A 56,479-nucleotide genomic window follows, 5' to 3' on the forward strand; every position below is an offset into this window, starting at 1 on the left:
GAGTGCGTCGCCTTCTACCCCGAGGGCACCCTCACCCGCGACCCCGAGATGTGGCCCATGGCCGGCAAGACCGGCGCCGCCCGCGTCGCGCTGCTCACCAAGGCCCCGGTCATCCCCGTGGCCCAGTGGGGCGCCAACCTCGCGATGCCGCCGTACGCCAAGGAGAACAAGCTCCGCCTGTTCCCCCGCAAGACGCTGATCGTGCAGGCCGGACCGCCCGTCGACCTCTCCCGCTTCGACGGCCTGGAGGCGACGCCCGAGGTCCTCCGCGAGGCCACCGAGGTCATCATGGCCGCCATCACCGCCCTCCTGGAGGAGGTCCGCGGCGAGCAGGCGCCCGCAGAGCCGTACGACCACCGCAGGGCCCGCCTGGAGCAGCGGCGCAAGGCCGCCGGGGAGGGCACCAAGTGACCAAGGCAGCCGTCTTCGGCAACGGATCCTGGGGCACCGCCTTCGCCATGGTGCTCGCCGACGCGGGCTGCGAGGTGAGCCTCTGGGGCCGCCGCGCCGAACTCGCCGAGGCGATCAACACCACCGGGACGAACCCCGACTACCTGCCCGGGGTCGAACTCCCGAAGCGCATCACGGCCACCGCCGACCCGGCCGAGGCCGCCGTGGACGCCGACTTCACCGTCCTCGTCGTCCCCTCGCAGACCCTGCGCGGCAACCTCGCCGCCTGGAAGCCGCTGCTCGCCCGGGACACCGTCCTCGTCTCCCTCATGAAGGGCGTCGAACTCGGCACCGCCAAGCGGATGAGCGAGGTCATCACCGAGGTCGCCGACGTCCCCGCCGACCGCGTCGCCGTCCTCACCGGCCCCAACCTGGCCAAGGAGATCGCCGCCCGGCAGCCCGCCGCCGCCGTCGCCGCCTGCGTCGACGAGACGGTCGCCCAGCGGCTCCAGGCCGCCTGCATGACCCCGTACTTCCGCCCGTACACCAACACCGACGTCGTCGGCTGCGAGCTCGGCGGCGCCGTGAAGAACGTCATCGGCCTCGCCGTCGGCATCGCCAACGGCATGGGCCTCGGCGACAACTCCAAGGCCACGCTGATCACCCGCGGCCTCGCCGAGACCACCCGTCTCGGCCTCGCCATGGGCGCCGACCCGCTCACCTTCTCCGGCCTCGCGGGCCTCGGCGACCTCGTCGCCACCTGCTCCTCGCCGCTCTCCCGGAACAACACCTTCGGCACCAACCTCGGCCGCGGGATGACCCTCCAGGAGACGATCGCGGCCACCAAGCAGACCGCCGAGGGCGTCAAGTCCTGCGAGTCCGTGCTCGATCTGGCCCGCCGCCACGGCGTCGACATGCCCATCACCGAGACCGTCGTCTCGATCGTCCACGACGGCAAGCCGCCGGTCGTCGCCCTCAAGGAACTGATGTCGCGCTCGGCCAAGCCCGAGCGCCGCTGAGCCGGCCCGATTGATCCGTACGCGCAAGGCGGCAGCGGGGCGCTCAGCAGTTCGGGAGTCGCAAGGTACGCTCATCGCGATATGAGCGAGAACACCCAGAGCCCCCGCAAGCCGCGCGTGGCCGTCGTCTTCGGCGGCCGCAGCTCCGAGCACGCCATCTCCGTCGTCACGGCGGGCGCCGTCCTGAGCGCCATCGACCGGGACAAGTACGACGTGCTGCCCATCGGCATCACGACGGACGGGCGCTGGGCGCTCACCGCCGACGCCCCCGAGCGCATGGCCATCGCCGACCGGAAGCTGCCCAACGTCGCCGAACTGGCCGAGTCCGAGCAGGGCGGCGTCGTCCTCCCCGTCGACCCGTCCAGCCGCGAGGTCGTCCTCACCGAGCCGGGGCAGGTCCCCACCGCCCTCGGCGAGGTCGACGTGGTCTTCCCGATGCTCCACGGCCCCTACGGCGAGGACGGCACCCTCCAGGGTCTCCTGGAGCTCTCCGGCGTCCCCTACGTCGGTGCGGGCGTCCTCGCCTCCGCCGTCGGCCAGGACAAGGAGTACATGAAGCGCGTCTTCGTCTCCTTCGGCCTCCCCGTCGGCCCGTACGAGGTCATCCGGCCGCGCGAGTGGGAGCAGAACCCCGCCGCCGCCCGCAAGAAGATCGTCGAGTTCGCCGCCGACCACGGCTGGCCGCTCTTCGTGAAGCCGGCCCGCGGCGGCTCGTCCATGGGCATCACCAAGGTCGACGACCTCTCCGGCCTGGACGAGGCCATCGAGGAGGCCCGTCGCCACGACCCCAAGATCCTCGTCGAGTCGCTGCTGCGCGGCCGCGAGATCGAGTGCGGCGTCCTGGAGTTCGAGGACGGCCCGCGCGCCAGCGTCCCGGCCGAGATCCCGCCGGTCACGAACCACGACTTCTACGACTTCGAGGCCAAGTACATCGACTCGGCCTCCGGCATCGTGCCCGCCCCCATCGGGGACGAGGCCACCGCCGAGGTCCAGCGCCTCGCCGTCCTCGCCTACGAGGCCGTGTCCTGCGAGGGCCTGGTCCGCGCCGACTTCTTCCTCACCGAGGACGGCGAGTTCGTCATCAACGAGATCAACACCATGCCCGGCTTCACGCCCATCTCCATGTACCCGCGCATGTGGCAGGAGAGCGGCGTGAGCTACCCCGAGCTCGTCGACCGGCTGATCCAGGCCGCGCTGACCCGCTCGACGGGCCTGCGCTGACCCAGAAGCACGGCCCCGTGCCGCCGCGCCTCTCAGAGGCTCGGCGGCACGGCCTTGCGCACGGGGGCGGCGAGATCCGCGAGCGGTGTGGCGTCGTGCGCGTACCGCTCGTCCAGCGTCACCTCGACGTACGTCTTCCGGTACGTCGTGGTGAAGCGGGGGCCGCTGCCCTCCGGGCGCTCCAGCATCCAGTTCACGCCGTTCGCCTCGACGGCCTGCGCCTTGGGATCGCTCATCTTTTCGGGCCGGGGGACCCCGCAGCGCAGTACGATCGCACCGTCACCCCACCCGGCGGTCAACTCGGAGCCGGGCTCCGGGTCACTCCGCTCAAGTCCCGCCACGGAATCGGGCAGCTCCTTCGCCAGGGCCTGGCAGAAGGGCGCCTCCTCCGCGGGCGGACTCGGGACCACGACGGACGCCGCGGCGTCCGGCGAGGAACAGCCGGCGGCGGCCGACAGCAGGACGGCGGCCGCGACGGCGGCGGGCAGGCCGAAGGGCCGGTGGGAAGACGTCACCGGCCAAGCGTAGACGGGGGCTACAGATGAACGACCGGGCAGGTGAGGGTGCGCGTGATGCCGTCCACTTGCTGGACCTTGGCGACCACCATGCGGCCCAGCTCGTCGACGGTGTCCGCCTGCGCGCGCACGATCACGTCGTACGGACCGGTCACGTCTTCGGCCTGGATGACCCCCTGGATCTTGGAGATGGTGTCGGCGACGGTCGACGCCTTGCCCACCTCGGTCTGGATGAGGATGTACGCCTGAACCACGGAACCTCCAGGGCGACCACGAGGATCTTGTGGGAGAAAGGGACGCCACGGTACCGCGTCGCCGCGGGCCACGGGGAGACCCGCGCGTCCGGAGGCGCTCGGGGTGTGGCGTACGCAGGACAGAAGTTGACGGTCTACTTGACGGTACCCAGCACGGTGACGGCCCGCGACCCGCGGCGCGAGACGACGCGCCCCCGCCCGCCGGCCGGCACGAAGACACGAGGTGAGACGCGGTGAAGGGCACAGTCGGAGAGCTGGGCGAGTTCGGGCTCATCAGAGAGCTCACGTCCCGGCTCACCTCCACCCCGGCGGTACGGATCGGGCCCGGCGACGACGCCGCGGTCGTCTCCGCGCCCGACCGGCGCGTGGTGGCCAGCACGGACATCCTCCTCGAAGGACGGCACTTCCGCCGCGACTGGTCGACGGCGTACGACGTCGGCCGCAAGGCCGCCGCGCAGAACCTGGCCGACATCGCCGCCATGGGCGCGGTCCCCACCGCGCTCCTCCTCGGCCTCGTCGTCCCCGCCGAACTCCCTGTGACATGGCCCACGGAACTGATGGACGGCCTGCGCGATGAATGTCAGGTCGCGGGCGCGGCCGTGGTCGGCGGCGACGTCGTCCGCGGCGACACGATCATGGTCTCCATCACCGCCCTCGGCGACCTCCGCAACCACGACCCGGTGACCCGCGGCGGCGCCCAGCCCGGCGACGTCGTCGCCTACACCGGCTGGCTCGGCTGGTCCGCCGCCGGATACGCGGTCCTCTCCCGCGGCTTCCGCTCCCCGCGCGCCTTCGTCGAGGCCCACCGCAGGCCCGAGCCGCCGTACCACGCGGGCCCGGCCGCCGCAGGTCTCGGCGCCACCGCCATGTGCGACGTCAGCGACGGCCTCATCGCCGACCTCGGGCACATCGCCGAGGCCAGCAAGGTCCGCATCGACCTGCGCTCGGGACTCATCGACATCCCCACCCAGATGAACGACATCGGCCAGGCCGTCGGCGTCGACCCCATGCAGTGGGTGCTCACCGGGGGAGAGGACCACGCCATCGTGGCCACCTTCCCGCCGGACGTGAAGCTCCCCGCCCGCTGGAAGGTCATCGGCGAGGTGCTCCACCCCTCGGCGCTGCCGCAGGTCACCGTGGACGGCGCGCCCTGGCACAGCGTGGGCGGCTGGGACCACTTCGGAGAGACGGAGTGAATCCGCCCCTCGCGCTGACCGTCGCCGGATCCGACTCCGGCGGCGGCGCCGGCATCCAGGCCGACCTGAAGACGATGCTCGCGCTCGGCGTCCACGGCATGAGCGTGATCACCGCCGTCACCGCCCAGAACTCACGGGGCGTCCAGGGCGTCTGGGAGCTCCCCGAGGAGGCCGTACGCGCGCAGTACCGGGCCGTCGTCGACGACATCGGCGTCCAGGCCGTGAAGACCGGCATGCTGGCCACGGCCGCGCTCGTGGAGACGGTGGCGGAGCTGCTCGCCGGGACGCCGGGGGTGCCCGCCGTCGTCGACCCGGTCGGCGTCTCCAAGCACGGCGACCCGCTGCTCGCCGAGACCGCGCTCGAATCCGTCCGTACGAAGCTGCTGCCGGTCGCGACGGTCGCCACCCCGAACCTGGACGAGGTGACGCAGCTCACCGGCCTGGTGGTCGAGGACGAGGCGGGGATGAGGCGTGCGGCCGAGGCGATCCTCGGATACGGGCCGCGCTGGGCCCTGATCAAGGGCGGCCACCTGCCCGGAGACCACGCCGAGGTCGTGGACCTGCTCACCGACGGCACCGAGGAGCACTGGCTGTACGCCCCCAAGTACGACAACCGGCACACCCACGGGACGGGCTGCACGCTCGCCTCGGCGGTCGCGTCGGGACTCGCCAAGGGACTGGACGTGCCGGAGGCGGTGCGGGAGGCGAAGTCGTACGTGACGGGGGCCATCGCCGCCGGATTCGCCCTGGGCTCGGGCATCGGCCCGGTCGACCACGGCTGGCAGACGCGCTGAGGGCGCCCGCCGGCTTCCGGATACGTTTCCGGGCATGGCAAAAGGCCGGTTCACCGAGGTGAACCGGCCTTTCAAGGCAACCGCAGGGGCTGCGCTACGACAGAACGTCGCGACTAGCGCGAGACCTTGCCGGCCTTGATGCACGAGGTGCAGACGTTGAGCCGCTTCGGCGTCCGACCGACCACGGCACGCACGCGCTGGATGTTCGGGTTCCAGCGACGGGACGTACGGCGGTGCGAGTGCGAAATGTTGTTGCCGAAGCCCGGCCCCTTGCCGCAGACGTCGCAGTTGGCAGCCACGGGTCACTCCAAAGACTTCAGAATTACAGTGAAATCCGGCGCACCGGAATCAGGAGTCTGAAGTGGCTTGCCGGGGAACGGCCCGGTTTGAACCGGGCAACCGAAGCAGCATACAACGCCTGCTTCCGTGGAACGAAACTACCATGGTCTCCGCGGACCTCGCCCCGGGCCCCGGTCACGAGCGGGCCACCCCCGGTCTACCCTGCGGTGAGCTCACCGCCGAAGGAGGACCCCCCGTTGTCGCGAGCCCCTCAGCCCGACCAGGAGCTCGTCGAGCTCGACGCCGAAGCGGTCCGGAGCTGGTGCGCACGGGCCCTCGACGCCCTCGGACGGGAGCGCGAGGCGATCGACGCGATCAACGTCTACCCGGTCGCGGACGGGGACACCGGCACCAACCTGTACCTGACGACCGAGGCCGCCCACCAGGCCGTCGAAGCCGTCTTCGCGGCCTCCGTGCCCGACACCACCGAGACCGTACGGGCCATGGCCCACGGCGCCCTGCTCGGCGCCCGGGGCAACTCCGGCACCATCCTCGCCCAGCTCCTGCGCGGCATGGCCGCCGTCCTCTCCGAAGGACGTGACGGCGATCACCTCGCCCGCGCCCTCGCCGAGGCCGCCGCCGCCGCGCGGCAGGCCGTCGCCCACCCCGTGGAGGGCACCGTCCTCACCGTGGCCTCGGCGGCCGCCGAGGGCTGCGCGGGCGGCGGGACCCTCGTGGAGGTGGCCACACGGGCCCACGACGGTGCCAGGACCGCCCTGGAGGCGACCCCCGGCCTGCTGGACGTGCTCGGCCGCGCCGGGGTCGTGGACGCCGGAGGACGCGGTCTGCTCGCCGTCCTCGGAGCGCTCGTGGAGACCGTGAGCGGCCGGGCGCCGGAGCCGACGGAGACCGCGACGGGCGGCGTACGGGTGCTCGGGGACGTACGGACCGTCCCGGCCGCCTCCGACGGGCCCTGCGACGGCGAGGCCGGGCCCGCCTACGAGGTGATCTACCTCCTGGAGGCCGAGGACGCGGCCGTGGAACTGCTGCGGGGCCGCCTCGACGCCCTCGGTGACTCCCTCGTCGTCGTCGGCGGCGACGGCCTCTGGAACGTCCACGTCCACGTCGACGACGCGGGCGCCGCCGTCGAGGCCGGCGTCGAGGCCGGCCGGCCCCACCGCATCCGCATCACCCACTTCGCGGCCGACGCGGCGGCCCCCACCGGGCGGGGGGAACGCGCCCAGCGCGCGGTCGTCGCCGTCGTCCCCGGCGAGGGCCTCGCCGGACTCTGCGCCGAGGCCGGCGCGACCACGGTCCGCAGCAGGCCCGGCGAACCGCCCGCCGGCGAGGAACTCGTCGAGGCGATCCGACGGGCGCACGCGCGCGAGGTCGTCCTCCTGCCCAACGACTCCGACCTGCGCCAGACCGCGGCCGCCGCCGCCGAACGCGCCAGGGCCGAGGGCATCCGCGTCGCCCTCATCCCGACCCGGGCCGCCGTCCAGGGCATCGCCGCCCTCGCCGTCCACGAACCCGACCGGCGCTTCGACGAGGACGTCGTCGCCATGACCGCGGCCGCCGGAGCCACCCGCTACGCCGAACTCGCCGTCGCCGAACGCCAGTCGTTCACCTCGGCCGGCGTCTGCCAGGCCGGCGACGTCCTCGGCCTCATCGAGGGCGACGTCGCCGTCATCGGCAAGGACCTGACCGAGACCGCCCGCACCGTCCTGGACCGGATGCTCTCGGCGGGCGGCGAACTCGTCACCCTGGTCATCGCCGACGACACGCCGCCCGGGCTCGCCCCCGACCTGGAACGGCACGTCCGGCGCGGCTACCTGGCCGTCGACACCACCACGTACCACGCGGGCGCGGGGGCCCCGCCGCTGCTCATCGGGGTGGAATAGCGGGGGCCCGCCGCTGCTCATCGGGGTGGAGTAGCGGGGGCCCGCCGCTGCTCATCGGGGTGGAGTAGCGGGGCCCCGCCGCTGCTCATCGGGGTGGAAAAGACGGGGGGAACGGACGCCGCTCCCGGCGGTCGTCCACAGCCTTCGGCGCGGCTGTCGGTCCCGTGGTCTTCAATGGGAGGCGTGCCCGCGCTCGACGAACCACTCAAGAAGTCCCTCGGCCCCGCCACCGCCAAGGTCATGGCCGAGGCACTCGACCTGCACACGGTCGGGGACCTGCTGCACCACTACCCCCGCCGGTACGCCGAGCGCGGGGAGCTGACCACGCTCTCCGACCTGCCGCTCGACGAGCACGTCACGGTGGTCGCGCAGGTCGCCGACGCCCGGGTGCTCACCTTCAACGGCCCCAAGGGCCGCGGCCAGCGCCTCGAAGTGACCATCACCGACGGCAGCGGCCGGGTGCAGCTGGTCTTCTTCGGCAAGGGCGTGCACAAGCCGCACAAGGACCTGCTGCCCGGCACCCGCGCGATGTTCGCCGGCAAGGTCTCGCTGTTCAACCGGCGCCTCCAGCTCGCCCACCCGTCCTACGAGTTGCTCCGCGGCGACAGCGAGGAGGCCGTGGACACCTGGGCGGCCGCCCTCATCCCGATCTACCCGGCCACCGCCAAGCTGGAGTCCTGGAAGATCGCCAAGGCCGTCGACGCGGTCCTGCCCAGCGCCGGTGACGCCGTCGACCCGCTGCCGCCCGCCCTGCGTGAGGGCCGCGGCCTCGCCGAGCTGCCCGACGCCCTGCGGATGATCCACCGCCCCCGTACCAAGGCGGACATCGCCGACGCCCGCGAGCGGCTCAAGTGGGACGAGGCCTTCGTCCTCCAGGTCGCCCTCGCCCGCCGCCGGCATGCCGACACCCAACTCCCCGCCGTCGCTCGGCGACCGGCCCCCGACGGCATCCTCGACGCCTTCGACGCCAAGCTGCCCTTCACCCTCACCGACGGCCAGCAGAAGGTCTCCAAGGAGATCTTCGACGACCTGGCCACCGAGCACCCGATGCACCGCCTCCTCCAGGGCGAGGTCGGCTCCGGCAAGACGATGGTGGCCCTGCGCGCCATGCTGGCCGTCGTCGACTCCGGCGGCCAGGCCGCCATGCTCGCCCCCACCGAGGTCCTCGCCCAGCAGCACCACCGCTCCGTCACCGAGATGATGGGCGAGCTCGCCGAGGGAGGGATGCTCGGCGGCGCCGAGCGGGCCACCAAGGTCGTCCTGCTCACCGGTTCCATGGGCGCCGCCGCCCGCCGGCAGGCCCTCCTCGACCTCGTCACCGGCGAGGCCGGCATCGTCATCGGCACGCACGCGCTGATCGAGGACAAGGTCCAGTTCCACGACCTCGGCCTGGTCGTCGTCGACGAGCAGCACCGCTTCGGCGTCGAGCAGCGCGACGCCCTCCGGGGCAAGGGGAAGCAGCCGCCGCACCTCCTCGTCATGACCGCCACCCCCATCCCGCGCACGGTCGCCATGACCGTCTTCGGCGACCTGGAGACCTCCGTCCTCGACCAGCTGCCCGCCGGCCGCTCGCCGATCGCCAGCCATGTCGTCCCCGCCGCCGACAAGCCGCACTTCCTCGCGCGCGCGTGGGAGCGGGTCCGCGAGGAGGTCGGGAACGGGCACCAGGCGTACGTCGTCTGCCCCCGCATCGGCGACGAGGAGGACCAGAAGAAGAAGGCCAAGGCCTCCCCGGAGGACGAGGCCGAGAAGCGCCCGCCGCTCGCCGTCCTCGACGTCGCCGAGAAGCTCGGCGCCGGCCCCCTCGCGGGCCTGCGGATCGCCGTCCTGCACGGCCGCATGCACCCCGACGACAAGGACGACGTCATGCGCCGCTTCGCCGCGGGCGAGCTCGACGTCCTCGTCGCCACCACCGTCATCGAGGTCGGCGTCAACGTGCCCAACGCCACCGCCATGGTGATCATGGACGCCGACCGCTTCGGCGTCTCCCAGCTCCACCAGCTCCGCGGCCGCGTCGGCCGCGGCTCCGCCCCCGGCCTCTGCCTCCTCGTCAGCGAGATGCCCGAGGCCAGCCCCGCCCGGCAGCGGCTGAACGCCGTCGCCACCACCCTCGACGGCTTCGAGCTCTCCCGCATCGACCTCGAACAGCGGCGCGAGGGCGACGTCCTCGGCCAGGCCCAGTCCGGCGTCCGCTCCTCCCTGCGGGTGCTCGCCGTCATCGACGACGAGGAGGTCATCGCCGCCGCCCGCGAGGAGGCCACCGCCCTCGTCCTCGCCGACCCGGACCTCGGCGCCCACCCGGGCCTGCGCACCGCGCTCGACGCGCTCCTCAGCGAGGAACGGGAGGAGTACCTGGAGAAGGGCTGAGAAGGGCTGAGAAGGGCCGGTAAGGGCTGAGCGCCCGCCCGCGGCCATATCCTGGGACGTACGCATTGGACGACGCAGGACGAGGACACCGATGACCCGCGTGATCGCCGGTACCGCCGGCGGACGGCGCCTGGCCGTGCCCCCCGGCAACGGCACCCGCCCCACCTCCGACCGGGCACGGGAAGGCCTCTTCTCCACCTGGGAGTCGTTCCACGGCCTGGCAGGGGCCCGGGTCGCCGACCTGTACGCGGGCTCCGGCGCCGTCGGCCTGGAGGCGCTCTCCCGGGGCGCCGTCCACGCCCTCCTCGTCGAGGCCGACCCCCGCGCCGCGAAGACGATCCGGGACAACGTCCGGTCGATCGGCCTGCCCGGCGCCGAACTCCGCACCGGCAAGGCCGAGCAGATCGTGACGGGACCGGCCCCGGCCGAGCCGTACGACCTCGTCTTCCTCGATCCGCCGTACGCGGTCACGGACGCCGATCTTCGCGAGATTCTCCTCACACTGCGCTCGGGGGACTGGCTGAGCGAGGATGCCCTCGTCACCGTGGAGCGCAGCACCCGAGGCGGGGAGTTCGGCTGGCCCGAGGGCTTCGAACCCCTGCGGTCCCGTCGCTATGGCGAGGGAACGTTTTGGTACGGTCGCGCCGCCTCTACGTGCGAAGACGCACGATGACCGGACCGGAGAGCGAGGGACCCAAGTTGCGCCGCGCCGTCTGTCCGGGGTCATTCGACCCCATCACCAACGGACACCTCGACATCATCGCCCGCGCCTCCAAGTTGTACGACGTCGTACACGTGGCCGTGATGATCAACCAGTCGAAGAAGGGCCTCTTCACGGTCGACGAGCGGATCGAGCTGATCCGCGAGGTCACCGCCGACTTCGGCAACGTCGAGGTGGAGTCCTTCCACGGACTGCTCGTCGACTTCTGCAAGCAGCGGGACATCCCCGCGATCGTCAAGGGCCTGCGCGCGGTCAGCGACTTCGACTACGAGCTGCAGATGGCCCAGATGAACATCGGCCTCTCGGGCGTGGAGACCCTGTTCGTCCCCACCAACCCGACGTACAGCTTCCTCTCCTCCTCGCTGGTCAAGGAGGTCGCGGCCTGGGGCGGCGACGTCTCGCACCTCGTCCCGCCGACGGTCCTTCCCCGGCTGACCGAGCGGCTCGCGCGGAAGTGACGCGCGGCCACCGCCGCTGACGCTCCGTCACCTGGTGTCGGACGGGCGCCGACTGCCCTTACAGTCGTCCCGTCCGTCTCCATCCAGCTGTAGAGAGTGGCGAGCACCAGGTGGACGTGCAGAAGAAGCTCGACGAGATCGTCGCGACCGTGCAGGGCGCCCGCTCCATGCCCATGTCGGCATCCTGCGTGGTCAACCGCGCCGAGCTGCTCTCCCTGCTCGAAGAGGTACGAGAGGCCCTGCCCGGCTCCCTCGCCCAGGCCCGGGAACTGATCGGCGGCCGCGAGCAGATGGTCGAGCAGGCCCGCCAGGAGGCCGAGCGGATCATCGAGGCCGCCCACGCCGAGCGGGGCTCGATCGTCTCCGACACGCAGGTCGCCCGCGAGTCGCAGGAGGAGGCCGACCGGATCCTCTCCGAGGCCCGCCGCGAGGCCGAGGAGGTACGGGCCGAGGCCGACGACTACGTCGACTCCAAGCTCGCCAACTTCGAGGTCGTCCTCAACAAGACCATCGGCTCCGTCGACCGCGGGCGCGAGAAGCTCCTCGGCCGTGGCCCGGGCCTCGACCAGGACGGTTACGCCGACGCGGACGCCCCCGAGTACAGCGCCGACCCGCAGACCCTGATCCGGCGGGCCGACGAGTACGTGGACGCCAAGCTGGGCGCCTTCGAGGCGGTCCTCAGCAAGACCCTGGAGGCCGTCGGCCGGGGCCGGCAGAAGCTGCACGGCCGGATCGCCACGGACGACCTCGGCGAGCACATGGCCGCGCAGGACGGCCTGGGCGGCGCGGTGCACACCAGCGACGCGGACTACCTGGCCGGGCTCGCGGAGCTCGCCGACCCCGAGCCGGCCCAGGTGCAGCCGCAGCCGCAGGTCCCGCAGATCCCCGCGCAGCAGCCCGACCCGTACGGCTACCCGCAGCAGCCGCAGCAGGACCCCGCCTACGGGTACCAGCAGCAGGACGCCTACGGTTACCAGCAGCAGGACCCCTACGCGTACCAGGGCCAGTACGGCTACGAACAGCAGCAGCCGCAGTACGCCCCGCAGGCCCAGCCGCAGCAGGCCGCCGCGCTCGACGAGACCAGCTTCTTCGACACGAGCATGATCGACCTGGAGCAGCTGCGCCGGTACGAACAGGGACAGTAAGGGGCACGGGGCCCGGATTGGGCCCTGAGCGAAGCGTCCAGTATCCTGGCTCTTCGGTCGCGCTATGTCCGCGATCCTTGCTGCCCACGTCTGGCAGCCTCCTCTACGCCGCAGAACGATCCGAAAGCAGGAAGAGCCCTGAGCACGCGCCTCGACCACCGCAACCCCCTCGTGTTCGACACACACGAGCTGGGGCGGCGTCCTGGTGCCCTGCAGCGGCTCTCGCGTTCGGTCGAGGCCCCCGCGGAGCTCGGCGTCGAAGGAGTCATCGGAGTGCCCCAGGGCTCCCCGGTGGAAATCGATCTCCGTCTTGAGTCGGTCATGGAAGGGGTGCTTGTCACAGGCACCGCCCGTGCATCGGCCGAGGGGGAGTGCGTAAGGTGTCTGGAGCCCGTCGAGCTGGAGCTCGACGTGGACTTCCAGGAGATGTTCTCGTACCCCGACTCCGACGACCGGGGCCGCTCCAAGGCGGCCGCGGACGACGAAGCCGAGGACGACGAGGACATGATCCCCCTCGAGGACGGCATGTTCGACCTCGAACCCGTGCTGCGTGATGCGGTGGTGCTCGCACTGCCGATGCAGCCGGTGTGCCGGGAGGACTGTGCGGGGCTGTGTTCCGAGTGTGGAACCAACCTGAACGAGAACCCGGACCACCACCATGAAGCCGTCGACATCCGTTGGGCGGCACTGCAGGGACTCGCCGGTTCGCTGGGAACCGATGAGAAGGACAACATGAGCGGCAAAGCCTCTGACGGGGACGTCCGAAGCGCCGCCGAGAAGCAGGAGAAGTAGCCGTGGCTGTTCCGAAGCGGAAGATGTCGCGCAGCAACACGCGCCACCGCCGGTCGCAGTGGAAGGCTGCGGTCCCCACCCTGGTTTCGTGTGAGCGTTGCCAGGAGCCGAAGCTGCAGCACATCGCGTGCCCGAGCTGCGGCACCTACAACAAGCGCCAGGTCCTCTCGGTCTGAGTGGCTGGTGAGAGGCACGATGTCTGAGAACATCAGCGCAGCCTCGTCCCACACGCTTCTGGAAGGGCGGCTCGGGTATCAGCTCGAGTCCGCCCTTCTGGTGCGTGCGCTGACCCACCGCTCGTACGCGTACGAGAACGGCGGTCTGCCCACCAACGAGCGTCTGGAGTTCCTCGGGGACTCCGTGCTCGGCCTGGTGGTCACGGACACGCTGTACCGCACCCACCCCGACCTGCCGGAAGGCCAGCTGGCCAAACTGCGGGCCGCGGTGGTCAACTCGCGTGCGCTGGCGGAGGTCGGCCGCGGCCTCGAACTCGGCTCCTTCATCCGGCTCGGCCGGGGCGAAGAGGGCACGGGCGGCCGGGACAAGGCGTCCATCCTCGCCGACACCCTTGAAGCGGTGATCGGCGCGGTCTATCTCGACCAGGGTCTCGACGCGGCGTCCGAGCTGGTGCACCGGCTCTTCGACCCGCTGATCGAGAAGTCCTCGAACCTCGGTGCCGGCCTGGACTGGAAGACCAGTCTCCAGGAGCTCACCGCGGCCGAGGGTCTGGGTGTGCCGGAATACCTCGTCTCCGAAGAGGGTCCGGACCACGAGAAGACCTTTACTGCTGCCGCCCGCGTCGGTGGTGTCTCGTACGGCACCGGCACCGGCCGCAGCAAGAAGGAAGCGGAACAGCAGGCGGCGGAGTCCGCGTGGCGCGCGATCCGCGCGGCCGCGGACGAGCGCGCGGCGGCGGCGAAGGCCGCGGCCGACGCCGGCACGGGAGAGGTCGCCGACCCCTCTCCGACCGCCGGACGGGCATCGGCCTGACGTCCGGCCCGCTTCCCCCAGCTCCACGAGAACCCCGTACCGGACTTCCCGGGCGGGGTTCTCGCCTCTTCTGGGCCGGTAGGGTGAAAGCGCTGGTACCCGTGCGTCACGCGCCCCGTGCGTCAGGCGTCCTGTCCGGAGGAGTCCCCCCGTGCCCGAGCTGCCCGAGGTCGAGGTCGTACGGCGCGGTCTGGAGCGCTGGGTCGCCGGACGCACCGTGACCGAGGTCGAGGTGCTGCACCCGAGGGCCGTGCGGCGTCATCCGGCGGGCGGCGAGGACTTCGCGGCCCGGCTGAAGGGGCAGCGCTTCGAGGTGGCGAGGCGGCGCGGCAAGTACCTGTGGCTGCCGCTCGCGGAGACCGGGACGTCCGTCCTGGGCCACCTCGGCATGAGCGGCCAGCTCCTCGTCCAGCCGGAGGGCTCCCCGGACGAGAAGCACCTCCGCATCCGCATCCGCTTCGACGATTCCGCCGGCACCGAGCTCCGCTTCGTCGACCAGCGCACCTTCGGCGGCCTCTCGCTCCACGACCAGACCCCGGACGGTGCCGACGGGCTCCCGGACGTCATCGCGCACATCGCCCGCGACCCGCTGGACCCGGCGTTCGACGACGCCGCCTTCCAGGGCGCGCTGCGGCTGCGCCGTACCACCGTCAAGCGGGCGCTGCTCGACCAGTCGCTGATCAGCGGCGTCGGGAACATCTACGCCGACGAGGCGCTCTGGCGGTCCAAGCTGCACTACGACCGGCCGACCGCCACGCTGACCCGGCCGCGCTCGGCCGAGCTGCTCGGCCACGTCCGGGACGTGATGAACGCGGCGCTCGACGCCGGCGGCACCAGCTTCGACAGTCTGTACGTGAACGTCAACGGCGAGTCCGGCTACTTCGACCGCTCCCTCGACGCGTACGGACGCGAGGACGAGCCCTGCCACCGCTGCGGTACGCCGATGCGGCGCCGGGCGTGGATGAACCGGTCCAGCTACTTCTGCCCGCGCTGCCAGCGCCCGCCGCGCACCACCGCCTGAGCGGTCAGGCGGTGACCGGGGCCGCGCGCTCCGCGTCGTAACTCTCGCGCGCCGCCTCCACCTGGGGCATCCGCCCCTCCACCAGCTCGATCAGACCGACCAGCCGCTCCGCGATCTCGCGGCCGAGCGGGGTGAGCCGGTAGTCGACCCGCGGCGGGTTCGTGGGCTGCGCCTCGCGGTGGACGAGGCCGTCGCGCTCCAGGGCGTGCAGGGTCTGCGACAGCATCTTCTCGCTCACGCCGTCGACCCGGCGCCGCAGTTCGTTGAAGCGGAACGTCCCTTCGTGCAGCGCGCCCAGGGTCAGGCTGCCCCAGCGGCCCGTCACGTGCTCCAGCGTGCCGCGCGAGGGGCAGGCGCGCGCGAACACGTCGTAGGCGAGGTCGTCAGTCATGCCCTCACCGTACTCTCGCGCAGCGCTTACCGCCACGAGTGCGCTATCTCCCTGCTTGCGCTTTCCAAAAGTTAGTGCTCTACTTCTGGTCATCACCCCGAACGCCTCTTCGAGGAGCTTTTTGTGACCACGCCCGTCGTCTCCATCGCCTACCACTCCGGCTTCGGCCACACCGCGGTCCTGGCCGAGGCCGTCCGTGCCGGCGCCGCCGACGCGGGCGCCACCGTCCACCTGGTCAAGGTCGACGAGATCACCGACGCCGACTGGGGGCTGCTCGACGCCTCCGACGCGATCGTCTTCGGCTCCCCGACCTACATGGGCACCGCCTCCGGCGCCTTCCACCAGTTCGCCGAGGCCACCTCGAAGCGCTGGTTCACCGACGCCTGGCTGGACAAGCTCGCCGCCGGCTTCACCAACTCCGGCTCCAAGAGCGGCGACAAGGGCCACACCCTGCAGTTCTTCCAGACCCTCGCCGGCCAGCACGGCATGACCTGGGTCAACCTCGGCCTGAAGCCCGGCTGGAACACCAGCGAGGCCTCCGAGAACGACCTCAACCGCCTCGGCTTCTTCTCCGGCGCCGGCGCCCAGACCCACAACGACCTCGGCCCGGAGGGCGTCCACAAGGCCGACGTCGCCACCGCCGAACACCTCGGCCGCCGCGTCGCCCTGACGGCCCGCACCTTCGCGGCCGGCAAGGCCGCCGCCTGACCCCGGCGCCCGCCGCGCACACGCAGGCCTCACGTGAAAGGGGCCCCGTCACCACTGCGGTGACGGGGCCCCTTTCCGGTCCGGTGGCTCAGTAGCCGAAGTCCTGGGTCCACCAGGGGCCGCCGTCGCCGAAGACGACGCCCACGCCCAGGGTGGTGAAGTCGCAGTTCAGGATGTTGGCGCGGTGGCCGTCGCTGTTCATCCAGGACGCCATCACCGCCGCCGCGTCCACCTGGCCGCGTGCGATGTTCTCGCCGCCCATGCCCGTGACGCCCGCCTGCTCCGCGCGGGCCCACGGCGTGTCGCCGTCCGGGTCCGTGTGGTCGAAGAAGCCGCGCGCCGCCATGTCCGCGCTGAACGCGCCGGCAAGGGACGCGAGCTTCGCGTCCGCGCGGACCGGGGTGCAGCCCACCTTGGCGCGTTCGGCGTTGACCAGGCGCAGGACCTCGGCCTCGGCGGCGTCGCCCCGGTCGGCGGTGGAGGTGACCGTGGCCTTCTCGGTCGGTGCCGCCGTGGTGGGGGCCGGCCTCGGCGCGGGCGCCTTCGTCGTGGGCGCGGCCGTGACCTTGGCCGGCGAGGGCTTCGCCGTGGGCGTCTTCGTCTTCGTCTTCGTCGGGGTCGGCGTCGGCTTCGGGCTCGGCTTCCTGGACGGGGTGGCCGAGGGGGAGGGGGAGGTGCGGGCCTTGCCGGCGCTCGCCTCCGTGCCCGTACCGGTCGGAGTCTGGGTGGCCCCGCCCTGCGTCGTCAGCTCCGGGGCCTGCCGGGACTGGACCTGGGTCTCGCTCGTGCCGGCGCTGCCGACGGTGAACGTGTCCCCGCCGGGGAGCAGCCCCGCGGCGACGGCGACGGCGCCCACCGCGACCGCCGCGGAGGCGCCGAGCAGGCCGGTGCGCACCGGCCGACGGCGGCCGGCACCCCGGTGCGGGCGGCCCGAACCGGCCGCGTAATCTTCTGCGGCGGGTGCGGCGCCGGAGCGACGGTGGCGTCCCATCTGCTCTGCCTTCCTCTGCTGGTCTTCGCGGATCTTCGCCGGATTCTTTGCCGGGCTTTGCTGATCTTTGCTGTCGGTACCGTTCCGGCTCGACAGTCGAACGGCGCGCCCCCGAACGGGTGAGGCGTGTTCGGTCGGGACTGTACGCCATGAGAAGCAGGGGCGATGTGCTCATCTGGCAATCCGCCCGTTAGCGTGCAGCCATGAGCGACGACGTACGGATGACCGCCTGGGTGCGCGGCCGGGTACAGGGAGTGGGCTTCCGCTGGTTCACCAGGGCAAACGCCTTGGAGATCGGCGGCCTGGTGGGCTTCGCCCTGAACCTCGACGACGGCAGGGTGCAGGTCGTGGCCGAGGGGCCGCGTGAGAATTGCCACCGTCTTCTCGACTGGCTCCAGTCCGACGACACACCCGGACGTGTGGACGGCGTCACTGAGATCTGGGACACCCCGCGCGGCGGCTACGACAGCTTCGCCATCCGCTGACGATCACGCTCCGAAACCCCGCCCGGTGACCGAGAGCGGCACCGGGCGGACGCGCGGTAACAGGGGCGTGACCAGCGAACCGCCTGATGGTTGCCAAGTCGCGCCGGTCGTGCAAGGCTGCCCGGTAAGGATGATCGCGACGCCCCCGAGGCACCGAGTTCGAACGCCCCGCCGCCCCCTGAGCGGCCGTGGACTCCTCGGTAGCCCTTCAAACGGGGCGTGATCGTGTTGACCGTCAAACTTTTTGGTGAGACGCTGGAATCCCCGCGCACCTTAGCTGTTTGGCAGTGGAACCGGCACGACAAGCAGTACTGCCGAGCACCGCGGGTGCGAATCCCTCACGACCCACACCGCTTCGGTCGGTCACTCATTGTGGAGGACCATCCATCATGGCAAAGGCGCTTCTCGGTTACGTCGGCGGCTCCGACCCGCGACTCCTCGCCGAGATGCGACGGCTTCAGCAGCGTGTCCAGGACCTCGAATCCGAGCTGGTACGGATCCAGTCCGAGAACGACACGCTCGCCGCTGCCGCCGCTCAGCACCAGGGAGAGTCGCTGCTGAACAGCATCGACCTCGACGTACCCCAGGCAGAGCCTGCGCTCACCTGACAACCCAGCCCCCAGGGGCCAGGTGGAAAGCATTCTCGTCGGCGCAGCCGGACACCCACACAGCTGATCGTGCGGAACGACGCACGTGCACGACAGCTGGACCTGCAAGGGGCGCCTCGGCGTCCCTTCTCTCTTTCACCCGCAGTTTCCCCCGCGTCCACCCCCTCCTCATCCGAGGATCTGCCCCACGCGATCGCGGGCGAAACGCACGTGCCCCGGTAGAGTCCCCGGGGTGCACCTCAAGGCCCTGACCCTCCGCGGATTCAAGTCGTTCGCCTCGGCCACCACGCTGCGGTTCGAACCGGGAATCACGTGTGTGGTGGGCCCGAACGGTTCGGGCAAGTCCAACGTGGTGGACGCCCTGTCCTGGGTCATGGGCGAGCAGGGCGCCAAGTCGCTGCGCGGCGGCAAGATGGAGGACGTCATCTTCGCCGGCACGACCGGGCGCCCCCCGCTCGGCCGCGCCGAGGTCTCGCTGACCATCGACAACTCCGACGGCGCGCTGCCCATCGACTACGCCGAGGTCACCCTCACCCGGATCATGTTCCGCGGCGGCAGCAGCGAGTACCAGATCAACGGCGACACCTGCCGGCTGCTCGACTTCCAGGACCTGCTCTCCGACTCCGGCATCGGCCGCGAGATGCACGTGATCGTCGGGCAGGGGCAGCTCGACTCCGTGCTGCACGCCGACCCGATGGGCCGCCGCGCCTTCATCGAGGAGGCCGCAGGCGTCCTCAAGCACCGCAAGCGCAAGGAGAAGGCGCTGCGGAAGCTCGACGCGATGCAGGCGAACCTCGCGCGCGTGCAGGACCTCACCGACGAACTCCGCCGTCAGCTCAAGCCGCTGGGCCGGCAGGCCGCCGTCGCCCGCCGCGCCGTCGTCATCCAGGCCGACCTCCGCGACGCCCGGCTCCGCCTCCTCGCCGACGACCTCGTCCGCCTCCAGCAGGCGCTGACGGCCGAGGTCGCCGACGAGGCGGCCCTGCTCGCCCGCAAGGAGGCCACGGAGGCCGAGCTGCGCGCCGCCCTCGCCAAGGAGGCCGAGCTCGAAGCGGAGGCCCGCACCCTCGTGCCCCGCCTGGAGCGCGCCCAGCAGAACTGGTACGCCCTCTCCCAGCTCGCCGAACGCGTCCGGGGCACGATCTCCCTGGCCGAAGCGCGCGTGAAGAGCGCCACCACCGCACCCGCCGAGGAACGGCGCGGCCGCGACCCGGAGGACCTGGAGCGGGAGGCCGCCCGCGTCCGCGAACAGGAGGCCGAGCTCGAAGCCGCCCTGGAGGCCGCCGAGCGCGCCCTGGAGGACACCGTCGCCCACCGGTCCGACCTGGAGCGGACCCTCGCGGCCGAGGAGCGCCGCCTCAAGGACCTGGCCCGCGCCATCGCCGACCGCCGCGAGGGCCTCGCCCGGCTCCACGGCCAGGTGAACGCGGCCCGCTCGCGCGCCGCCTCCGCCCAGGCCGAGATCGACCGGCTCGCCGCCGCCCGTGACGAGGCCGCGGAGCGCGCGGCCGCCGCCCAGGAGGAGTACGAGCAGCTCAAGGCCGAGGTCGACGGCCTCGACGCGGAGGACACCGAGCAGGGCGAGCGGTACGAGGCCGCCCGCCGCGAACTCGTCGACGCCGAGGCCGCGCTGAGCGCCGCCCGCGAGGCCGCCGCCACCGCCGAACGCCGCCGCGCCGCCACCCGGGCCCGGCACGACACCCTCGCCCTCGGGCTCCGCCGCAAGGACGGCACGGGCGCCCTGCTCTCCGCGGGGCTCACCGGACTCCTCGGCCCGGCGGCCGAACTCCTCACCGTCACCCCGGGATACGAGATCCCCGTCGCCGCAGCCCTCGGCGCTGCCGCCGACGCGCTCGCCGCCGAAGGCCCCTCCGCCGCCGCCGAGGCCCTGCGCCTGCTGCGCAAGCAGGACGCGGGCCGGGCCACCCTGATCCTGGCCGGAGCCCCCGAGCCGCGGCCCGCGACGCCGGCCGACGGACACCCGTACGCCGCCGACCTGGTCCGCGGGCCCGCCGAACTCCTGGCCGCCGTCCGCCGGTTGCTCGCCGCGGTCGTGGTCGTCGGCGACCTCGACGAGGCCGCCGAACTCGTCAGGACCCGGCCCGAACTGACCGCCGTCACCGCCGAAGGCGACCTGCTCGGGGCGCACTTCGCGCAGGGCGGCTCGGCGGGCGCGCCCAGCCTCCTCGAAGTCCAGGCCTCGGTCGCCGAAGCCGCCGCCGAGCTCGACGAACTGGCCGTACGGTGCGAGGAGTTCGCCGCCGCACAGGCCGAGGCCGACGAGCGGCGCCGTACCGCCGCGGCCCTCGTCGAGGAGCTCGACACCCGCCGCCGCGCCGGTGAGCGCGAGCGGTCCGCCGTCGCCCAGCGGCTCGGAAGGCTCGCCGGGCAGGCCAGGGGAGCGGCGGGGGAGGCCGAGCGGACCGCGGCCGCCGCCGCCCGCGCCCAGGACGCCCTGGAGAAGGCCACCGCCGAGGCCGAGGAACTCGCCGAACGGCTCCTCGTGGCCGAGGAGACGCCGGCCGAGGACGAGCCCGACACCTCCCTGCGCGACCGGCTCGCGATCGACGGTTCCAACGCGCGCCAGACCGAGATGGAGGCGCGGCTCCAGGTCCGTACCCACGAGGAGCGGGTCAAGGGGCTCGCCGGACGAGCCGACTCGCTCGACCGGGCCGCCCGCGCCGAACGGGAGGCACGCGCGCGTGCCGAGCAGCGCCGCGCCCGGCTGCGCCACGAGGAGCGCGTCGCGGGCGCGGTCGCCGCCGGTGCCCGCGCCCTCCTGGCCCATGTCGAGGTCTCCCTGGTCCGCGCCGAGCGGGAGCGGGCGGTGGCCGAGGCGGCCAGGGCCGACCGGGAGCAGGGCCTGACGGCCGCCCGGGCCCGGGGCCGGGACCTCAAGGCCGAGCTCGACAAGCTGACCGACTCGGTGCACCGGGGCGAGGTGCTCGGCGCCGAGAAGCGGCTGCGGATCGAGCAGTTGGAGGCGAAGGCCCTGGAGGAGTTCGGCGTGGAGGCGACCGCCCTGGTCGCCGAGTACGGCCCGGACCAGCCCGTGCCCCCGTCGCCGGCCGTGGAGGGGGAGGCGCTCCCGGAGGACGAGGATCCCGGCCGGCGGCCGCGGCCGTTCGTCCGTTCGGAGCAGGAGAAGCGGCTGAAGGCCGCCGAACGGGCGTACCACCAGCTCGGCAAGGTCAATCCGCTGGCCCTGGAGGAGTTCGCGGCCCTGGAGGAGCGGCACCGCTTCCTCTCGGAGCAGCTGGAGGACCTGAAGAAGACCCGAACGGACCTGCTTCAGGTCGTGAAGGAGGTCGACCTGCGGGTCGAGCAGGTCTTCACCGAGGCGTACCGGGACACCGCCCGCGAGTTCGAGGGCGTCTTCTCGCGGCTCTTCCCGGGCGGCGAGGGCCGGCTGGTCCTCACCGACCCGGACAACATGCTCACCACCGGCGTCGAGGTGGAGGCCCGGCCGCCGGGCAAGAAGGTCAAGCGCCTCTCGCTGCTGTCCGGCGGGGAGCGCTCGCTGACCGCCGTGGCGCTGCTCGTCTCGATCTTCAAGGCCAGGCCCAGCCCGTTCTACGTGATGGACGAGGTCGAGGCGGCGCTCGACGACACCAACCTCCAGCGGCTGATCCGGATCATGCGGGAGCTCCAGGAGTCCTCGCAGCTGATCGTGATCACGCACCAGAAGCGGACGATGGAGGTCGCGGACGCGCTGTACGGCGTGTCCATGCAGGGCGACGGCGTCTCGAAGGTGATCAGCCAGCGACTCCGCTGACAGCTGAGTGTTCAACATGTGAACTCAAGCGACCTCGCCATGCTCATAAAGTCACACGACATCGGCTATTGACTTCGAAACTTGAAGGCATAGTCTCTGCAACGTTGCTTTTACCTTCACGTGGTGGGCGGCGTGAAGTTGTGCGCCACTGGAAGGGCTTGCCCCCCACCGAGGAGTCCATGTGACCAGCACCGCGCAGGCGCCCACGCCGCCGCCTTCCGAAGGCCGAGCCGCTCACCCGGACCACCTCGGCCACGTCATCTTCATCACGGCCTCCGCCGCGATGGGCGGCTTCCTCTTCGGATACGACAGCTCCGTCATCAACGGCGCCGTCGAAGCGATCCGCGACCGCTACGACATCGGCTCCGGCACCCTCGCCCAGGTCATCGCCATCGCCCTGATCGGCTGCGCCATCGGCGCCGCCACCGCAGGACGCATCGCCGACCGCATCGGCCGCATCCGCTGCATGCAGATCTCCGCGGTGCTCTTCGCCGTCAGCGCCGTCGGCTCCGCGCTGCCCTTCGCCCTCTGGGACCTCGCCCTCTGGCGGATCATCGGCGGCTTCGCCATCGGCATGGCCTCCGTCATCGGCCCCGCCTACATCGCCGAGGTCGCGCCCGCCGCCTACCGCGGCCGCCTCGGCTCCTTCCAGCAGGCCGCGATCGTCATCGGCATCGCCATCTCCCAGCTGGTCAACTACGGCATCCTCCAGCTCGCCGACGGCGACCAGCGCGGCGAGATCGGCGGCATCGAGGCCTGGCAGTGGATGCTCGGCGTGATGGTCGTCCCCGCGCTCCTCTACGGCATGCTGTCCTTCGCGATCCCCGAGTCCCCCCGCTTCCTCATCTCCGTCGGGAAGACCGACCGGGCCAAGGAGGTCCTCGCCGAGGTCGAGGGCCACGGCGTCGACCTCGACCACCGCGTCGCCGAGATCGACCAGGCCATGCGCAGCGAGCACAAGTCCACCTTCAAGGACCTGCTCGTCGCCGGCAGCAGGTCCAGGCTCCTGCCCATCGTCTGGGTCGGCATCGGACTCTCGGTCTTCCAGCAGCTCGTCGGCATCAACGTCGCGTTCTACTACTCCGCGACCCTCTGGCAGTCCGTCGGCATCGACCCGTCGAGCTCGTTCTTCTACTCGTTCACCACGTCGATCATCAACATCATCGGCACCGTGATCGCGATGGTCCTGGTCGACCGCGTCGGCCGCAAGCCGCTCGCCCTCGTCGGCTCCGTCGGCATGGCCATCGCCCTCGCCTTCGAGGCCTGGGCCTTCTCCGCCGACCTCGTCGACGGCAAGCTGCCCGAGACCCAGGGCGTTGTGGCCCTCGTCGCCGCCCACGTCTTCGTGCTCTTCTTCGCCCTCTCCTGGGGCGTGGTGGTCTGGGTCTTCCTCGGCGAGATGTTCCCCAACCGCATCCGCGCCGCCGCCCTCGGCGTCGCCGCCTCCGCCCAGTGGATCGCCAACTGGGCCATCACCGCCAGCTTCCCGTCCCTCGCGGACTGGAACCTCTCCGGCACCTACGTGATCTACACGATCTTCGCCGTGCTCTCGATCCCCTTCGTGCTCAGGTACGTCAAGGAGACGAAGGGCAAGGCGTTGGAGGAGATGGGCTAAACCCCGCTGCCCCTCTCCTCACGACGACTGCCCCGGCTCACGCGATGAGCCGGGGCAGTACGTCGTCCCACGCCGGGAGCCGCGGCACCACCTCGTCTGACGCGCCGAGCCGCGGCAGCACGTCGTCTCACGCTCCGAGCCGCGGCACCACCTCGTCTCACGCTCCGAGCCGCGGCAGCACGTCGTCTCACGCGCCGAGCCGCGGTAGCGCCTCGTCTCACGCTCCCAGCCGCGGCAGCACGTCGTCGCAGAACAGCCGCAGGCTCCGCCACCCCTCCTCGACCGGCATCCCGCCGCACAGCGGATGCAGGACGAGGCTCTCCAGCCCGAGCGCCAGGCACTCCTCCGGAGTGACCACCCGGTACACCCCCTCCGCCCGCAGCTCCGCCACCGTCGTCGCCGCCGACCGCACCGCCGAGCGGATGTCCTTCGACTGCCAGGAGGCGTACGTCCGCGCCTCGTGCAGGAAGTGCTCCCCGTGCTCCGCCCACGTCCGGTCCGGGTCCTCCGACAGATGCAGCAGCGGGGTCTCCTCCGCCGGCATCATCGTCCAGCCCTCCGTGCCGTACTCCGCGCACCGCTCCCGGTAGTACGTCTCCAGTTCCGGAAGGTGCGCGCTCGGGAAGAACGGCAGCCCGAGCCGGGCCGCCCGCCGCGCCGCGGCCCGCGAGGACCCCCCGACCAGGAGCAGCGGATGCGGCCGGGTGAACGGCCGCGGGGTGACCCGTACCGTACGGCCCTGATACGTGAACGGCTCCCCCTTCCAGGCCGTGAGCAGGGTCTCCAGGAGCAGGTCCTGGAGCTTGCCCCGCCGCCCCCAGTCGACCCCGCGCTCCTCGTACTCCTCCGGTCGGTAGCCGATCCCGGCCACCGTCACCAGACGGCCCCCGCTCAGCAGGTCCAGGACCGCGATGTCCTCGGCCAGGCGCAGCGGATCGTGCAGCGGGCCGATGATCGCCGAGACCGTGACCGCGATCCTGCGCGTCGCGCCGAAGACGGCGCCCGCGAAGGCGAAGGGGGAGGGCAGCCAGTTGTTCTCGACCCCGTGGTGCTCCTCGGTCTGCACGGTGTCGACGCCGTGCTCGTCGGCGTACGCGGCCATGGCGAGCGCGGCCCGGTAGCGCTCCGAGAGGGAGTCCGGGGTCGCACGGGGATCGACGAGGTTGAACCGTACGACGCTGAACGGCATGGGAAAGTCCCCCTTCGCAGGTGCGCGGAAGGGGGACAGTAGCTGACGAGGCGTCAGATGGAAACGGTCTCGCGGACCTCGGCCGCCGGCTCCGCGGGAACGCGCCCGGGAGTGCGCGGCAGCACCGCGTACAGCGCGCCCGCGACCACGATCGTCGCCGCCCAGCCGAGACCGTTCTCACCGATCCAGGACGAGGCGAGCGGACCCGAGAACCAGTCCACCTTCGTGAACAGCAGCCCCACCACCAGCGCCACGGCCCACGCGGTCATCGCCTGCCAGGCGAAACCGCCCCGGTACCAGTAGGCGCTCGTCCTCGTGGTGTCCATGAGGGCCGCCGCGTCGTACGACCTCCGGCGCAGCATGTCCACGCCGAAGACACCGATCCACGCCGAGAACGCCACCGCGAGCAGGGTCAGGAAGGAGATGAACGAGCCGATGAAGCTGGTCGCCACGACCATCAGGAGGAAGCCGAAGACCAGGCTGATCACCGCGTTCACACTCACCGCCGCGGCCCGCGGCACCTTGATGCCCAGGGTCTGCGCCGTGAACCCGGCCGAGTACATCGACATCGAGTTGATCAGCAGCATCCCGATCAGGGCGATCACCAGGTACGGCACCGAGATCCACATCGGCAGCAGCTCGCCGATGAAGGAGACCGGGTCCTGCGCCGAGGCCAGGTCCGGCGTGGACACCGCCATCACCGCGCCCATCAGCACCATCGGGAGCACCACGATCCCGGCGCCGCCGATCGTCGAGCCGACCATCGCCCGCGAGGAGGCCGTCCGGGGCAGGTAGCGCGTGAAGTCGGGCCCCGAGGGCACCCAGCTGATGCCGCCGGCCGCGATCGTGCCGATGCCCGCGACCATCATCGCCGTCGAGCCGGCCGGCTTGTCGAAGACCGCCGACCAGTCGGTGTTCGCCACCAGATGGGCGAGGACGAGCACCGAGAAGGCGCCGAAGAGGTAGGTCGACCACGTGCTGCACACGCGCAGGGCGTTGATGCCGAGGCCCGACACCAGGAACGTGCAGGTCACGAAGAGCAGCAGCGTCACCACGATGAGGAGCGTGTTCGACTTCACGCCGAAGAGCAGGTCGAGGACGGTCAGCACCGCGTAAGCCCCCGCGACCGCGTTGATCGTCTCCCAGCCCCAGCGGGCCACCCAGATCAGCGCACCGGGAAAAAGGTTTCCGCGCTGACCGAACACGGCCCGCGACAGCGCCATGCCCGGCGCCCCGCCGCGCTTCCCCGCGATCGAGATCAGGCCGACGATCCCGTACGAGAGGACCGGCGCGACGACCGCCACCGTCAGGACCTGCCAGAAGTTCAGGCCGTTGAAGACGATCAGGCCGGCGCCCATCGTGAGCAGCAGCACACTGATGTTGGCCGCCACCCAGGTCGGGAAGAGCTCACGGACCCGCCCGGTCCGCTCGGCATCGGGGACGGGCTCGAGACCGCGGGTCTCCATGGCACCGTCGTGCGTCGCGCCTTCGGCTTCGGAGGCGTGGGGCATAGGGGTACTCCGTTGTACAGATGTGGGGGAACCACCCACTGTACGTGCTCCGCCATCGGCCCCCTCGTGGCCGATACTGGACAAGTTATGGAACTCATCCTTGCTGTAGTCATCGCTCTGGTCGTCGCGGTCGCCGTGACAAGCGGGCTCGTGATCAGCGGCCGCAAGAAGAAGCAGCTGCCGCCGGCCGAGCCGCCGTCCACCACGCCGACCATCACCGCTCCGCCCGCCGAACCGCACGTCGGCGACGAGGCGGAGACGCTGCGGGAAGAACCACGCCGCACCGTCGAGGAGGTCGAGCTCCCCACCGCCGAGGCCCCCGAGGCCACGGTCGCCGAGGAGCCGCTCGTCGAGGAGCCCGAGGCTCCCGCCGCTCCCGAGATCGAGGTGCCCGAGCCCACCGCCGGCCGCCTCGTGCGGCTCCGCGCCCGGCTCGCCCGCTCCCAGAACTCGCTCGGCAAGGGGCTGCTCACGCTCCTGTCCCGCGAGCACCTCGACGAGGACACCTGGGAGGAGATCGAGGAGACCCTCCTCACGGCCGACGTCGGCGTCGCGCCCACCCAGGAGCTCGTCGACCGGCTGCGCGAGCGCGTCAAGGTGCTCGGCACCCGCACCCCCGACGAGCTGCGCGGACTGCTCCGCGAGGAGCTCGTCGCCCTCCTCGGCGACTTCGACCGCTCGGTGAGGACCGAGAGCCCCGAGGACACCCCGGGCGTGGTCATGGTCGTCGGCGTCAACGGCACCGGCAAGACCACCACCACGGGCAAGCTGGCCCGTGTCCTGGTCGCCGACGGCAAGTCCGTCGTCCTCGGCGCAGCCGACACCTTCCGCGCCGCCGCCGCCGACCAGCTCCAGACCTGGGGCGAGCGCGTCGGCGCCCGGACCGTGCGCGGACCGGAGGGCGGCGACCCGGCGTCGATCGCCTTCGACGCGGTCAAGGAGGGCATCGCCGAGAACGCCGATGTCGTCCTCATCGACACCGCCGGCCGGCTCCACACCAAGACCGGCCTCATGGACGAGCTCGGCAAGGTCAAGCGCGTCGTCGAGAAGCACGGCCCGCTCGACGAGATCCTCCTCGTGCTCGACGCCACCACCGGCCAGAACGGCCTGATCCAGGCCCGCGTCTTCGCCGAGGTCGTCGACATCACCGGCATCGTGCTGACCAAGCTCGACGGCACCGCCAAGGGCGGCATCGTCGTCGCCGTCCAGCGCGAGCTGGGCGTCCCGGTCAAGCTGGTCGGCCTCGGCGAGGGCCCGGATGACCTGGCGCCCTTCGAGCCGGGCGCCTTCGTCGACGCCCTGATCGGCGACTGACGCCTCGTACGGCATGTGGAAGGGCCCCCGTCGACTCCGGGCGGGGGCCCTTCCGCGTACTCAGAAGTGCGTCCGGTGGCAGATGTACGCCAGCGTCCCGAGCAGCAGCCGGGCCTGCGGGGGCGCGCCCGCCGTGTCAAGGGTCGGGGGCCGCAGCCAGCGGACCGGCCCGAGCCCGCCCAGGTCCGACGGGGGAGCGGTGATGTGGGCGCCGGGGCCCAGACAGTGCAGGTCCAGATCGGCGTCGTCCCAGCCCATCCGGTACAGCAGCTGAGGCAGCTCGGCCGCCGCGCCCGGGGCCACGAAGAACCGCGCCCGGCCGGTCGGGGTCGCGCAGACCGGGCCGAGGGGAAGCCCCATGCGCTCCAGGCGCACCAGCGCCCGCCGGCCCGCGGCCTCGGCGACCTCGATCACGTCGAAGGCGCGGCCGACCGGGAGGAGCAGCGCCGCGCCCGGGTACTCGGACCAGGCCTTCACGGCGTCGTCGAGGCCGGCGCCCGCGGGGACCGGTGCCGCGAAGGAGAGCGGGTGCGCGCCGGGGGCCGCGCAGGCCGGATCGCCGCAGGAGCACTGGCCGGAGACGGCCCGCGCGCCGGGGACGACGTCCCAGCCCCAAAGTCCCGTGTACTCGGCCACCGCTGTGCACTCCGTGGTGCGTACGCGGCGGCGTGCGCCGGACCGCATCTCACGAATGCCGCCGATCGTGAAACCCATGCCCCCTCCAACGGGTCGAGCGCGCCGGTGGTTACGACCCGGAGCACCGCCGTCACCCTTCGTCACGTTCCGTCGCCGAGTGTGGTGCACGGTCGTGAGAGGGGTGGTGCGGGCCGGGACACGCGCCTCTCCGCGCTTCCGTCCGCCGACTCCGGTTCGTCGCATGTCAAGTGAATCGCGTTCCACGCGTGGCGAGTTCATTCGAAGGGGTGGCGAATGGTGGCGTTTCTTGAATCGCCCTCGTGGAGGGGTGATCGTAGGATTACTTTCGGTACTCGAAGCTCGGGACGGCTTGCACGCGTGGGTATGCCGGAGGCAACCCGGTTTCCAGTTCGAAGGAGTGCGAACGTCGGACGGGTGCCGCGAGAGGCGGCATTCTGATAGGGGTTCGTACGACAGGTCATCAGGTGGATGGGGGCGTTCCAGTGAGCGGCAACGGCGCAGACGGTACGACTGCCGGCAAGCGCCCGAACGAGCAGCTGGGCTCGTGGTTCGTGCGCAGCGGCTGGTCGAAGGGCGAACTGGCACGCCAGGTGAACCGCAGGGCACGCCAGATGGGCGCGCACCACATCTCCACGGACACCTCCCGCGTGCGCCGCTGGCTCGACGGCGAGCAGCCCCGCGAGCCGATCCCGCGGATCCTCTCCGAGCTCTTCTCCGAGCGCTTCGGCTCCGTCGTCGCCGTCGAGGACCTCGGGCTGCGCACCGCCCACCAGTCGCCCTCCGTCTCCGGCGTCGACCTCCCCTGGGCGGGGCCGCAGACCGTCGCCCTGCTGAGCGAGTTCTCCCGCAGCGACCTCATGCTCGCCCGCCGGGGCTTCCTCGGCTCCTCCCTCCAGCTCGCCGCGGGACCCGCCCTCATCGAACCGATGCAGCGCTGGCTCGTCCCCACCCCGGCCGGCGAGGTCGAGCGCCCCGAGCCGATCGTCGACGCCCGCCGCCCCAACCGGCTCTCCGAGATCGAGCTCGACCTCCTGGAGTCCACCACCGCCATGTTCCGCAAGTGGGACGCCCAGTGCGGCGGCGGACTGCGCCGCAAGGCCGTCGTCGGCCAGCTCCACGAGGTCACCGACCTCCTGCAGGAGTCCCAGCCCGTCGCCACCGCCAAGCGCCTCTTCACCTGCGCCGCCGAACTCGCCGAGCTCGCCGGCTGGATGAGCTACGACGTCGGTCTCCAGCCCACCGCCCAGAAGTACTTCGTGCTCGCCCTGCACGCCGCCAAGGAGGCCGGCGACAAGCCCCTCGGCTCGTACATCCTGTCCTCGATGAGCCGCCAGATGATCCACCTCGGCCGGCCCGACGACGCCCTCGAACTCATCCACCTCGCCCAGTACGGCAGTCGGGACTGCGCCACCGCCCGCACCCAGGCCATGCTGTATGCGATGGAGGCCCGCGCCTACGCCAACATGGGGCAGCCCTCCAAGTGCAAGCGGGCCGTCCGGATGGCCGAGGACACCTTCGCCGACGTCGGCCTCGACGGCGAGCCCGAGCCCGACTGGATCGGCTTCTTCTCCGAGGCCGAGCTCAACGGCGAGAACTCCCACTCCTACCGCGACCTCGCCTACGTCGCCGGCCGCTCCCCGACCTACGCCTCGCTGGCCGAGCCCGTCATGGAGCGGGCCGTCGAGCTCTTCGAGAAGGACCCCGACCACCAGCGGTCCTACGCGCTCAACCTGATCGGCATGGCCACCGTCCACCTCCTCAAGCGCGAGCCCGAGCAGTCCGTGGTCCTCGCCGAGAAGGCCCTCGGGGTCGCCCGCAGCATCCGCTCCGAGCGGGTCAACACCCGGCTCCGCAAGACCGTCGACCACGCCGCCCGCAACTACAGCGACGTCGCCGAGGTCGTCCAGCTCACCGACCGGCTCACCCAGCTCCTGCCCGAGGCCGCCGAAGCGGTCTGACCCCCGCCGGGGCCCCAGACCCCGGCCCCCGGCCCCGCTGCGGGGCCCGCACCGACCCCGGCCGCGCCGGACGTCCCGTAAAGCCCGACTCGGCTCCCCCGCCGCAAGGTCACACGGACGCCCGGCGCGGCCGGTTCGTTTCCCCGGGCGTCGCCCCGTAGCGACACGGCCGTTCACGGTCACGTAACACGCCCCACCCCTTCGTCACTGCGCCGAAACATCGAGCGGCATCGGCGGAAACCGCGCTGCGCGAATCTCTGGCCCATAACCGGCCACCCCTCAAGGCCGGACGCTCCCCGGCCCCGCCCCGCACGGCCGCATTCGACGACGAGGAGACGCCGATGGCACCAGCCATCACGACCCTGGCCGCAGACGCCCCCGAGCTGTCTGCCGCCAACACCGGGTTCATGCTCATCTGCTCCGCCCTGGTCATGCTGATGACCCCGGCGCTCGCCTTCTTCTACGGAGGCATGGTCCGCGTCAAGTCCACCCTCAACATGCTGATGATGAGCTTCATCAGCCTCGGGATCGTCACGATCCTCTGGGTGCTCTTCGGCTTCAGCCTCGCCTTCGGCACCGACTCCGGCTCGATCATCGGCTGGTCCTCCGACTACGTCGGCCTCAGCGGCATCGGCATCACCGAACTCTGGGACGGCTACACCATCCCGGTGTACGTCTTCGCCGTCTTCCAGCTGATGTTCGCGATCATCACCCCCGCGCTCATCAGCGGCGCCCTCGCCGACCGCGTCAAGTTCACCGCCTGGGCCCTCTTCATCACCCTCTGGGTCACGATCGTCTACTTCCCCGTCGCCCACTGGGTCTGGGGCGCCGGCGGCTGGCTCTTCGAGATGGGCGTCATCGACTTCGCCGGCGGCACCGCCGTCCACATCAACGCCGGTGCGGCGGCCCTCGGCGTCATCCTCGTCATCGGCAAGCGGGTCGGCTTCAAGAAGGACCCGATGCGCCCGCACAGCCTCCCGCTGGTCATGCTCGGCGCCGGTCTCCTCTGGTTCGGCTGGTTCGGCTTCAACGCCGGCTCCTGGCTCGGCAACGACGACGGCGTCGGCGCCGTGATGTTCGTCAACACCCAGGTCGCCACCGCCGCCGCCATGCTCGCCTGGCTCGCGTACGAGAAGCTCCGCCACGGCTCCTTCACCACCCTCGGCGCCGCCTCCGGCGCGGTCGCCGGCCTCGTCGCCATCACCCCCTCCGGCGGCTCCTGCTCCCCGCTCGGCGCCATCGCGATCGGCGCCATCGCCGGTCTGGCCTGCGCCATGGCCGTCGGCCTCAAGTACAAGTTCGGCTACGACGACTCCCTCGACGTCGTCGGCGTCCACCTCGTCGGCGGTGTCCTCGGCTCCCTCCTCGTCGGCCTCTTCGCCACCGGCGGCGTCCAGTCCGACGCCAAGGGCCTCTTCTACGGCGGCGGCCTGGATCAGCTCGGCAAGCAGGCCGTCGGCGTCTTCGCCGTCCTCGCCTACTCTCTGATCGCCTCCGCGGTCCTCGCCCTGATCATCGACAAGACGATGGGGATGCGGGTCAGCGAGGACGACGAGGTCTCCGGCATCGACCAGGTCGAGCACGCCGAGACCGCGTACGACTTCAGCGGAGCCGGCGGCGGCAGCACGGGACGCAGCACCTCCGTGGCCACGCCCGTCCTGAGCGAGAACAAGAAGGTGGACGCATGAAGCTCATCACCGCGGTCGTCAAGCCGCACCGGCTCGACGAGATCAAGGAGGCCCTCCAGGCGTTCGGCGTGCACGGTCTGACCGTCACCGAGGCCAGCGGCTACGGCCGCCAGCGCGGCCACACCGAGGTCTACCGGGGCGCCGAGTACACCGTCGACCTCGTCCCCAAGATCCGCATCGAGGTCCTCGTCGAGGACGAGGACGCCGAACAGCTCATCGACGTCGTCGTGAAGGCCGCCCGAACCGGCAAGATCGGAGACGGCAAGGTGTGGAGCGTGCCGGTCGAGACCGCCGTACGGGTCCGCACCGGCGAGCGCGGTCCGGACGCACTGTAAGCACACGAAGGAGCCGCCGGGTGACGAGCCTCGAAGTCAGCGAAGAGACCGAAGATTCGGGACCCGGCGGTTACGCGGCGGCCCGGCTGCTCCTCCTCCAGGAGAAGGAGCGGCCCGGGCCGCCGCGCCGTGCCGCCCTGGCCCGGCTCACCGACGACTGGCTGGCCGGCCTCTTCGCCGCCGCCGCACCGCCCCGCGGGACCGCCCTCGTCGCCGTCGGCGGCTACGGGCGCGCCGAACTCTCCCCGCGCAGCGACCTCGACCTCCTCCTGCTCCACGACGGCACCGCCGACAAGGCCGCCGTCGCCGCCCTCGCCGACCGGATCTGGTACCCCGTCTGGGACCTCGGCCTCGCCCTCGACCACTCCGTCCGCACCCCCGCCGAGGCCCGCGCCACCGCCGCCGACGACCTCAAGGTCCACCTCGGCCTCCTCGACGCCCGGCCCCTCGCCGGAGACGCCGGGCTCGTCGCCGCCCTGCGCACCACCGTCCTCGCCGACTGGCGCAACCAGGCCCCCCGGCGGCTCCCCGAACTCGACGCCCTCTGCCGCGAGCGCGCCGAACGCGCGGGGGAGCTGCAGTACCTCCTCGAACCCGACCTCAAGGAGGCCAGGGGCGGCCTCCGCGACGCCCAGGTGCTGCGCGCCGTCGCCGCCTCCTGGCTCGCCGACGCCCCCCGCGAGGGCCTCGACACCGCGCGCCGCCGCCTCCTCGACGCCCGCGACGCCCTCCACCTCGCCACCGGCCGCGCCACCGACCGGCTCGCCCTCCAGGAACAGGACGCCGTCGCCACCGAACTCGGCCTCCTCGACGCCGACACCCTGCTCCGCGAGGTGTACGAGGCCGCCCGGACCATCTCGTACGCCACCGACGTCACCTGGCGCGAGGTCAACCGCGTCCTCAAGGCCCGCTCCGCCCGTCCGGCCCGGCTCCGTACCCTCCTCAGCCGGAACGGCGGCACGAAACCGCCCGTCGAACGCACCCCGCTCGCCGAGGGCGTCGTCGAGATGGACGGCGAGGTCGTCCTCGCCCGCGGCGCCCGGCCCGAACGCGACCCCGTCCTGCCCCTGCGGGCCGCCGCCGCGGCCGCCCAGTCCGCCCTGCCGATCTCCCTGCACGCCGTGCGCCGCCTCGCGGCCGCCGCCAAGCCGCTGCCGGTGCCCTGGCCCGCCGAGGCCCGCGAGGAGCTCGTCACCCTCCTCGGCGCGGGCGAGGCCACCGTCCCCGTCTGGGAGGCCCTGGAGGCCGAAGGGCTCATCAGCCGGCTCCTGCCCGACTGGGAGCGCGTCCGCTGCCGGCCCCAGCGCAACCCCGTCCACACCTGGACCGTCGACCGGCACCTCGTCGAGACCGCCGTACGGGCCTCCTCGCTCACCCGCCGCGTCGGCCGCCCCGACCTCCTCCTCGTCGCCGCACTCCTCCACGACATCGGCAAGGGCTGGCCCGGCGACCACTCCGTCGCCGGCGAGACCATCGCCCGCGACCTCGCCGCCCGCATCGGCTTCGACCGCACCGACACGGCCGTCGTCGCCACCGTCGTCCGCCACCACCTGCTCCTCGTCGAGACCGCCACCCGGCGCGACCTCGACGACCCCGCCACCGTCCAGTCCGTCGCCACCGCCGTCGGCACCCTCGGCACCCTGGAGCTCCTGCACGCCCTCACCGAGGCCGACGCCCTCGCCACCGGCCCCGCCGCCTGGTCCTCCTGGCGCGCCTCGCTCGTCGCCGACCTGGTCAAACGGGTCGCCGGGGTCCTCGCGGGCGCACCCCTGCCCGATCCCGAGGCCGCCGCGCCCAGCGCCGAACAGGAACGGCTCGCGATCGAGGCCCTGCGCACCGGCGAACCCGTCCTCGCCCTCCACGCCCGCGACGAGGAGCCCCTCGACGCGGAGGAGCCCGAGCCCGTCGGCGTCGAGCTCCTCATCGCCCTGCCCGACCGGCCAGGAGTCCTCCCCGCCGTCGCCGGCGTCCTCGCCCTCCACCGGCTGACCGTCCGCGCCGCCGACCTCCGCGCCGTCGACCTCCCCAGCGGCCTCGGCTCCGGCTCCGTCCTCGTCCTCGACTGGCGGGTCGCCGCCGAGTACGGCTCCCTGCCCGAGGCCGCCCGGCTCCGCGCCGACCTCGTCCGCGCCCTGGACGGCTCCCTCGACATCCCCGCCCGGCTCGCCGAACGCGAGGCCGCCTACCCGCGCCGCCGGGGCCTCACCGCCCCGCCGCCCCGCGTGACCGTCGCCGCCGCAGACTCCCGGCTCGCCACCGTCATCGAGGTCCGCGCCCAGGACGCCCCCGGCCTGCTCCACCGCATCGGCCGCGCCCTGGAGGGCGCGGCGGTACGGGTCCGCAGCGCCCACGTCTCCACCCTGGGTGCCAACGCCGTCGACACCCTGTACGTGACCCGCCCGGACGGCTCCCTCCTCCCGGACGAGGAGGCGATCGACCTGGCCCGGACGCTGGAGGAGGCCCTGCGCTGAGTCCCGCCGGTCCAATTCGACCGGCAAGGTCGGTCGTGTCCCGGGGCCGGATACCCTGGGTGGCGACCATCCGCCCCGACCCGAGGATCGCGACCACCGTGTTCGATACGCTTTCCGACCGCCTCAGCGCGACTTTCAAGTCCCTCCGGGGCAAAGGCCGCCTCTCCGAGCAGGACATCGACAGTGCGGCCCGGGAAATCCGTATCGCCCTCCTCGAGGCCGATGTCGCCCTGCCGGTCGTCCGCGCGTTCATCAAGAACGTCAAGGAGAGGGCCCTCGGCGCCGAGGTCTCCAAGGCGCTGAACCCCTCGCAGCAGGTCATCAAGATCGTCAACGAGGAGCTCATCTCCATCCTCGGTGGCGAGACCCGCCGCCTCCGGTTCGCCAAGACCGCGCCGACCGTGATCATGCTCGCCGGTCTCCAGGGTGCCGGTAAGACCACCCTCGCCGGAAAGCTGGGCGTCTGGCTCAAGAGCCAGGGCCACTCGCCGCTGCTCGTCGCCTGTGACCTCCAGCGCCCCAACGCCGTCAACCAGCTCTCCGTCGTCGCCGACCGCGCGGGCGTGGCCTTCTACGGCCCGCAGCCGGGCAACGGCGTCGGTGACCCGGTCCAGGTCGCCAAGGACTCGATCGAGTACGCGCGGACCAAGCTGTACGACGTCGTCATCGTCGACACCGCCGGCCGCCTCGGCATCGACCAGGAGCTGATGCAGCAGGCCGCGGACATCCGCGACGCGGTCAGCCCCGACGAGGTCCTCTTCGTCGTCGACGCCATGATCGGTCAGGACGCGGTCAACACCGCCGAGGCCTTCCGCGACGGCGTCGGCTTCGACGGCGTCGTGCTCTCCAAGCTCGACGGCGACGCCCGTGGTGGTGCCGCGCTCTCCATCGCGCACGTCACCGGCAAGCAGATCATGTTCGCCTCCAACGGCGAGAAGCTGGACGACTTCGACGCGTTCCACCCGGACCGCATGGCGTCCCGCATCCTCGGCATGGGCGACATGCTCTCCCTCATCGAGAAGGCGCAGCAGACCTTCGACGAGGAAGAGGCCGCCAAGATGGCCTCGAAGCTCGCCTCGAAGAAGGGCGAGGGCTTCACGCTCGACGACTTCCTGGCCCAGATGGAGCAGGTCCGCAAGATGGGCTCCATCTCGAAGCTGCTCGGGATGCTGCCCGGCATGGGCCAGATGAAGGAGCAGATCGCCAACATCGACGAGCGCGATGTCGACCGTACGGCCGCCATCATCAAGTCGATGACCCCGGCCGAACGCCAGGACCCGACCATCATCAACGGCTCCCGGCGTGCCCGTATCGCCAAGGGCTCCGGCGTCGAGGTCAGCGCGGTCAAGGGCCTCGTCGAGCGGTTCTTCGAGGCCCGCAAGATGATGTCCCGCATGGCGCAGGGCGGCGGCATGCCGGGGATGCCCGGCATCCCGGGCATGGGCGGCGGCCCCGGCCGGCAGAAGAAGCAGGTCAAGCAGGCCAAGGGCAAGCGCAAGAGCGGCAACCCGATGAAGCGGAAGGCCGAGGAGCAGGCCGCGGCCGAGCGCCGCGAGCAGGCGCAGGCCGGCGGCGCCTTCGGTCTCCCCGCGGCGGGGCAGACCCCGAAGGACTTCGAGCTCCCGGACGAGTTCAAGAAGTTCATGGGCTGACGTCCGGCCGACGTCCATGAGAGAGGGGCCCGGAGCGGTGCGACCGCCTCCGGGCCCCTTTTCGTACGGTCAGCCCACCCGTAATGCCGGTATTGCCCGGTTCTTCGATACTGGGGCCACTGCCGCCCCGAGGAGAGCCACGTGGCCAACCCCGTACCCCCGCGCGACCGGACCGATCAGCCCTGGCGCTCGGAAGGGGCCCCGCCGCCCCCGTCGCCGAAGAGGAGGATGCCGGGAGGCTGGGGCAGCCTCATCCTCACCGCGCTCGTCGTGTACCTGATCGCCAACGTGGTGCTGTCGTTCTTCAACGAGGGCGACGGGCCGACGATCTCGTACACCGAGTTCGACAAGCAGGTCGCCGCCGGGAACGTCACCAAGATCTACTCCAAGGGCGACGCGATCCAGGGCCAGCTGAAGAACAAGCAGCCCGTTCCCGACGGCGACGGCGACTACACCAAGTTCCAGACCCAGCGGCCCGCCTTCGCCGACGACGACCTGTGGGCGCAGCTGACCAAGCAGAACGTCACGGTCACCGCCCAGCCCGTCGTCCAGGAGCGCAGCTTCCTCGCCAACCTCCTGATCTCGCTGGCGCCGATGCTGCTGCTCGTCGTGCTGTGGGTGTTCATCGCCCGCCGGATGAGCGCCGGCATGGGCGGCGCGGGTGGCATGCTCGGCCGCAAGCAGCCGCCGAAACCGGTCGAGCTGGAGGGCGGCAAGCGCACCACCTTCGAGGACGTCGCCGGCATCGACGAGGTCGAGGGCGAACTCAACGACGTCGTCGACTTCCTGAAGAACCCGCACGCCTACCGCGAGATGGGCGCCAAGATGCCCCGCGGCGTGCTCCTCGCGGGCCCTCCCGGCACCGGCAAGACCCTGCTCGCCCGGGCCGTCGCGGGGGAGGCGGGGGTGCCGTTCTTCTCGGCCTCCGCCTCCGAGTTCATCGAGATGATCGTGGGCGTGGGCGCCTCCCGGGTCCGCGAGCTGTTCGCCGAGGCCCGCAAGGTCGCCCCCGCGATCATCTTCATCGACGAGATCGACACCATCGGCCGGGCGCGCGGCGGCGGCTCCGGGATGGGCGGGCACGACGAGCGCGAGCAGACCCTCAACCAGATCCTCACCGAGATGGACGGCTTCACGGGCTCCGAGGGGGTCATCGTCCTCGCCGCCACCAACCGCGCCGACGTCCTCGACCCGGCCCTCACCCGGCCGGGCCGCTTCGACCGCATCGTCCACGTCAACCCGCCCGACCGGGGCGGCCGCGAGGCCATCCTGAAGATCCACACCCGGGAGATCCCGCTCGCCCCGGAGGTCGACCTGGAGCACGTGGCCCGGACCACCCCCGGCATGACCGGCGCCGAACTCGCCAACCTCGCCAACGAGGCCGCCCTCCTCGCGGTCAAACGCCAGCAGCGGGCCGTCACCCAGTCCGATCTGTCCGACGCCCTGGAGAAGGTCCAGCTCGGCGCGGAACGGCCGCTGGTGATGCCCCTGGAGGAGCGGCGCCGGACCGCGTACCACGAGAGCGGCCACGCCCTGCTCGGCATGCTCCAGCCGGGCGCCGACCCGGTCCGCAAGATCACCATCGTGCCGCGCGGCCGGGCCCTCGGCGTCACCCTGTCGACCCCCGACGCCGACAAGTACGCCTACACCGAGGACTATCTGCGCGGCCGGATCATCGGCGCCCTCGGCGGGATGGCGGCCGAGCAGGTCGTCTTCGGCGTCATCACCACCGGCGCCGAGAGCGACCTCGAACAGGTCACCAACATCGCCCGGGGCATGGCGGGCCGCTGGGGCATGAGCGAGCGCGTCGGCCGCCTCACCGCCATCCCGAGCGACGCCCAGCAGGCCTACGGGCTCTCGGCAGCCCCAGCGACCCTCGACACCGTCGACGAGGAGATGCGGCGCATCGTCGACGAGTGCTACGAGAGCGCGGTACGGCAGCTCCGCGAGCACCGCGACCAGCTGGACGCCCTGGCCGAGGCCCTCCTCGCCAACGAGACCCTGGAGGAGGCCGCGGCCTACCGCGCGGCGGGCATCACGCGCCTGAAGAAGGAGTCCTGAGGGGGCTCACGGCACCCGGGAGGCACGGGCCCCGAGGAGTCACGGCGCCCGGGGGACGGGCGTCCGAGGGGGTTCGCGGCGCCCGGTGGCGCGGGCTCCCGTGGGGTCACGGCGCCCGGAGGCACGCACTCCCCGGCGATTACCGCACCCGGGCGACCACGTACCGGAAGACGTTCGGCATCCACACCGTCCCGTCCGGGCGGACGTACGGGGCGAGCGCCTCCTCGATCTCCTTCTCCACCTGCGCGGGCTCCGTCGCCCGGACCGCCTCGTCGAAGACGCCCGTCGACAGCAGCCCGCGCACCGCGCTGGCCTCGTCCGCGTACCCGAAGGGGCAGGCCACCCGGCCCGAGCCGGCCGGCCGCAGCCCCGCCCCGGCCACCAGCGCGTCCAGGTCGGGACCCGGCGCGTGCCCACGCTCCGCGAGCCGGGCGGCGACCCGCAGCACCGGCTCCGTGGCGCACCGCTCCGGCGGCCCCCAGCCGGCGAGCACGACCGCCGTGCCCGGTTGGGCCGTACGGGTGAGAGCACGGAGCTCGGGCAGGATCCCGCCCGTCGCGTGGAAGGCCGTGATCACGTCGTACGGGAGGTCCTCCGGGGGCTCCTCGGTGACGGTGACGCCCTCCGGCAACCGCTCCCTGGCCAGCTCCACGCGCGCGTGGTCCCGGTCCGCGCCGGCCACCCGCGCGCCCCGCGCCGCGGCCATCAGGAGGGCCAGGCCCGAGCCGCAGCCCAGGCCGAGCAGCCGGGAGCCCGTGCCCACGCCCAGACGGTCGTACACCGCCTCGTAGAGCGGGACCAGCATGCGTTCCTGGATCTCGGCCCAGTCACGCGCGGGGTGGTGCGGGACGAGCGTAGGTGTCATGGAAAAGCGCCCCAATCCGTGCTCGGACGACAGCCCCCCGTAGTCAGGGAACTGCGCTTCCCCGGCCGCGTCCAGTGCTCGTGCCGGACCGATTCACCCGGGGGAGGGGCGGTGCGCCGCCTTGCGCGCGGACCCGGTAATGTCCTCGCAACAGTTCCCCGGGCCGCTCCGGCCCCCCGGGGGCGCGCGCACCGCGGCCACGCGCCGGGGCGTATGCGCTACTACGCACCGGCTTGGCGATCTCTGCGTGACTTCTCCGCAGATCGGGGCTCTGGCCCGCGTCGGGACACATCAACGGAAACTGACGGGTACGTGCAAAATATTTGGGATGCCCCGGAATGGAACCCGGGGGCACTTCGGCTCGTTGTACGCGACGTGAGCACGACACCCCCTGTTCTCGCCGCAGAGCTGGCACAGGCGTGGGCCGACATTCAGCGGCACCACCCCGAGCTGCCCGATCTTGCCGCGCCCGAGTCCCTGATCGGAGAGTCCTCGTCCGCCTGTGGCGCCGAGCTCTCCTTCGAGCGACTGCTCCACGAGGCAGTCCACGGCATCGCCGCCGCCCGAGGTGTCCGCGACACCTCCCGCGCCGGCCGCTACCACAACCGCAGATTCCTCGCGATCGCCGAGGAGATGGGCCTCGACCATCCCGAGGAGCCGCACGCCAGCAGCGGCTTCTCCCTGGTCACGCTCAACCCCGAGGCCAGGCGCCGGTACCGGCCCACCATCGAGCGGCTCCAGCGCGCCCTCAAGGCGCACACGGTCGCCACGGCCGCCGACACCAAGCGCTCCTTCCGCGGACCGGCCGCCCGGCACGGCTCCTCGGGCGGCGGCGTGCGCGTCAAGGCCGTCTGCGACTGCGGACGGAACGTGCGCGTGGTGCCGTCCGTGCTCGCCCAGGCCCCGATCGTCTGCGGCGGCTGCGGCAAGCCCTTCCGCATCCCCGAGACAGTGGGCGCCGCCAACTGAGTCGGCGGGGTGTGGCACAATGGCTAGCTGTACTCGACAGTCGCACAGGACCCCTCTCTCCTCCGGCTGACGCGTCCATCGGGCATCCGAGTACCGCAACCCCACGTGGCATCTCAAGTGCCCAACCATGTCAAGACCAGGAGACACCACTCCAGTGGCAGTCAAGATCAAGCTCAAGCGCCTCGGCAAGATCCGCCAGCCGCACTACCGCATCGTCGTCGCCGACTCGCGCACCCGTCGTGACGGTCGCGCGATCGAGGAGATCGGCCTCTACCACCCGACGTACAACCCGTCGCGTATCGAGGTCGACTCCGAGCGTGCGCAGTACTGGCTGTCCGTCGGCGCCCAGCCGACCGAGCCGGTTCTCGCCATCCTGAAGCTCACCGGCGACTGGCAGAAGCACAAGGGTCTGCCGGCCCCCGAGAAGGCTCTGCTCGTCCCCGCCACGAAGGAGGCGAAGCGCGCCTCGTTCGACGAGTTCGCGAAGACCCTCGAGGGCGGCGACGACAAGGGTGAGGCCATCACCCCGAAGGCCAAGAAGGCCGACAAGAAGGCGGACGAGGCCGAGGCCGCGTCCACCGAGTCGACCGAGGCCTGATCATGCTCGAGGAGGCTCTCGAGCACCTCGTGAAGGGCATCGTCGACAACCCCGACGAGGTGCAGGTCGCCTCGCGCAACCTGCGCCGGGGCCGCGTGCTGGAGGTCCGGGTCCACCCCGACGACCTCGGCAAGGTGATCGGCCGCAACGGCCGCACCGCGCGTGCGCTGCGCACCGTCGTGGGCGCCATCGGCGGCCGGGGGATCCGCGTCGACCTCGTCGACGTGGACCAGGTCCGCTGAGCAGGTCGGCAGCATCACCTTAAGTTGTGCCGGCACGGGCCGGGGAGGGCTGAAGAGCCCACCCCGGCCCGTTGTCGTACGTACGAGCTGTGTGACAGGAGAGTGTGGAGCAGTGCAGTTGGTAGTCGCGCGGGTCGGCCGCGCCCACGGCATCAAGGGCGAGGTCACCGTCGAGGTGCGGACGGACGAGCCCGAGCTCAGGCTCGGCCCCGGTGCCGTACTGCGCACCGACCCGGCCTCCGCCGGGCCGCTGACCATCGAGAGCGGCCGCGTCCACAGCGGCCGGCTGTTGCTGCGCTTCGAGGGCGTCCGCGACCGCACCGCCGCCGAGGCCCTGCGCAACATCCTCCTCATCGCCGAGGTCGACCCCACGGAGCTGCCCGAGGAGGAGGACGAGTACTACGACCACCAGCTGATCGACCTGGACGTCGTCCTCGCCGACGGCACCGAGATCGGCCGGATCACCGAGATCTCCCACCTGCCGTCCCAGGACCTCTTCATCGTCGAGCGCCCCGACGGCACCGAGCTGATGATCCCCTTCGTCGAGTCGATCGTCACCGAGATCGACCTGGAGGAGCAGCGGGCCGTGATCGACCCGCCGCCCGGCCTGATCGACGACCGCGCCGAGATCGTCTCCTCCCGGGACGACGGCGAGGCTTCCGGCGACGAGTCCGGCGAGGAGTCGGCATGAGGCTCGACGTCGTCACGATCTTCCCCGAGTACCTCGAACCGCTGAACGTCTCGCTCGTCGGCAAGGCACGCGCGCGCGGACAGCTGGACGTCCACGTCCACCACCTGCGCGACTGGACGTACGACCGGCACAACACGGTCGACGACACCCCCTACGGCGGCGGCCCCGGCATGGTCATGAAGACCGAGCCCTGGGGCGACGCGCTCGACCAGACGCTCGCCGACGGCTACGAGGCCGGCGCGCACGGCCCGGTCCTCGTCGTCCCGACCCCCAGCGGCCGCCCCTTCACCCAGGAGCTCGCCGTCGAGCTCTCCGAGCGGCCCTGGCTGATCTTCACGCCCGCCCGCTACGAGGGCATCGACCGGCGGGTCATGGACGAGTACGCGACCCGGATGCCGGTCTACGAGGTCTCCATCGGCGACTACGTCCTCGCCGGCGGCGAAGCGGCCGTCCTCGTCGTCACCGAGGCCGTCGCCCGCCTGCTGCCCGGTGTCCTCGGCAACGCCGAGTCCCACCGGGACGACTCCTTCGCCCCCGGCGCCATGGCCAACCTCCTGGAAGGCCCCGTCTACACCAAGCCCCCCGAGTGGCGCGGCCGGGGCATCCCCGACGTCCTCCTCAGCGGGCACCACGGAAAGATCGCCCGCTGGCGGCGCGACGAGGCCTTCCGCCGTACGGTCGCCAACCGGCCCGACCTCATCGAGCGCTGCGATCCGTCCGCCTTCGACAAGAAGGACCGCGAGATCCTCTCCATGCTGGGGTGGGCGCCCGAGCCCGGCGGCCGATTTTGGCGCAGGGTCGAGGGCGTGGAAGAATAGGCCGCTGTCGTCCGTCCGGCGCGCGCCCCTGCCACAGGGGGAACGACGCCGCCAGTAACGGACGACGCTCCGAATCATTCGAACGTACCGCTGATGACCTGTGGCATCAGCGAGGAAAGAGACCTCCATGGCCTCCCTGCTCGACCAGGTCAACGCGGGTTCGCTCCGCTCCGACCTCCCCGCCTTCCGTCCGGGCGACACCGTCAACGTGCACGTCCGCGTCATCGAGGGCAACCGCTCCCGTATCCAGCAGTTCAAGGGCGTCGTCATCCGCCGCCAGGGTTCGGGCGTCAGCGAGACCTTCACGGTCCGCAAGGTCTCGTTCTCCGTCGGCGTCGAGCGCACCTTCCCGGTGAACAGCCCGATCTTCGAGAAGATCGAGCTCGTGACCCGCGGTGACGTCCGTCGCGCCAAGCTCTACTACCTGCGTGAGCTGCGCGGCAAGGCTGCCAAGATCAAGGAGAAGCGCGACCGCTGAGCCTCGGCTCCCGGCACGCTCACCGCTTCCGACTCCTCGCACAGACAGGCCGGATAGGCTCTGCCAGCGATGGACACCGAAGCACAGCACACGGAGCGCGACCCCTCTTCCGACACGGATTCGTCCGGTACGGAGGAAGGGTCGCGCTCCGCGCGCGTTCCCGGCGACTCCGGCGGCGCCTCCGACGATTCCGGGCGCGCCCCCTCCTGGCGGCGCACCGCCCTCGTGGGCGGCGCCTGCGTGGCCTTCCTGCTGCTCCTGAGTCACTTCGTGATCCAGCCGTTCCTGATCCCCAGCGGCTCCATGGAGCCGACGCTCCAGGTCGGCGACCGGATCCTCGTGAACAAGCTGGCGTACCGTTTCGGCAGCGAGCCCGCCCGCGGTGACGTCGTCGTCTTCGACGGCACCGGTTCCTTCGTACGGGAACAGCCGCGGGGCAATCCTGTCACCGGGCTCCTGCACGACGGGGCGGCCGCCCTCGGGCTCGCCGAACCCGACGAGACCGACTTCGTGAAGCGGGTCGTCGGCGTCGGCGGCGACCGGGTCGTCTGCTGCGACAAGGACGGCCGGCTCACCGTCAACGGCGTCCCCGTCGAGGAGCGGTACGTGATGTTCGGCGACCGGCCCTCCAGCGTGCCCTTCGACATCGTCGTCCCGCAGGACCGGCTCTGGGTCATGGGCGACCACCGCAGCCAGTCCAGCGACTCCCGGGACCACCTGGGCAACCCCGGCGGCGGCATGGTCCCCGTCGACAAGGTCGTCGGCCGCGCCGACTGGATCGCCTGGCCCTTCGGCCGCTGGTCCACCGTGCCCGGCACCGACGCCTTCGGCGCCGTACCGGCCGCGCCGGCCGGCGGGCACGGGGTGGGACCCCATGGGTAGCCGGGGCCGCGGTCGCTCCTCCGCCGGGACCGAACAGGGCCCCGCCGCGCTGCCCGGACGGGCCGAGCGCCGCAAGCTGGCCCGCAAGGTCAAGCGGCGCCGGCAGCGCTCCGCGATCAGGGAGATCCCGGTCCTGATCACCGTGGCCGTGTTGATCGCGCTCGTCCTCAAGACCTTCCTCGTCCAGGCCTTCGTCATCCCCTCCGGGTCCATGGAGCAGACGATCCGCATCGACGACCGGGTCCTCGTCGACAAGCTCACGCCCTGGTTCGGCTCCCACCCGCAGCGCGGCGACGTCGTCGTCTTCAAGGACCCCGGCAGCTGGCTCCAGCAGGAGGCCGAGCCGCCCGCCGACGACCCGATCGGCATCAAGCAGGCCAAGCAGGCCCTGACCTTCATCGGGCTGCTGCCCTCGGCCGACGACCGGGACCTCATCAAGCGGGTGATCGCCGTCGGCGGCGACACCGTCCGCTGCTGCGGCACGGACGGGCGGATCAGCGTCAACGGCGTCCCGCTGGACGAGCCGTACCTGCATCCCGGGAACCCGCCGTCCAAGATCCCCTTCGAGGTGAAGGTCCCGCAGGGCCGCATCTTCGTCCTCGGCGACCACCGCTCCGACTCGGCCGACTCCCGCTTCCACCTCGACGAGGAGGGCCACGGCACCGTCTCCGAGGAGCAGGTCGTCGGGCGCGCCGTGGTGATCGCCTGGCCCTTCGGGCACTGGCGCGGCCTGGAGGAGCGGGAGACCTTCTCCGCCGTACCGGACGCACGTGCGAGTTCCGGGACCGCATCCGATCTGTCGCATAGTGTGTCCCAGCGGAATCTGAACGGATTGCCCGGGCTCCCGACCCCTGCGGAACTTCTGCTCGTTATGGGAGTGGTGGGCCTGTCCCTGACCCGGGGCGGGCGTTCGCACGGACTGAGGAGTGGATGTGGGGGATTTGGCCGTCGGCGCACGATCCGGACACGATGAGCCCGAGAAGAGGGCCGACGGGGCCTTCGGCGATGACACGACGGGTGGCGGCGACGTGACGGGTGACGAGCAGGCGCAGCCGCCTGGCGGCGGTACGCCGGGCGACGGCGACGACGAAGCGGCGGGCGGGTCCGGCAAGGGCCCGAAGAAGCAGCGTTCCTTCTGGAAGGAACTGCCCCTCCTCGTCGGCATCGCGCTGGTGCTCGCCCTGCTGATCAAGACCTTCCTGGTGCAGGCGTTCTCGATCCCCTCGGAATCGATGATGAACACCCTCCAGAAGGGTGACCGCGTCCTCGTCGACAAGCTGACCCCCTGGTTCGGCTCGGAGCCCGAGCGCGGCGAGGTCGTCGTCTTCCACGACCCGGGCGGCTGGCTGGAGGGCCAGGAGGCCCCCAAGCCGAACGTCGTGCAGAAGTTCCTCAGCTTCATCGGCCTCATGCCGTCCGCAGAGGAGAAGGACCTCATCAAGCGCGTCATCGCGGTCGGCGGCGACACCGTCTCCTGCAAGGAGGGCGGCAAGGTCGTCCTCAACGGCGTGGCGCTCGACGAGAGCGCGTACCTCGCCCCCGGCGCGGTGCCCTGCCAGGACTCCTTCGGCCCGATCAAGGTCCCCGAGGGCCGGATCTGGGTCATGGGCGACAACCGGCAGAACTCCCTGGACTCCCGCTTCCACCAGCAGCTCCCGGGCGGCGGCACCGTCTCCAACGACGAGGTCGTGGGCCGCGCCGTCGTGATCGCCTGGCCGGTCACCCGCTGGGCCACGCTCCCCGTGCCCGACGTCTTCGACCAGCCGGCCCTCAACAAGGCACTCGGCGCGGCCCCCCTCGGGGCGGCCGGTCTCGCGGGGGCGCTCCCGCTCGTGCTGTGGCGCCGGAAGAAGCAGGCCGCACGGCATACCGCCGAGTAGCGACCCGCGGGTAGGGTGCCGTCCCGGACCGTCGACAGGGCTACGGTCCGCCGACAGACCTACGGGGTGCGCACATGAGCGGAACCATACGGACCAAGGGCGGCCGCGGCCGCCTCGGCAGCGTGCTGTCGGGGCTGGCCGTGGCCGTCGGCTGTGTGCTCTTCCTCGGCGGATTCGTCTGGGGAGCCGTGCTCTACCAGCCGTACACCGTCCCCACCGACTCCATGACCCCCACCCTCGACGTCGGGTCCAAGATCCTCGCCCAGCGGATCGACGGCGACGAGGTGCGGCGCGGTGACGTCGTCGTCTTCACCGATCCCCTCTGGGGCTCCTCGCCCATGGTCAAGCGGGTCGCCGCCGTCGGCGGCGACACCGTCGCCTGCTGCGACCGGGACGGGCGGCTCACCGTGAACGGCAAGCCCGTCGACGAGCCGTACCTGCGTCCCGGCCCCGGCGGCCGTACGGTGGCCTCGGGCCAGGAGTTCTCGGTGACCGTCCCCCGGGACAACCTCTTCCTGCTCGGCGACGACCGGCACACCTCCCTCGACTCCCGTACGCACATGGAGGAGGCCGGACAGGGCACCGTGCCCCGCTCCACGGTCGTCGGCAGGGTGGACGCCGTCGTCTGGCCCGCCAAGGGCCGCCTGGAGCCCGCCGAGGGCTTCGCCGGTCTCCCCGGCGGCATCTCGCGACCGGGCCCGTTCAAGGCGCTCCTCACGGCGATCACGGCCGGCACCGCGCTGATCCTCGTGGGAGCCGCGTACGGTCCGGTGGCCGACCGCCTGGGCCGGGGCCGGTCCGAGCGGCCGAAGCCGGGCGCGAGGGAGAAGGTGGGGGCATGACGGACACGGGGAGTGCCGGGGCAGCCCCGGGACCGGCGGGGCCCGAGCCGGCGTCCGCGCCGCGGCGGGTCGCGCGGATCGTGCTGCTCGACCCCGAGGACCGCATCCTGCTCATGCACGGCCACGAGCCCGACGACCCGGACGACAGCTGGTGGTTCACCCCCGGCGGCGGCCTGGAGGGCGACGAGTCCCGGGAGGAGGCGGCCCTGCGCGAACTCGCGGAGGAGACCGGCATCACCGAGGTCGACCTCGGCCCGGTGCTCTGGAAGCGGTACTGCTCGTTCCCCTTCGACGGGCGCCGCTGGGACCAGGACGAGTGGTACTACCTGGCCCGCACCCGCGGAACGGAGGCCGCGCCCGGCCCGCAGGCCCTCACGGAACTGGAGACCCGCAGTCTCGCGGGCCTGAGATGGTGGACCTCCGCCGAACTGTCGGCGGCCCGTGAGACGGTGTACCCGACCAGACTCGCCGAGCTGCTGCGCACGCTGCTCGACGAGGGACCTCCGAGTGCACCGGTGGTTCTCGCCCCGGAAATCGTTTAGGGACGCGTACGACTGGCGCACAATAGGGGGACGCACGGCTGAAGGGGAACATGCCATGAGCGCCGAGGACCTCGAGAAGTACGAGACCGAGATGGAGCTGAAGCTCTACCGGGAGTACCGCGACGTCGTCGGGTTGTTCAAATACGTGATCGAGACCGAGCGGCGCTTCTACCTCACCAATGACTACGAGATGCAGGTGCACTCGGTGCAGGGGGAGGTCTTCTTCGAGGTCAGCATGGCCGACGCCTGGGTCTGGGACATGTACAGGCCCGCCAGGTTCGTGAAGCAGGTCCGTGTGCTGACTTTCAAGGACGTGAACATCGAGGAGCTCAACAAGAGCGACCTCGAACTGCCCGGCAGCTGAGGCCGCTCTCGCGCCTCCCCGGCGGGTCTCACCCTCAGGGGTGAGGAGGTTCTCCACAGCCTCCCGGCGTTCCACAGCGCCGCACGCGGTCCACCGCACTCCGTCACAGTCGGTGACGGAGGTGGTACCGCATGAACAGGACCCAAGCCCTCGGACGGTACGGGGAGGAGCTGGCGACCCGCCGGCTCACCGCGACCGGCATGCACATCCTCGCCCGCAACTGGCGCTGCGGCCGGACAGGCGAGATCGACATCGTCGCCCGCGACGGCGACACCCTCGTCATCTGCGAGGTCAAGACCCGCCGCGACGGCGCCTACGAACACCCGATGGCCGCCGTCACACCCCGCAAGGCCGAGCGGCTCCGCCGCCTCGCCGCCTGCTGGCTCGACCGCAACGACACCCCGGCCCCCGCCGGCGGCGTCCGCATCGACCTCGTCGGCATCGTCCTGCCGCGCAGGGGCGCCCCCGTCCTCACCCACGCCCAGGGGGTGGCCTGATGGGATTCGCCCGCACCTGCTCCGTCGCCCTCGTCGGCGTCGAGGGCGTCGTCGTCGAGGTCCAGGCCGACCTCGAACCCGGCGTCGCCGCCTTCACCCTCGTCGGCCTCCCCGACAAGAGCCTCAGCGAGAGCCGCGACCGGGTCCGCGCCGCCGTCGTCAACTCCGGTGCCGAATGGCCCCAGAAGAAGCTGACCGTCGGCCTCAGCCCGGCATCCGTCCCGAAGGGCGGCTCGGGATTCGACCTGGCCGTGGCCGCGGCCGTGCTCGGCGCCGCCGAGCGGATCGATCCACGGGCCATCGCCGACCTCGTCCTCATCGGCGAACTCGGCCTCGACGGGCGCGTCCGGCCCGTCCGCGGCGTCCTGCCCGCCGTCCTCGCCGCCGCCGACGCCGGATACAGCCAGGTCGTCGTCCCCGAACAGACCGCCGGCGAGGCCTCGCTCGTCCCCGGGGTCTCCGTCCTCGGCGTCCGCAGCCTCCGCCAGCTGATCGCCGTCCTCACCGACGAACCCGTCCCCGACGAGGAGGCCGACCGGGAAGGCCGGCCCGACGCCATGCTCGCCGGACTGCTCGTCCCCGGCGCCGGCATCGGCACCGGACTCGCCGCCGAGCCCACCGAGGGACCCGACCTCGCCGACGTCGCCGGGCAGCACCGGGCCCGCCGCGCCCTGGAGATCGCCGCCGCAGGCAGCCACCACCTGCTGCTCTCCGGCCCGCCCGGCGCGGGGAAGACCATGCTGGCCGAGCGCCTCCCCGGCATCCTCCCGCCCCTCACCCGGCAGGAATCCCTGGAAGTCACCGCCGTCCACTCGGTCGCCGGAATCCTCCCGCCCGGCGAACCCCTCGTCCGCCGCGCGCCCTACTGCGCACCCCACCACTCCGCCACCATGCAGTCCCTCGTCGGCGGCGGGAACGGTCTGCCCAGGCCCGGCGCAGTCTCCCTGGCCCACCGCGGCGTGCTTTTCCTCGACGAAGCCCCCGAGTTCTCCGGCAAGGCACTCGACGCCCTCCGGCAGCCCCTCGAATCCGGGCGCGTCGTCATCGCCCGCGCCGCGGGAGTCGTCCGCCTCCCCGCCCGCTTCCTCCTCGCCCTCGCCGCCAACCCCTGCCCCTGCGGCCGGCACACCCTCTACGGTGCCGGCTGCGAATGCCCCGCCTCCGTCATCCGCCGTTACCAGGCACGACTCTCCGGACCCCTGCTCGACCGCGTCGACCTCCGCGTGGAGGTCGAACCCGTCACCCGCGACGACCTCCTCGGCAGGGGAGGCCGGGGCGAGACCACCGTCACCGTCGCCGCCCGGGTCCACGAAGCCCGGGCCAGGGCCGCCGCGCGCCTCGCCGACACCCCCTGGAGGGTGAACAGCGAGATCCCCGGACACGAGCTCCGCACCCGCTACCTCGCCGCGCCCGGAGCCCTCGCCACCGCCGAACGCGACGTCGAACGCGGACTGCTCACCGCCCGCGGCCTCGACCGGGTCCTCCGCGTCGCCTGGACCGTCGCCGACCTGAACGGCCACGGCCGGCCCGACAGCCAGGACATCGCCCTCGCCCTCGAACTGCGCACCGGCGTCGCCCGCGGCGTGCCCGTCGGAGCGGGGGAGCCTGCATGACCACCACACCCGTCCCCTCCGACGAGCGCCTGGCCCGCGCGACCCTCAGCCGCGCCGTCGAACCCGGCGACGAACACGCCGGCCGGTGGCTCCGCCGCTACGGCGCCACCGGCTTCCTCGACCGCCTCCTCCGCACCGGGGACGACCCCGCCCCCTTCCCCGGCACCGGAGCCGGGCGCATCACCTCGTGGCGGCAACGCGCCACCGACGCCCGCCCCGGCCACGACCTCGACACCATCCACCGACTCGGCGGCCGCTTCCTCGTCCCCGGCGACACCGAATGGCCACGTCAACTCGACGACCTCGGAGACGCCCGCCCCCTCGGCCTCTGGATCCGGGGCCCGGCCGACCTGCGCACCTGGGCCCTGCGCTCCGTCGCCCTCGTCGGCGCCCGCGCCTGCACCCCGTACGGCGCGCACACCGCCGCCGACCTCGCCGCCGGCCTCAGCCGACAGGGCTGGGTCGTCGTCTCCGGAGCCGCCTACGGCATCGACGGCGCCGCTCACCGGGGCGCCCTCGCCGCCGGCGGAGCCACCGTCGCCGTCCTCGCCTGCGGCGTCGACACCCCCTACCCCCGCGGCCACGACGGGCTCATCCGGCGCGTCGCGGAACAGGGCCTCGTCGTCGGGGAACTGCCGCCCGACAGCCACCCCACCCCCACCCGCTTCATCCTCCGCAACCGTGTCATCGCCGCCCTCACCCGGGGAACCGTCGTCGTCGAGGCCCAGCACCGCAGCGGCTCCCTCGTCACCGCCCGCGCCGCCGCCCGCCTCGGCCGCCACACCATGGGCGTCCCCGGGCCCGTCACCAGCGCACTCTCCGCAGGCGTCCACGAACTCCTGCGCGGCGACGCGACCCTCGTCACCGACGCCGACGAGATCATCGAACTCGTCGGGGACATCGGACAGCTCGCCCCGGCGCGCCGGGGACCCGTCCTGCCCCGCGACCTCCTCGCCCCCGCCACCGCACAGGTCCTCGAAGCGGTCCCCGCCCGAGGTCCCACGCCCACCACCGTCATCGCCCGTCGCGCCGGAACCACCCCCGACGACACCCTCGCCAAGCTGTACGAACTCCACTCCCTCGGCTTCCTCGAACGGCGCGGGGAGGGCTGGCAGTTGACGAACACCGCGACAGAAGCGTCGAACGCGCGGCGAGGCGGTACTTGACCTGGCGCATTCGGGTGAAAAGGTGAAGGGCGATGAACAATCGAGTTCTCTCGGCCGCACCCGAGGGGCCGACGCGCGCCACGACCCGGGTTCGAAGATGTGGCCGACGGCGTCCACCCGGAGCGGCGCGATCCGCCGATGTTCGCTCACCGCGACAGCCCACTCACGCTACGCTCACCAGGATTCCCTCCAGGACACCCGCACCGACACACCCGACAGCAGAACGGCTCAAGGCGACGCATGCCCCAGCACACCTCCGGGTCTGACCGCGCTGCGGTGCCCCCAGCAGCCCGGGGCACCGTGCGACCGCCCGCACCGACCTCGCTCGACGAGCTGTGGCGCTCGTACAAGGACACCGGCGACGAGCGGCTGCGGGAGCAGCTGATCCTGCACTACTCGCCGCTCGTCAAATACGTCGCCGGACGGGTCAGCGTGGGGCTGCCGTCCAACGTGGAACAGGCCGACTTCGTCTCCTCCGGGGTCTTCGGGCTCATCGACGCCATCGAGAAGTTCGACGTCGAGCGGGCGATCAAGTTCGAGACGTACGCCATCACCCGCATCCGCGGCGCCATGATCGACGAACTCCGCGCCCTGGACTGGATCCCGCGCTCCGTCCGCCAGAAGGCCCGCAACGTCGAGCGCGCCTACGCCACCCTCGAAGCGCAGCTCCGCCGCACGCCCTCCGAGAGCGAGGTCGCCGCGGAGATGGAGATCACGCTGGAGGAACTGCACGCGGTCTTCAGTCAGTTGTCCCTGGCGAACGTGGTCGCCCTGGAGGAGCTCCTGCACGTCGGCGGCGAGGGCGGCGACCGGCTCTCCCTCATGGACACCCTCGAGGACACCGCCGCCGACAACCCGGTCGAGGTGGCCGAGGACCGCGAGCTGCGCCGGCTGCTCGCCCGCGCCATCAACACGCTCCCCGAGCGGGAGAAGACCGTCGTCACGCTCTACTACTACGAGGGCCTGACCCTCGCCGAGATCGGCAACGTCCTCGGTGTCACCGAGAGCCGCGTCAGCCAGATCCACACCAAGTCCGTCCTCCAGCTCCGCGCCAAGCTGGCCGACGTCGGCCGCTGACCCTTGCGGGCCGGTCGTAGAGTGGAGCCGTGCCCAGGATTCGAGCGGCCTCGGTGGCCGAGCACCGGACGATGCAGCGCGGCGCCCTGCTGGACGCCGCGCGTTCCCTGCTGTCCGAGGGGGGTACGGAGGCGCTGACCTTCCCCGCCCTCGCCGAGCGCACGGGCCTCGCCCGCTCGTCGGTCTACGAGTACTTCCGGTCGCGCGCCGCCGTGGTCGAAGAGCTGTGCGCCGTCGACTTCCCCGTCTGGGCGGCCGAGGTCGAGGCCGCCATGGCCGGCGCCGAGACGCCGCGCGGCAAGGTCGAGGCGTACGTCCGCACCCAGCTGGACCTCGTCGGTGACCGGCGCCACCGGGCCGTCGTCGCCATCTCGGCGAGCGAGCTGGACGACGGCGCCCGAGAGAAGATCCGCGCGGCCCACGGCGGCCTCGTCGCCATGATCGTCGAGGCCCTCGCCGCCCTGGGCCAGCCCCAGCCCCGCCTGGGCGCGATGCTCCTCCAGGGCGTCGTCGACGCCGCCGTCCGCCGCATCGAACTCGGCGCGGCGGAGGACCCCGCGGACATCGCCGAGGCCGCGGTCACCATGGCCCTCCACGGAGTCTCCGGCCCCACGCCCTGACGGGCCCGGCCACGATGTCAGTGGCGCCCCCTACGGTCCGCCCATGCCCTTCGCCCCCCCGCAGACCTGCCCTCCGGCCGGTTCCCCGTTTCCCGAGTACGCGGCCGATCTCGTCGGGCGGGTCCGCTGGTCGTTCTGGTGGGACTAGGGGGCGCCCGGGGTGAGGGGGAGGAGCCTTGACGCGCGGTGTTGCGTAAGGGCCAGGGGGTTCAGGTACGTGTCGCCTCTCCGGAGGCCCCAGTGGAGGCAGGTCCTCGGGCAGTGGGGGTTCTCCGTGACCTCGGCGATCGGGGTGCCCGGTGCGACCCGGGTGCCCCGGGGGACCAGGGGGGTCACCGGGGTGAAGGTCGTGCGGAGCGGGGGCGTGCCCGTGCCCGGGAGGGTGAGGGTGACCGCGCCCCGGCCGCCCACCGGGCCCGCGAACGTGACCGTGCCCGCCGCCGGCGCGAGGACCGGGGTGCCCGGGGGAGCGGCGAGGTCCACGCCGCGGTGACCTGCGGCGTAGGGGCCCGGCGGCGGCTGCCAGCCGCGGAGGATCTCCGGCGGGGGCGGGCCCACCGGCCAGAGGAGGGTCAGCGTCGCGAGCAGCGTGAGCAGGTGCATGGGGGAAGGGTTTCGCGGGCGTCCGGTTCGCGGGGTGAGCGGGCGGTATCCGGGGATTACTCGCCCGTTGTGGACAGTGCCGTCACCCGGCGCTCCCGGGGTCCCGTACACTTCCTATGGCGACTCGGGTCACCGGGTCGACTTCGCACGCCCCGCCACCAGTCCCCGAGACGGGTGGCAGCGCCTTTCGGTCCTTCGTGGCACGGCGCGCCGGGGCGTCAGGAACGCAACCGAGAAAACCAAGGAGATGGCCATGGCCGTCGTCACGATGCGGGAGCTGCTGGAGAGCGGCGTCCACTTCGGTCACCAGACCCGTCGCTGGAACCCGAAGATGAAGCGCTTCATCTTCACCGAGCGCAACGGCATCTACATCATCGACCTGCTCCAGTCGCTGTCGTACATCGACCGCGCCTACGAGTTCGTCAAGGAGACCGTCGCGCACGGCGGCTCCATCATGTTCGTCGGTACGAAGAAGCAGGCCCAGGAGGCCATCGCCGAGCAGGCGACGCGTGTCGGCATGCCGTACGTCAACCAGCGTTGGCTCGGTGGCATGCTCACCAACTTCTCCACCGTCTACAAGCGTCTGCAGCGCCTCAAGGAGCTCGAGCAGATCGACTTCGAGGACGTCGCCGCCTCGGGTCTCACCAAGAAGGAGCTCCTGGTCCTCTCCCGCGAGAAGGCCAAGCTGGAGAAGACCCTCGGTGGTATCCGCGAGATGCAGAAGGTGCCCAGCGCCGTCTGGATCGTCGACACCAAGAAGGAGCACATCGCCGTCGGTGAGGCGCGCAAGCTCCACATCCCGGTCGTCGCGATCCTCGACACCAACTGTGACCCCGACGAGGTCGACTACAAGATCCCGGGCAACGACGACGCGATCCGCTCCGTCACCCTGCTCACCCGCGTGATCGCCGACGCCGTCGCCGAGGGCCTCATCGCCCGCTCCGGCGCCGCGACCGGCGACTCGAAGCCGGGCGAGAAGGCCGCCGGCGAGCCGCTCGCCGAGTGGGAGCGCGACCTGCTCGAGGGTGAGAAGAAGGCCGACGAGGCCGCCGAGGCCCCCGCCGCCGAGGCCGCCCCGGCCGAGGCCGCCGCCGAGGCTCCGGCCGCGGACGCCGAGCAGGCCTGACCCTTCAGGACCCTGAGGACCTTCGGGTGACGACGGCGGGGGCCCACGAAGCCCCCGCCGTCCACCCGTGGACCCGCCCGATCTTTCAGACTTCGAGAGAGAAACAGACTCATGGCGAACTACACCGCCGCTGACGTCAAGAAGCTCCGCGAGCTCACCGGCGCCGGCATGATGGACTGCAAGAAGGCCCTGGACGAGGCCGACGGCAACGTCGACAAGGCCGTCGAGGCGCTCCGTATCAAGGGCCAGAAGGGCGTCGCCAAGCGCGAGGGCCGCTCTGCCGAGAACGGCGCCGTGGTCTCCCTCATCGCCGACGACAACACCTCCGGCGTCCTCGTCGAGCTGAAGTGCGAGACGGACTTCGTCGCCAAGGGTGACAAGTTCCAGGCCGTCGCCGCCCAGCTGGCCGAGCACGTCGCCGCCACGGCCCCGGCCGACCTCGAGGCGCTGCTCGCCTCCGAGATCGAGGCCGGCAAGACCGTGCAGGCGTTCGTCGACGAGGCCAACGCCAACCTCGGCGAGAAGATCGTCCTCGACCGCTTCGCGCAGTACGCCGACGGCTTCGTCTTCGCGTACATGCACCGCACGATGCCGGACCTCCCGCCGCAGATCGGTGTCCTCGTCGAGTTCGACAAGGCCGACGCCGACGTCGCCAAGGGTGTCGCCCAGCACATCGCCGCCTTCGCGCCGAAGTACCTCACCAAGGAAGACATTCCGGCCGAGGTCGTCGAGTCCGAGCGTCGCATCGCCGAGGAGACCACCCGCGCCGAGGGCAAGCCCGAGGCCGCGATCGCCAAGATCGTCGAGGGTCGCGTCAACGGCTTCTTCAAGGACGCCACGCTGCTCGGCCAGCCGTACGCCCTTGACAACAAGAAGTCCGTCCAGAAGGTCCTGGACGAGGCCGGTGTCACCCTGAAGCGCTTCACCCGCATCAAGGTCGGCATCTGAGTCCGTACGCAGACGCGACGGACACCGGACCCCGGTAGGGTCTGAGGCAGTCGTCCGCGCCCGCGCAGGACGACCGCAGATCTGACGAGGAGGCCATTGCCGTACGGGATACCGCGAGGACCCAAGGCAATGGCCTCCTTCGTATGTGCACGAGGAGATCTCCATGAACCAGGGCGCCGTACAGGGCGACGACAACAACGGCAAGAAGGCCGGCCGCTACATGCTGAAGCTGTCCGGAGAAGCCTTCTCCGGCGGTACCGGCCTGGGCGTCGACCCCGATGTCGTGCACGCCATCGCGCGTGAGATCGCGGCCGTCGTCCGCGACGGCGCGGAGATCGCGGTGGTGATCGGCGGCGGCAACTTCTTCCGCGGCGCCGAGCTCCAGCAGCGCGGCATGGACCGGGCCCGCTCCGACTACATGGGCATGCTCGGCACCGTGATGAACTGCCTCGCCCTCCAGGACTTCCTGGAGAAGGAAGGCATCGACTCGCGCGTCCAGACCGCCATCACCATGGGCCAGGTCGCCGAGCCGTACATCCCGCTGCGCGCCGTGCGCCACCTGGAGAAGGGCCGTGTGGTCATCTTCGGTGCGGGCATGGGCATGCCGTACTTCTCCACGGACACCACCGCCGCCCAGCGCGCCCTGGAGATCGACGCCGAGGCCCTGCTCATGGGCAAGAACGGCGTGGACGGCGTCTACGACTCGGACCCCAAGCGCAACCCCGACGCGGTCAAGTTCGACGCCCTCGAGTACGGGGAGGTGCTGTCCCGCGACCTCAAGGTCGCCGACGCCACCGCCATCACCCTGTGCCGGGACAACAACCTCCCGATCCTCGTCTTCGAACTGCTCGCCGAGGGCAATATCGCTCGCGCGGTGAAGGGTGAGAAGATCGGCACGCTCGTGAGCGACCAGGGCACCCGGGCCTGACCCGAACCGGGGAACCGCCCCGCAAGGGGATGGACAGAGCCCTGCCGGTCGTACACCGTGCAGGACACAACGCGACGACACGCAGGAGCAAGTGGTGATCGAAGAGACCCTCCTCGAGGCCGAGGAGAAGATGGAGAAGGCCGTCGTGGTCGCCAAGGAGGACTTCGCCGCGATCCGCACCGGCCGTGCGCACCCGGCGATGTTCAACAAGATCGTGGCCGACTACTACGGTGCCATCACCCCCATCAACCAGCTGGC

General features: G+C 71.8%; 57 protein-coding genes (2 of these 57 cut by a window edge). 47 read left to right on the plus strand and 10 right to left on the minus strand.

Translation table 11 applies throughout. The features are described 5' to 3' along the window. The 3 genes from ACF07V_RS23530 to ACF07V_RS23540 all read left to right on the plus strand — a co-directional run. A protein-coding gene (locus ACF07V_RS23530) for a lysophospholipid acyltransferase family protein (protein WP_392156853.1) crosses the window boundary here: on the plus strand, positions 1–411 show its 3' portion. Its footprint begins 342 nt before the window's first position; the window shows 411 of its 753 coding nt (coding positions 343–753); its start codon lies beyond the left edge, outside the window; the stop codon is at positions 409–411. Then, positions 408–1,409 carry an NAD(P)H-dependent glycerol-3-phosphate dehydrogenase gene (locus tag ACF07V_RS23535; protein ID WP_392156854.1) on the plus strand — a complete coding sequence of 334 codons (1,002 nt, stop codon included), beginning with the start codon at positions 408–410 and terminating at the stop codon, positions 1,407–1,409. The genes ACF07V_RS23530 and ACF07V_RS23535 overlap by 4 nt, the downstream gene beginning before the upstream one ends. 81 nt (positions 1,410–1,490) lie before the next feature. After that, positions 1,491–2,630 carry a D-alanine--D-alanine ligase family protein gene (locus ACF07V_RS23540; RefSeq protein WP_392156855.1) on the plus strand — a complete coding sequence of 380 codons (1,140 nt, stop codon included), beginning with the start codon at positions 1,491–1,493 and terminating at the stop codon, positions 2,628–2,630. A gap of 32 nt (positions 2,631–2,662) precedes the next feature. Here the strand turns inward: ACF07V_RS23540 and ACF07V_RS23545 are convergent, their stop codons facing one another. Continuing rightward, complete coding sequence (locus ACF07V_RS23545; protein ID WP_392156857.1) at positions 2,663–3,145, minus strand: DUF3515 domain-containing protein; 483 nt, start codon at positions 3,143–3,145, stop codon at positions 2,663–2,665. 20 nt (positions 3,146–3,165) lie between these two features. Continuing rightward, positions 3,166–3,399, minus strand: a complete 234-nt coding sequence (locus tag ACF07V_RS23550; RefSeq protein ID WP_328942344.1) for an Lrp/AsnC ligand binding domain-containing protein — start codon at positions 3,397–3,399, stop codon at positions 3,166–3,168. Positions 3,400–3,632: 233 nt separating this feature from the next. Between ACF07V_RS23550 and ACF07V_RS23555 the strand changes: the two genes are divergently transcribed. Together ACF07V_RS23555 and thiD are read left to right on the plus strand one after the other, a co-directional pair. Continuing rightward, the gene (locus ACF07V_RS23555) at positions 3,633–4,595 is read left to right on the plus strand and encodes a thiamine-phosphate kinase (RefSeq protein ID WP_116158650.1); all 963 of its coding nucleotides are present in this window, start codon (positions 3,633–3,635) and stop codon (positions 4,593–4,595) included. Beyond that, positions 4,592–5,389 (plus strand): bifunctional hydroxymethylpyrimidine kinase/phosphomethylpyrimidine kinase, encoded by a 798-nt coding sequence (thiD, locus tag ACF07V_RS23560; protein WP_392156860.1) that lies wholly within the window; start codon positions 4,592–4,594, stop codon positions 5,387–5,389. Before ACF07V_RS23555 ends, thiD begins: the two co-directional genes overlap by 4 nt. 113 nt (positions 5,390–5,502) lie before the next feature. Here the strand turns inward: thiD and rpmB are convergent, their stop codons facing one another. Continuing rightward, positions 5,503–5,688, minus strand: a complete 186-nt coding sequence (rpmB, locus tag ACF07V_RS23565; protein WP_003957616.1) for a 50S ribosomal protein L28 — start codon at positions 5,686–5,688, stop codon at positions 5,503–5,505. Positions 5,689–5,925: 237 nt separating this feature from the next. Between rpmB and ACF07V_RS23570 the strand changes: the two genes are divergently transcribed. The 9 genes from ACF07V_RS23570 (at position 5,926) to mutM (ending at position 15,063) form a co-directional block, all read left to right on the plus strand. After that, entirely contained in the window at positions 5,926–7,569 is a 1,644-nt protein-coding gene (locus ACF07V_RS23570; RefSeq protein WP_392156861.1) for a DAK2 domain-containing protein, read from the plus strand. A gap of 174 nt (positions 7,570–7,743) precedes the next feature. Next, complete coding sequence (gene recG, locus ACF07V_RS23575) at positions 7,744–9,936, plus strand: ATP-dependent DNA helicase RecG (protein WP_392156862.1); 2,193 nt, start codon at positions 7,744–7,746, stop codon at positions 9,934–9,936. A gap of 91 nt (positions 9,937–10,027) precedes the next feature. Further along, a complete protein-coding gene (gene rsmD / locus ACF07V_RS23580; RefSeq protein ID WP_392156864.1) occupies positions 10,028–10,609 on the plus strand; it encodes a 16S rRNA (guanine(966)-N(2))-methyltransferase RsmD in 582 nt (193 codons plus the stop codon). A 26-nt stretch (positions 10,610–10,635) separates the two neighbouring features. Beyond that, positions 10,636–11,115: a pantetheine-phosphate adenylyltransferase gene (coaD, locus tag ACF07V_RS23585; RefSeq protein ID WP_179199946.1), complete on the plus strand. Its 480-nt coding sequence runs from the start codon at positions 10,636–10,638 to the stop codon at positions 11,113–11,115. A 110-nt stretch (positions 11,116–11,225) separates the two neighbouring features. Beyond that, on the plus strand, positions 11,226–12,260 hold the full coding sequence (locus ACF07V_RS23590; protein ID WP_392156866.1) for an ATP synthase F0 subunit B: 1,035 nt from the start codon (positions 11,226–11,228) through the stop codon (positions 12,258–12,260). A 138-nt stretch (positions 12,261–12,398) separates the two neighbouring features. After that, complete coding sequence (locus ACF07V_RS23595; RefSeq protein WP_392157063.1) at positions 12,399–13,052, plus strand: YceD family protein; 654 nt, start codon at positions 12,399–12,401, stop codon at positions 13,050–13,052. Between the two features lie 2 nt (positions 13,053–13,054). Beyond that, complete coding sequence (gene rpmF, locus ACF07V_RS23600; protein ID WP_015036448.1) at positions 13,055–13,228, plus strand: 50S ribosomal protein L32; 174 nt, start codon at positions 13,055–13,057, stop codon at positions 13,226–13,228. 19 nt (positions 13,229–13,247) lie between these two features. Next, entirely contained in the window at positions 13,248–14,042 is a 795-nt protein-coding gene (gene rnc / locus ACF07V_RS23605; RefSeq protein WP_392156867.1) for a ribonuclease III, read from the plus strand. A 151-nt stretch (positions 14,043–14,193) separates the two neighbouring features. Then, positions 14,194–15,063: a bifunctional DNA-formamidopyrimidine glycosylase/DNA-(apurinic or apyrimidinic site) lyase gene (gene mutM, locus ACF07V_RS23610; RefSeq protein ID WP_392156868.1), complete on the plus strand. Its 870-nt coding sequence runs from the start codon at positions 14,194–14,196 to the stop codon at positions 15,061–15,063. A gap of 4 nt (positions 15,064–15,067) precedes the next feature. On the opposite strand, the gene ACF07V_RS23615 is transcribed toward mutM, so the two are convergent. Beyond that, the gene (locus ACF07V_RS23615; protein WP_392156870.1) at positions 15,068–15,454 is read right to left on the minus strand and encodes a winged helix-turn-helix transcriptional regulator; all 387 of its coding nucleotides are present in this window, start codon (positions 15,452–15,454) and stop codon (positions 15,068–15,070) included. Positions 15,455–15,577: 123 nt separating this feature from the next. Here ACF07V_RS23615 and ACF07V_RS23620 point away from each other — a divergent pair, with 123 nt between their 5' ends. Next, positions 15,578–16,162 (plus strand): flavodoxin family protein, encoded by a 585-nt coding sequence (locus ACF07V_RS23620; protein WP_392156872.1) that lies wholly within the window; start codon positions 15,578–15,580, stop codon positions 16,160–16,162. Positions 16,163–16,250: 88 nt separating this feature from the next. On the opposite strand, the gene ACF07V_RS23625 is transcribed toward ACF07V_RS23620, so the two are convergent. After that, positions 16,251–17,153, minus strand: coding sequence for a CAP domain-containing protein (locus ACF07V_RS23625; RefSeq protein ID WP_392156873.1), 903 nt, complete (start codon positions 17,151–17,153; stop codon positions 16,251–16,253). A 203-nt stretch (positions 17,154–17,356) separates the two neighbouring features. On the opposite strand from ACF07V_RS23625, the gene ACF07V_RS23630 reads away from it, so the two are divergent. The 4 genes from ACF07V_RS23630 to ACF07V_RS23645 all read left to right on the plus strand — a co-directional run bounded on the left by ACF07V_RS23630 (position 17,357) and on the right by ACF07V_RS23645 (position 23,636). Further along, a complete protein-coding gene (locus tag ACF07V_RS23630) occupies positions 17,357–17,638 on the plus strand; it encodes an acylphosphatase (RefSeq protein ID WP_392156874.1) in 282 nt (93 codons plus the stop codon). A gap of 389 nt (positions 17,639–18,027) precedes the next feature. Continuing rightward, positions 18,028–18,246 (plus strand): hypothetical protein, encoded by a 219-nt coding sequence (locus tag ACF07V_RS23635; protein WP_030690660.1) that lies wholly within the window; start codon positions 18,028–18,030, stop codon positions 18,244–18,246. A 232-nt stretch (positions 18,247–18,478) separates the two neighbouring features. After that, on the plus strand, positions 18,479–22,021 hold the full coding sequence (gene smc, locus ACF07V_RS23640; RefSeq protein ID WP_392156876.1) for a chromosome segregation protein SMC: 3,543 nt from the start codon (positions 18,479–18,481) through the stop codon (positions 22,019–22,021). Positions 22,022–22,202: 181 nt separating this feature from the next. Then, positions 22,203–23,636: a sugar porter family MFS transporter gene (locus ACF07V_RS23645; protein ID WP_392156878.1), complete on the plus strand. Its 1,434-nt coding sequence runs from the start codon at positions 22,203–22,205 to the stop codon at positions 23,634–23,636. A gap of 217 nt (positions 23,637–23,853) precedes the next feature. On the opposite strand, the gene ACF07V_RS23650 is transcribed toward ACF07V_RS23645, so the two are convergent. After that, positions 23,854–24,825 (minus strand): LLM class flavin-dependent oxidoreductase, encoded by a 972-nt coding sequence (locus ACF07V_RS23650; RefSeq protein ID WP_392156879.1) that lies wholly within the window; start codon positions 24,823–24,825, stop codon positions 23,854–23,856. Positions 24,826–24,878: 53 nt separating this feature from the next. After that, entirely contained in the window at positions 24,879–26,336 is a 1,458-nt protein-coding gene (locus ACF07V_RS23655; protein WP_392156880.1) for a cytosine permease, read from the minus strand. An 87-nt stretch (positions 26,337–26,423) separates the two neighbouring features. Here ACF07V_RS23655 and ftsY point away from each other — a divergent pair, with 87 nt between their 5' ends. Continuing rightward, positions 26,424–27,650: a signal recognition particle-docking protein FtsY gene (ftsY, locus tag ACF07V_RS23660; protein WP_392156881.1), complete on the plus strand. Its 1,227-nt coding sequence runs from the start codon at positions 26,424–26,426 to the stop codon at positions 27,648–27,650. Between the two features lie 60 nt (positions 27,651–27,710). Here ftsY and ACF07V_RS23665 read toward each other — a convergent pair whose 3' ends face one another. Continuing rightward, the gene (locus ACF07V_RS23665; protein WP_392156883.1) at positions 27,711–28,364 is read right to left on the minus strand and encodes a bifunctional DNA primase/polymerase; all 654 of its coding nucleotides are present in this window, start codon (positions 28,362–28,364) and stop codon (positions 27,711–27,713) included. 425 nt (positions 28,365–28,789) lie between these two features. On the opposite strand from ACF07V_RS23665, the gene ACF07V_RS23670 reads away from it, so the two are divergent. The 6 genes from ACF07V_RS23670 to ftsH all read left to right on the plus strand — a co-directional run bounded on the left by ACF07V_RS23670 (position 28,790) and on the right by ftsH (position 38,472). Continuing rightward, positions 28,790–30,265 carry a hypothetical protein gene (locus ACF07V_RS23670; protein ID WP_392156884.1) on the plus strand — a complete coding sequence of 492 codons (1,476 nt, stop codon included), beginning with the start codon at positions 28,790–28,792 and terminating at the stop codon, positions 30,263–30,265. A 341-nt stretch (positions 30,266–30,606) separates the two neighbouring features. Next, positions 30,607–31,953, plus strand: coding sequence for an ammonium transporter (locus ACF07V_RS23675; protein ID WP_392156886.1), 1,347 nt, complete (start codon positions 30,607–30,609; stop codon positions 31,951–31,953). After that, positions 31,950–32,288, plus strand: coding sequence for a P-II family nitrogen regulator (locus ACF07V_RS23680; RefSeq protein WP_015036464.1), 339 nt, complete (start codon positions 31,950–31,952; stop codon positions 32,286–32,288). The genes ACF07V_RS23675 and ACF07V_RS23680 overlap by 4 nt, the downstream gene beginning before the upstream one ends. A 20-nt stretch (positions 32,289–32,308) precedes the next feature. Further along, positions 32,309–34,759, plus strand: coding sequence for a [protein-PII] uridylyltransferase (locus ACF07V_RS23685; protein WP_392156888.1), 2,451 nt, complete (start codon positions 32,309–32,311; stop codon positions 34,757–34,759). 98 nt (positions 34,760–34,857) lie between these two features. After that, positions 34,858–36,411 carry a signal recognition particle protein gene (ffh, locus tag ACF07V_RS23690; protein WP_392156890.1) on the plus strand — a complete coding sequence of 518 codons (1,554 nt, stop codon included), beginning with the start codon at positions 34,858–34,860 and terminating at the stop codon, positions 36,409–36,411. 141 nt (positions 36,412–36,552) lie between these two features. Further along, positions 36,553–38,472, plus strand: coding sequence for an ATP-dependent zinc metalloprotease FtsH (ftsH, locus tag ACF07V_RS23695; protein ID WP_392156892.1), 1,920 nt, complete (start codon positions 36,553–36,555; stop codon positions 38,470–38,472). A gap of 139 nt (positions 38,473–38,611) precedes the next feature. Here the strand turns inward: ftsH and ACF07V_RS23700 are convergent, their stop codons facing one another. Further along, on the minus strand, positions 38,612–39,337 hold the full coding sequence (locus ACF07V_RS23700) for a methyltransferase domain-containing protein (protein ID WP_392156894.1): 726 nt from the start codon (positions 39,335–39,337) through the stop codon (positions 38,612–38,614). 375 nt (positions 39,338–39,712) lie between these two features. On the opposite strand from ACF07V_RS23700, the gene ACF07V_RS23705 reads away from it, so the two are divergent. From ACF07V_RS23705 to ACF07V_RS23785, 17 genes are all read left to right on the plus strand, one after another. Then, positions 39,713–40,306, plus strand: coding sequence for a hypothetical protein (locus tag ACF07V_RS23705; RefSeq protein WP_030690647.1), 594 nt, complete (start codon positions 39,713–39,715; stop codon positions 40,304–40,306). 154 nt (positions 40,307–40,460) lie between these two features. Next, complete coding sequence (rpsP, locus tag ACF07V_RS23710; RefSeq protein ID WP_015036470.1) at positions 40,461–40,904, plus strand: 30S ribosomal protein S16; 444 nt, start codon at positions 40,461–40,463, stop codon at positions 40,902–40,904. A 2-nt stretch (positions 40,905–40,906) separates the two neighbouring features. Next, the gene (locus tag ACF07V_RS23715; protein ID WP_020868149.1) at positions 40,907–41,146 is read left to right on the plus strand and encodes an RNA-binding protein; all 240 of its coding nucleotides are present in this window, start codon (positions 40,907–40,909) and stop codon (positions 41,144–41,146) included. 112 nt (positions 41,147–41,258) lie between these two features. After that, positions 41,259–41,837: a ribosome maturation factor RimM gene (rimM, locus tag ACF07V_RS23720; protein WP_392156897.1), complete on the plus strand. Its 579-nt coding sequence runs from the start codon at positions 41,259–41,261 to the stop codon at positions 41,835–41,837. Next, on the plus strand, positions 41,834–42,655 hold the full coding sequence (gene trmD, locus ACF07V_RS23725) for a tRNA (guanosine(37)-N1)-methyltransferase TrmD (protein WP_041131460.1): 822 nt from the start codon (positions 41,834–41,836) through the stop codon (positions 42,653–42,655). Before rimM ends, trmD begins: the two co-directional genes overlap by 4 nt. Before the next feature lie 127 nt (positions 42,656–42,782). Next, positions 42,783–43,133, plus strand: a complete 351-nt coding sequence (gene rplS, locus ACF07V_RS23730; RefSeq protein WP_015036473.1) for a 50S ribosomal protein L19 — start codon at positions 42,783–42,785, stop codon at positions 43,131–43,133. 69 nt (positions 43,134–43,202) lie between these two features. After that, the gene (lepB, locus tag ACF07V_RS23735) at positions 43,203–44,015 is read left to right on the plus strand and encodes a signal peptidase I (RefSeq protein ID WP_392156900.1); all 813 of its coding nucleotides are present in this window, start codon (positions 43,203–43,205) and stop codon (positions 44,013–44,015) included. Beyond that, a complete protein-coding gene (lepB, locus tag ACF07V_RS23740; protein ID WP_392156902.1) occupies positions 44,008–44,988 on the plus strand; it encodes a signal peptidase I in 981 nt (326 codons plus the stop codon). The genes lepB (ACF07V_RS23735) and lepB (ACF07V_RS23740) overlap by 8 nt, the downstream gene beginning before the upstream one ends. Continuing rightward, the gene (gene lepB, locus ACF07V_RS23745; RefSeq protein WP_392157065.1) at positions 44,957–45,895 is read left to right on the plus strand and encodes a signal peptidase I; all 939 of its coding nucleotides are present in this window, start codon (positions 44,957–44,959) and stop codon (positions 45,893–45,895) included. The genes lepB (ACF07V_RS23740) and lepB (ACF07V_RS23745) overlap by 32 nt, the downstream gene beginning before the upstream one ends. 74 nt (positions 45,896–45,969) lie before the next feature. Continuing rightward, a complete protein-coding gene (lepB, locus tag ACF07V_RS23750; RefSeq protein ID WP_392156904.1) occupies positions 45,970–46,737 on the plus strand; it encodes a signal peptidase I in 768 nt (255 codons plus the stop codon). Continuing rightward, a complete protein-coding gene (locus ACF07V_RS23755; protein WP_392156906.1) occupies positions 46,734–47,279 on the plus strand; it encodes an NUDIX hydrolase in 546 nt (181 codons plus the stop codon). Before lepB (ACF07V_RS23750) ends, ACF07V_RS23755 begins: the two co-directional genes overlap by 4 nt. 55 nt (positions 47,280–47,334) lie before the next feature. Continuing rightward, positions 47,335–47,643 carry a DUF2469 domain-containing protein gene (locus tag ACF07V_RS23760; RefSeq protein ID WP_005311352.1) on the plus strand — a complete coding sequence of 103 codons (309 nt, stop codon included), beginning with the start codon at positions 47,335–47,337 and terminating at the stop codon, positions 47,641–47,643. A gap of 131 nt (positions 47,644–47,774) precedes the next feature. Continuing rightward, positions 47,775–48,140 (plus strand): YraN family protein, encoded by a 366-nt coding sequence (locus ACF07V_RS23765; RefSeq protein ID WP_392156908.1) that lies wholly within the window; start codon positions 47,775–47,777, stop codon positions 48,138–48,140. After that, positions 48,140–49,753 (plus strand): YifB family Mg chelatase-like AAA ATPase, encoded by a 1,614-nt coding sequence (locus ACF07V_RS23770; RefSeq protein ID WP_392156910.1) that lies wholly within the window; start codon positions 48,140–48,142, stop codon positions 49,751–49,753. Before ACF07V_RS23765 ends, ACF07V_RS23770 begins: the two co-directional genes overlap by 1 nt. Further along, positions 49,750–50,919, plus strand: coding sequence for a DNA-processing protein DprA (dprA, locus tag ACF07V_RS23775; RefSeq protein WP_392156912.1), 1,170 nt, complete (start codon positions 49,750–49,752; stop codon positions 50,917–50,919). Before ACF07V_RS23770 ends, dprA begins: the two co-directional genes overlap by 4 nt. A 240-nt stretch (positions 50,920–51,159) precedes the next feature. After that, positions 51,160–51,996, plus strand: coding sequence for an RNA polymerase sigma factor WhiG (whiG, locus tag ACF07V_RS23780; RefSeq protein ID WP_392156914.1), 837 nt, complete (start codon positions 51,160–51,162; stop codon positions 51,994–51,996). Between the two features lie 53 nt (positions 51,997–52,049). After that, a complete protein-coding gene (locus tag ACF07V_RS23785; protein ID WP_392157067.1) occupies positions 52,050–52,616 on the plus strand; it encodes a TetR/AcrR family transcriptional regulator in 567 nt (188 codons plus the stop codon). Positions 52,617–52,760: 144 nt separating this feature from the next. On the opposite strand, the gene ACF07V_RS23790 is transcribed toward ACF07V_RS23785, so the two are convergent. Next, positions 52,761–53,219: a murein hydrolase activator EnvC family protein gene (locus ACF07V_RS23790; RefSeq protein ID WP_392156916.1), complete on the minus strand. Its 459-nt coding sequence runs from the start codon at positions 53,217–53,219 to the stop codon at positions 52,761–52,763. A 253-nt stretch (positions 53,220–53,472) separates the two neighbouring features. Here ACF07V_RS23790 and rpsB point away from each other — a divergent pair, with 253 nt between their 5' ends. The 4 genes from rpsB to frr all read left to right on the plus strand — a co-directional run. Continuing rightward, a complete protein-coding gene (gene rpsB, locus ACF07V_RS23795) occupies positions 53,473–54,345 on the plus strand; it encodes a 30S ribosomal protein S2 (RefSeq protein ID WP_351189634.1) in 873 nt (290 codons plus the stop codon). Positions 54,346–54,456: 111 nt separating this feature from the next. Next, positions 54,457–55,293: a translation elongation factor Ts gene (tsf, locus tag ACF07V_RS23800; RefSeq protein WP_017235922.1), complete on the plus strand. Its 837-nt coding sequence runs from the start codon at positions 54,457–54,459 to the stop codon at positions 55,291–55,293. A 163-nt stretch (positions 55,294–55,456) separates the two neighbouring features. Continuing rightward, a complete protein-coding gene (gene pyrH / locus ACF07V_RS23805) occupies positions 55,457–56,221 on the plus strand; it encodes a UMP kinase (RefSeq protein ID WP_392156919.1) in 765 nt (254 codons plus the stop codon). A gap of 94 nt (positions 56,222–56,315) precedes the next feature. After that, on the plus strand, positions 56,316–56,479 hold the 5' portion of the coding sequence (gene frr / locus ACF07V_RS23810; protein ID WP_026057589.1) for a ribosome recycling factor. It continues 394 nt past the right edge of the window; only the first 164 of its 558 coding nucleotides appear in the window; its start codon is at positions 56,316–56,318; the stop codon falls past the right edge of the window.

The sequence above is a fragment of the Streptomyces sp. NPDC015661 genome, assembly GCF_043077765.1.
Lineage (GTDB): Bacteria > Actinomycetota > Actinomycetes > Streptomycetales > Streptomycetaceae > Streptomyces.

What these genes read in the sequence shown, in the direction of transcription:
- rplS (WP_015036473.1), top strand. Translation starts at nt 42,783, where the DNA reads ATGGCCTCCCTGCTCGACCAGGTCAACGCGGGTTCGCTCCGCTCCGAC.
- lepB (WP_392156900.1), top strand. Translation starts at nt 43,203, where the DNA reads ATGGACACCGAAGCACAGCACACGGAGCGCGACCCCTCTTCCGACACG.
- dprA (WP_392156912.1), top strand. Translation starts at nt 49,750, where the DNA reads ATGACCACCACACCCGTCCCCTCCGACGAGCGCCTGGCCCGCGCGACC.
- ACF07V_RS23765 (WP_392156908.1), top strand. Translation starts at nt 47,775, where the DNA reads ATGAACAGGACCCAAGCCCTCGGACGGTACGGGGAGGAGCTGGCGACC.
- ACF07V_RS23540 (WP_392156855.1), top strand. Translation starts at nt 1,491, where the DNA reads ATGAGCGAGAACACCCAGAGCCCCCGCAAGCCGCGCGTGGCCGTCGTC.
- ACF07V_RS23700 (WP_392156894.1), bottom strand. Translation starts at nt 39,337, where the DNA reads ATGACACCTACGCTCGTCCCGCACCACCCCGCGCGTGACTGGGCCGAG.
- ACF07V_RS23625 (WP_392156873.1), bottom strand. Translation starts at nt 17,153, where the DNA reads ATGGGACGCCACCGTCGCTCCGGCGCCGCACCCGCCGCAGAAGATTAC.
- ACF07V_RS23655 (WP_392156880.1), bottom strand. Translation starts at nt 26,336, where the DNA reads ATGCCCCACGCCTCCGAAGCCGAAGGCGCGACGCACGACGGTGCCATG.
- lepB (WP_392156904.1), top strand. Translation starts at nt 45,970, where the DNA reads ATGAGCGGAACCATACGGACCAAGGGCGGCCGCGGCCGCCTCGGCAGC.
- ACF07V_RS23675 (WP_392156886.1), top strand. Translation starts at nt 30,607, where the DNA reads ATGGCACCAGCCATCACGACCCTGGCCGCAGACGCCCCCGAGCTGTCT.
- rsmD (WP_392156864.1), top strand. Translation starts at nt 10,028, where the DNA reads ATGACCCGCGTGATCGCCGGTACCGCCGGCGGACGGCGCCTGGCCGTG.
- ACF07V_RS23790 (WP_392156916.1), bottom strand. Translation starts at nt 53,219, where the DNA reads ATGCACCTGCTCACGCTGCTCGCGACGCTGACCCTCCTCTGGCCGGTG.
- ACF07V_RS23630 (WP_392156874.1), top strand. Translation starts at nt 17,357, where the DNA reads ATGAGCGACGACGTACGGATGACCGCCTGGGTGCGCGGCCGGGTACAG.
- ACF07V_RS23665 (WP_392156883.1), bottom strand. Translation starts at nt 28,364, where the DNA reads ATGGGTTTCACGATCGGCGGCATTCGTGAGATGCGGTCCGGCGCACGC.
- ACF07V_RS23770 (WP_392156910.1), top strand. Translation starts at nt 48,140, where the DNA reads ATGGGATTCGCCCGCACCTGCTCCGTCGCCCTCGTCGGCGTCGAGGGC.
- ACF07V_RS23650 (WP_392156879.1), bottom strand. Translation starts at nt 24,825, where the DNA reads ATGCCGTTCAGCGTCGTACGGTTCAACCTCGTCGATCCCCGTGCGACC.
- ACF07V_RS23755 (WP_392156906.1), top strand. Translation starts at nt 46,734, where the DNA reads ATGACGGACACGGGGAGTGCCGGGGCAGCCCCGGGACCGGCGGGGCCC.
- ACF07V_RS23615 (WP_392156870.1), bottom strand. Translation starts at nt 15,454, where the DNA reads ATGACTGACGACCTCGCCTACGACGTGTTCGCGCGCGCCTGCCCCTCG.
- trmD (WP_041131460.1), top strand. Translation starts at nt 41,834, where the DNA reads ATGAGGCTCGACGTCGTCACGATCTTCCCCGAGTACCTCGAACCGCTG.
- ftsY (WP_392156881.1), top strand. Translation starts at nt 26,424, where the DNA reads ATGGAACTCATCCTTGCTGTAGTCATCGCTCTGGTCGTCGCGGTCGCC.
- rpsB (WP_351189634.1), top strand. Translation starts at nt 53,473, where the DNA reads ATGGCCGTCGTCACGATGCGGGAGCTGCTGGAGAGCGGCGTCCACTTC.
- whiG (WP_392156914.1), top strand. Translation starts at nt 51,160, where the DNA reads ATGCCCCAGCACACCTCCGGGTCTGACCGCGCTGCGGTGCCCCCAGCA.
- ACF07V_RS23635 (WP_030690660.1), top strand. Translation starts at nt 18,028, where the DNA reads ATGGCAAAGGCGCTTCTCGGTTACGTCGGCGGCTCCGACCCGCGACTC.
- lepB (WP_392156902.1), top strand. Translation starts at nt 44,008, where the DNA reads ATGGGTAGCCGGGGCCGCGGTCGCTCCTCCGCCGGGACCGAACAGGGC.
- ACF07V_RS23760 (WP_005311352.1), top strand. Translation starts at nt 47,335, where the DNA reads ATGAGCGCCGAGGACCTCGAGAAGTACGAGACCGAGATGGAGCTGAAG.
- tsf (WP_017235922.1), top strand. Translation starts at nt 54,457, where the DNA reads ATGGCGAACTACACCGCCGCTGACGTCAAGAAGCTCCGCGAGCTCACC.
- recG (WP_392156862.1), top strand. Translation starts at nt 7,744, where the DNA reads ATGGGAGGCGTGCCCGCGCTCGACGAACCACTCAAGAAGTCCCTCGGC.
- pyrH (WP_392156919.1), top strand. Translation starts at nt 55,457, where the DNA reads ATGAACCAGGGCGCCGTACAGGGCGACGACAACAACGGCAAGAAGGCC.
- rnc (WP_392156867.1), top strand. Translation starts at nt 13,248, where the DNA reads ATGTCTGAGAACATCAGCGCAGCCTCGTCCCACACGCTTCTGGAAGGG.
- ACF07V_RS23680 (WP_015036464.1), top strand. Translation starts at nt 31,950, where the DNA reads ATGAAGCTCATCACCGCGGTCGTCAAGCCGCACCGGCTCGACGAGATC.
- ACF07V_RS23715 (WP_020868149.1), top strand. Translation starts at nt 40,907, where the DNA reads ATGCTCGAGGAGGCTCTCGAGCACCTCGTGAAGGGCATCGTCGACAAC.